The following is a 57671-nucleotide window of genomic DNA, read 5'->3' as shown; positions in this document are numbered from 1 at the left end:
GTCGCTACCTGCAGATCAGATGCCGCGCTGGCTGGCCCAGTCTGCCAGCCTGCTTTATGCCAAGCAGGGCGATGGCGCCTACCTCTGGCTGCAGCAATTGCTGGCTGCATTGGACCGATTCGACCACGGCCTACCCTTCAGTGCCGTTCATCGCTGGCAGCGGGACTGGCTCTCCATCGTAGCGGATGTCAGCGCGCAACGTGGGGGCGAGCCTGAGCGCGCCCTGGCCTTGCAGCAGCTGCATGGGCAGGCGCTGGATGGGACAGCTATCAGCCAGCAGGATTGGCACACCAGACTGCAAGCTACCCTGCACGAGCTGTATCGTCAGGCTTATGGTTTTGCCGAGGCCTATGCCACGGCCCATGCCAATGCGCTGGCCTACGCCGAGGCCAACGATTACGCCGCCGACGAGGCCCAGCACTTCGCCCGGAGCTATGCCGAACTCAACACCACGGCCAATGCCTGCTCCCATGCCGATGCCAATGCCGCCGCCAATGCCGAGCAACTGGCTACGGCCTTGATCAGCGGTGACCACGATGCCTACGCAGACTGCTACCCCTTCTCCCTGCTCTATATCACCGCTCACGCCTACGCCAATCACGACCGGCATCCCGACAAGGCTGATGCACTGCAGGCCATCTATCAGCGACTGGCGTACAGCCTGTTGGGCAGCCTGCCTACCTGAATGTCACGCCCTATCGTAAATTGATACCCCTAGTTATAAGGTTGCTGCCTTTTGGCGGCGCCAAGGGGCTTCTTTTTCCATAAAATGGAACTGCCCCGGCTAGACGCATACCGGGAGTTCCGCCGTTACAGTTTTTACTCCGCCCTCATCAACCATTACCACGTGGCTAAATGCGGCAGATCTCAGTCCATTTTTTTCATAGACTGTCCATCTATTCTGGCGAAAGCACTCATTCGGTTTCTGCGAGTAGCCAATAACCGATACAGAGACCATACACCCGGCTTGCAATATATAATCCTTGCCAAAAAACATCTTGGGCTTAATGATTGCCGGCGCCAATATTGGTTTGGTGCCAATCATATGACCACAGAAAAGCTTTGAAATAAATATTGTTTCCTGCTTGGCGGTTTCATCAAGGGCTTGCACAATATCAGAAACCCTGTTGCCAGGGAGGCACACGGCAATTGCCTGCTGAAGACATTTTTTGGTTTTTGCAATCAGCAAAGAATCAAGCAAAGTTGGTTTTCCAAGCACGACTGTCGAATTCTGGACGCAAAATGCTTGGCCTGCATTGCCAACACCTATAGCCACTTTGACCATGTCACCCGTCTTTATTATTTTGCTTTTGTCTGGCACACCATTGGCACTCTCATGATTGACTGAAATCGATACGCCATCAGGAAATCCCTGAACCTCCTTGAATGTCAGAGAAATTCCCATGCTGCGAGCCGTAGCATGTGCTATATCCGATAGTTCTCGCGTCGAAACCCCATCTGTCAGCCCATTTAGCATATTGCTGTATATTTCTTTCAAGTGATTTGCAAGATGGTATATATTTTCATTCACATCCGGTTTATTTGGCTGAATCTGTAGTTCTTTGATAAAAAATGGCATGGCATCATCCTGTATATTTTCATGAAATTTGCTGGTACTGCATTATCAAATCCCATCTCGCAATATAATTTAATTGTATTTTATTCGTAACAATCAGATATCAAGTCATATAAGCCATAGCCTTTCAGATTTAAGGCCATGGCTTTTCTGTTGTGAGGGACTGACAAATCTTGCGGGGAAATTTCACGCTATCGGGCGTTGCCCGAGAATCGACACGCGTTGGCCGTAGCGGGAGTGGGGGTAGTAGTCCCATACCGCGTGGTGTTGGGTGCAGCGATTGTCCCAGAACACCAGGGTATTGGGGGTCCAGCGGACGCGGCAGGTGAGGATGGGTTCGCGGGCCACCAGATTGAACAGCATGTCCAGAATCGCCCGGCTTTCGGCTTTGGAAAGCTGCACGATATGCGAGGTGAAGCCGGCATTCACAAACAGCAGTTTGCGGCCGGTTTCGGGGTGGCGCACGATCACCGGATGTTCGTTCTTGGGCACGACGTACTCTGGCGGCGGGGTGTAGCCCTGCCACGGGATCAGGCCGTCGTGGATGGCGGTGAGGCCGTCCAGCAGTTGCTTCATGGCGGGGGAGAGCATGTCGTAGGCCAGGTGCATATTGGCCCACATCGTGTCGCCGCCGCAGCCGGGCTCGGGGGTTTGGGTCACGTACAGCATCGATCCCAAGGCCGGCTCGGCATCGGCGGTGCCATCGCAGTGCCAGTCTTCGCCGGCCACAAATTGGGAATGTTTCGATGCTTTGACTTCGAGAATGGCCGGGTCGCCGCCATCAACATCCGCCAGCGGCAGTCGCCGTAGTTCGCCAAAGTGATTGGCGAAGCGCTTGTGTTGTTCGGGGGTGATGATCTGGTCGCGGAAGACCAGCACATGATGGCGCAGGAAAGCGGCCTTCAGCTCGGTCAGTTGCTGGGGGCTTGGCTCCTGAGCGAGGTCGATGCCGCGAACTTCGGCACCGATCACCGGTGTCAGCGGATGCAACTGGATGGTTTCGCAGGCCAGGGCCGGCTGGGTGGTGAGGCGTTCAACGGCTTGCAGTACGGTGTTTTCCATTGTTTTCTCCCTTTGGTCTTGAAGGTTGGCGCTAGGCGAGTATTGGTCACTTACATTACCGCCACTCCCCGCCGCATCAGCTCGGCCAGAATCTGCCGGCCGAAGGCCAGGTTGCCGTGGATCGGATCATCGGCTTCACAATATTCCGGCCGTTGCAGGCCCTGGCTGTCGCACACCCGTTTGCGCACATCAATGATTTCAACGCCAAGCGCTGTCAGCTTGCTGTGCAGGCAATGCTGGGCCGCCATAAACACCTCGGCATCCGATAGGGCCGGTACCCGTTGTGGTGGTAGAACGGCCAGGACTCGCAGCCCCATCGTGCGTGCAAGGCGGTAAAAGGCCAGTGCATCACGGGCCATCTGCGCGATGATGGTGTCGAACAGGCGGCTTTGCAGAAAACCCGGTGCGAATTGCTGATCGGGCAATCGGTAAGCTGGCCAGTTGTCGCGGGTGGCATAAAAATGCAGGCTCAGGCCAAAGGTCGAGACCAGCGGTACCGGCAGATCGGCCAGCCGGGTAATCGCCAGCTCGCTCAGAAACTGCCGGTAGCGCTGGTCGGCATCTGGCTTGCGCAACACCATGTCGCCATCACCCGGCTCGAAAAAATGCGCCGTGAACTCGCGGCCGGCGCCAAGCGGGCCTCCGCTAAAGGCGACGCCTTCGTCTTGTGCCGCCAGACCTATCGGCCCGGCGTGTGAATCGCCCAACAGCAGGAAGTGGGCCTTTGTCGTCATGGATGGGCTTCCTTCTTCAATCGTCGGATTCATGCCTGGCTGTAGTAGTCCAGCACCGAGTCTTCACACACCAGATCATCGGCTGCCAAGGGTTTGGCGGGTGGGCTGAACGGGCTCGCAGCAGGCCGGATCGCTGCGAAGAACTGCTGCATGACAAAGGCCACCCCCTCGGCGGTGACCTGCCGTAGATTCGGCTCGTAAAACGCAGCCTTGAAAGGGTGGCTGCTGATCAGTTCATACGACGGAAAGTAATCCACGTACGCCAGCTCGCTGGCCAGCTGGCCAGCCACTGCCCGCAGCACCGACTTGGAATGGCTGTTGGCGACCAGTACATGCGCCGTGCTGGCGGTAGCGGTCAGCGGGACGGGTGAGACGGTGAGCAGAATCCTGATCAGCGGGTTGGCTTCACGCAGCAGAGCGAGGGCGGCGCGCAGGTCGGTGTCGATCTCGTCGTAGCGGAAGTTGTGAAATGTGTGCCGGTCCGCATCAAACCGGCCGTGTACGGTGCCAGGGCAGACCGGGTAGACCAGAGCTTGCTGACGATCCACCCAGGCTTCGGTGAGGCCGAGGGTGAATACCAGACAGCGTGCTTCCTCCACCGCAGTACGGATGGCCTGCAGGGTGATCTCGCGTGCCGCATGCACGGCATCGGCGCTGGCAAAACCGTCCGGCTCGATGGCGGGGCGAAGCGGATCAAACCAGCGTTCGCCTTCCTGCCAGAGCTCGGTGGGCAGGGGGCGCTTGCCCAGTGCCCATTCCAGCCATTGCCGCAGCATGGCGGCGGTATAGAGATTGCCGGTACGGAAGGAAAACACCCCATAGTTTCGGGCCTGTGCTTCAGCCGCGCTCAGATCGGCTGGGGTGGGTTCGGCATCCAGCCAGTGCATGCCTTCTGCCACCAGGGCGCGGCTGATGTGCTGGGCAAAACAGGAACCGGCGGTGATCAGGGTGTCGCCGCGACATAAGGTAAATTTGGGTTGCCACAGGGCGTCGATCTCATGCATGGCCCGCTCAGCAATGGCGCTACGCCAGAAGGCGCGTGGTGGCTGTTGCATGTAGGGGTTCTGGCTCATGGCAAGGCTACCTCGTGTTTCGTCAGCGCCTGCCGCAACCGTGCGGTGATGGCTGCCATATGGGGCTGGATGAAAAAGTGGTCACCTGCATAGGTGTCGGTCTGCAAGGGCCGGGACGACTCACGCGCCCAGCCGGACGCACGTTCGGCATCCACCCAAGGGTCGGCATCGGCCAGCAGCAGATGGATCGGCAGATCCAGCGGCGCTTCCTGCTGATAGGCATAGCGCTCAGCCACCGCAAAGTCGCCGCGTACACCGGGCAAGACCAGCGCCATCAATTCGGCGTCTTCCAGCAAGGCTGCGGGCGTGCCGTTGTAGTCGCGCAGTGCCGCGATCAGCCCGGCATCGGGCAAGGTGTGCAGGGTGTCACGTAACTGGCGGGTTTGCGGGCCTTCGGTGCCGGATATCCACAGGCTGTCCGGCAGCGGCAGGCCCTGTCGGCGCAAGGCGCGTGCCAGTTCGAATGCCACCAGGCCGCCCAGGCTATGGCCGAAAAAGGCAAATGGGCGATCGAGCTTGGGGGTGATGGCCGGCAGCAGCGCATCCAGCAAGGCCGGCATGGTGTCGAGTGGTGGTTCGAGCAGGCGGGCGCCCCGGGCGGGCGGTTGTATCGCACATAACTCGATCTGCGGGCCGAGGTGGGCCTGCCACGATAAAAAGGTGGTGGCATTACCCCCGGCAAACGGAAAGCAGAACAGGCGCACGGGTGCACTCTGCAACATCGAGCGGCAGAACCACGGTTCGTACTGCGGCAGCGAGGGATTGAGGGCTGGTTGAACCAAGGTAGTCATGACGAAGAAGCTCCTTCGCTGGCGGGGGGCGCTCCACTGGGGGTGGGAGCGGTTGTCGCGTCAGCGCGTTGGGGGCGGCTGCGCCAGGGCATGAACACCTGTCGCAGCGGGTTGGTGGAAGGCTGTTCGCCGGCAACACCCGTTTCTGGCCACTCATCGGGCAGCGGTTGGCGCAGGGTGCCGAACAGCCAGTCGTAAATCGGAAAGAACTGCGCGTAGTTGCGATTGTGGTAGGCAACCGAGACACCATGATGGATGCGATGCTGCTGCGGCCCGACAATCAGCCAGCCCAGCCAGCCCAAATGCAGGCGCAGATTGGCGTGGCTGAAAAAGAACCAGACCCAGAACAGCGCCACCGAGCCGGCGTAGGGCAGCAAACCACCGCCACAGACGAGGTAGGTTGGAAAGTGCGCCAGCAAAGTACCAGCCACCCCCGCCCCCAGGCTGTGCCTTACCGAAGTCGAGGCATCCATTGCGGCATCATCATGATGAACCCGGTGAAACAGCCACAGCACGGGGATCTCATGCTGGGCCCGGTGCGCCCAATAGTGGAAAAAATCATACACCAGCGCATACACCAGCGTTGCCAGCAGCGGGCCATGCCACCCCTCGTGCTTCCAGTCGGGGAACAGCCAGCCGATCAGGCCGTGATTTGGCAGCTTGGCTTCCAGTGGATCGAGCACCAGTCCCACTATCGCCATGCCGGTGAAGTTGAGGCCAAAGATCAGCAGGTTATAGGCGCGATGGCGGATGCCGCCGCCACGGCCTGCCGCCCGCCAGAGTTCAAACAGCCCGAACAGGCTGACCACCGCCCCGGCGATCAGTACCAGCTGGCCAATGCCCAGCAGGGTATCTGCGATGTGCTTCACAAGGTTCTGCATGCAGGTTCCATTCTCATAAACGGGGTGAATGCGGTGGCGTGTTAACCACAGGCAGAGGCTCCGAGACCGCCGCAGCGATTGCGACAACATGCGGCGGGCGCACGATGGCGTAGTGGTCACATTCCAGCATCTGCCAGCGGTCGAGCCGTGGGAGCTGGGTCTGCCACAACCCGAGCTGGGCCGCCGCCGGCAGCGCTGGCCCCGGCAGGCCCGGCGTGAGCTGGCAGGCCAGAGAGAGTTGCACGGGCGTCTGCGCCAGCCTGGGCAGTTCGACTCCCACCATGCTGGCCAGATTGGCCTGACAGCAACGGGCCAGCCTCGCCGCGTAGGCATGGCTATCGTTCGCGCCTAGCTGCAATTCGCGGGCGAACACGGCCTCCAGCTGCGTGCTCGAATAATGCTGGAACTGCGAGCCGCTGCCGGGTGGGGGCGGGTCGATCAGATGCAGGCGTTGCGCAGGCTGGCCAGCGTTTTCGGCCAAGGCTGCCAGCGCCAGCGCCACCCAGCCGCCAAAACTCCAGCCCGCCAGCTGCCAGCGCCAGCCCTGTGCCGGAAAACGCGCCTGCAAGGCAGCGTAGTAATGCTGCGCCCGCTCGGCCAGTGACCAGTTCAAATCGGAATCGGTCTGCAGCGCCGGGTCGGCGATCAGGCAGACCGTCAGATGAGAGGGCAGCGCGGCGACCAGCGGCCGATAAGCCTGAATATCCCCCCCTACCGGATGGATCAGGCATAGCAAGTCGTGACCGTCACCGGTTTGCCACACCTGCAGATTGACGGCGGCGGCAGGCGCGATGGCCGAGGTGGCGTCGTCGATCAGGTCCATGACTTCATCCAGACTCACCTGATGTCCGAACTGCGCCAGTGTCAGCGAGATACCGCTGTGCTGCTGGATGGCGTCGATCAGATCGAGCAAGGTCAGTGAATCGGCGCCGAGATCGTAGAGCGAAGTCCGCGCATCGAGGGCATCCAGCCCCAGCCATTGGCAAAGGCTGTCATGCAAACGCTGGCGCAGGCCATCGAGATTTGCAGACGCCGCTGCGGGGGCGATGGCTGGGGCAGTTGCGGCCGGCGTGGCTTTCGTGGCGTAAAAGCAGCTAGCCTGATCCAGCGCCGTGGTCGAGATCATGATCTGCGGCAACCCAGCCTGCAGCGCCTGCGCAAACAGCTGCTGACCCTCTGCCACACTCAGGCCGACCGCCCGATGGGCCTGATGCCGGCTGTCCTGGCGCAAGGCGGTGCTGGCCATGCCGACCTCGCGCCAGACGTCCCAGTTGATGCTGATGCGGCAGGTGTCATCAAAGGGGCTGGTGCGATAATGGGCCAAGGCATCGAGCAGGCCGTTGCCAGCGGCGTAATCGAGCTGGCCGATGCCGCCAAAGTGGCTGGCCATCGACGAGCAGTAGACGGCAAACGCCGGTTGATAGCGGCCGATCAGCCGCTCCATCAGCCAGGCTGCCTGCCATTTGGCCAGCTGGGCCTCGCGCATAGCGCTGGCGTCACGCTGGCGAATCAAGCCACCCGCTGCCGTGCCCACCGCATGCACCACCAGATTGACCGGCTGCTTCGACGCCAACAATCGGACCAGCGCCTGTTCGCACGAGGCGCTGTCGGCAAAGTCCACCGCCAGCATCTCGATGCGATCAGCCCAGTCTCGCAGGCTGGCGGGCAACTCGGCCCGCCGGGCCAGCAACACCAGCCGGCACGATGGGGATTGTTGCAGCAGCCAGGCAGCAAGGCTCTGGCCAATGCCGCCCGCGCCGCCCATCACCACATGACGCCCGGCCTCGACCGGCCATAGTGCGCGTTGCGGCACAGGCAAAGTCAGCGGTACCAGCGCCTGCTGCCACAGAAAACTGGGCCGTAGCGCCAGCTTGCGTACCTCAGGCGGCGGGTCTGCCATCAGATGAGCGATGCTCAGCCCCCAGCCAGTCAGCGCTGATCTTTGTTCCTCGTCAGAATCGTACTCAGGGTCGGGCTCCGGTTCCGGCAGATCCAGCCAGTAGCAGGGCACGGCGTGTTCCTGCTCGACTACGGTGCAGAGGCCGGCCAGCAAGCCGGCCAAGGGCCGCCGCACCGGGCCATCCACCGGCTGCGCGTCCACCGACAGGCAGAACAGCCGCAAGCCGGATGGCCCCTTTGCCTGCAACAGGGCGGCCGGTACATCAATGCAAGCTGATTGCGCCTGCGCCATCGCGCCGGGGCTTACTTCGGCCGCGAGCGTGAGCGGCAGCAGATTCAGCCAGTCCAGCGCTTGCTCGCCAAGTGCCAGCGCTGCCAGCAGCGACGACCAGTGGCTGGCCGAAGCCGGGTCGAGCCCGTAATGGTCGTTGCTCTGCTGGTGAAAATGACTGGCGATGCTGACCACTACCGTGCGTTGATAGGCCGCAGTCAGATCCTGCCATTCAAGCGGGGCGATGGGGGCGTCAGTCAGGACCAGCAAGGTAGCGGGGCGGGGCGCCAAGGGGGGCAGCAGCTGCCATTTCTGGCGGGCCCAGACTGGCTGATGCAGCCACTGGCTGGCCGGCAGTCGGGTTGGCCATGTGGGCTGGGGTACCTTGATTGACTCTCCCGGCTGGTGTGCAGCGCTGCCGGCTGCGGCGTTGTCGTGGGCGCTGGTCGTGGTGCTGGGGGTCAAATCGTAATCGGCCAGTTGGAATGCGGGCGGTGGAAAGTCCCAAGGCGCCGGCGCCGGGCCGGCCGGCCAGCTGAACTGTGCGCCTTCGTGCCACGCTTGCACCAGCGATGGCGCATCCAGCCCGGTGGCCGGGCGCGGCGTCTCCTGACGGCTTGGCCGGCTGACCACGGGCTGCCGCAGGGCGGCGATGGCGCTGGCTACATCCGGGCATACGGCGGCCAGCCGCCAGTCACTGGCGGGGCGACCAGCCTGCAGATGGCGCAGCACGCGCGGCAAGGCTGCGGGATGCGTGGCCAGATAGTCGGCGATGCGGGCGGCATCCTGCCGCAGGCTGGCTTCGCTGCTGGCCGACAGCAGCAGGCAGGGCGGTGGTGCCTCGCTGGTGGAGGGGGCTGGGTCACCAGCGCGGATCAGCACATGCGCATTGGTGCCGCCAATGCCAAAGCTGCTGACTGCAGCCAGACGGGGCTGCCCTGCCGGCCAGGGCAGGGCCGCGCGCGGTATATAAAAGGGCGCAAGCGACGGGCCGATCTGCGGGTTGGGTGCGTGAAAATCCACATTCGGCGGAATCTGCCCGTGGTAAACCGCCAGCGTGGCGCGGATCAGGCCGACCACGCCAGCGGCGGCGCCAAGGTGGCCGATCTGGCTTTTCACCGAAGCGAGCGCACAGTGTGCAGGCGAATCGTCGGCATACGCCTGCTGCAGCGCGGCCACTTCGATCGGATCACCCAGCTGGGTGCCGGTGCCGTGTGCCTCGACATAGCCGATGTCGGCCGCGCGCTGCCCACTGCGCTGCAGCGCCAGGCGGATGACTTCGCGCTGACCGGCCACCGAAGGGGCGGTGTAGCCCTGTTTGTCGGCCCCATCGTTATTGATGGCCGAGCCGGCCAGCACAGCGTAAATGGTGTCGCCGTCGCGCTCTGCCTGTGCGAGCGGCTTGAGCACCACCACCCCAACGCCACTGGCACCGATGGTGCCGCTGGCATCGTCGCTGAACGGCCGGCAATGGCCATCTTTCGAGAAAATATGCTGCGGCCGGTAGCGATAACCCTGGCTCAGCAGGCTATCGACCAGCACACCACCCACCAGCATCAGTTCGCTATCGCCCTGCCGCAGCAGGCCGGCGGCCAGATGCACGCCAACCAGCGAGCTGGCACAGGCAGCCTGCAGGGTCAGCGCCGGGCCGGTCAGGTCGAGGTGATACGCCACCTTGCTCGCCAGAAAATCCTTGTCGTGGTGCAAGGCCATTTGAAAGCTGTCGGGCAGGCTGTCGCCAGCCTCGCGCAACTGGCGCTGGTAGTAGGTGTTCTCGCCACAGCTGGCGACGATGCCGATGCGCTGCCGGCGGCTGTCGGCAATGCCGGCATGGGCCAGCGCCTGCACGCAGGCCATCAGCAACTGCCGCTGTTGTGGGTCCATCAGGCGGGCTTCCTGCCGGCTGATGCCAAAGTATTCGGGGTCGAAGCCCAGCGGCGCATCGAGCTGGCTGACCACATTCACCCAGCCTTCTGCTGACTGGGTGGCCGGCACGTCGCGCATGCCCCGACCACCGCTTTCCACCAGCTGCCAGAACGCTGCCAGATCGGGTGCCCCCGGTAATTTCACCGCCATGCCAATGATGGCAATGGCGGCATCGGGCTGATGCGGGACGGGGAGTGCCGTGGAACGCTCAGGCTGTGATTGCGAAAGATGGCGCGCCAGCTGGCGGATGCTGACATGCTCGAACAGGGTCGGGATGGTCAGCGACAGGCCCAGACCAGCGGTGCAGCGCAGATGAAAACGCATCAGATCGAGACTGCCGGCACCGGCATCGAAAAAGCGCTGGCTGACGCTGATTGCTTTGCCGGTCGCGGCGACAAACGCTTCACACAAGCGGTCTTCCAGACTGGAACGATCATGCTCGTCCGCAATGGTTTCACTGAGGGCCGGCAGTTGCTGGGCCAGCTGGGCGACCTGACGGCGGTCGAGCTTGCCGCTGGCCGTGAGAGGCAGGGCCGGCAACAGGCAGAAGCGGGCGATGCGCACAGGCAGCGGCAGGCGGGTCGCCAGATGGGTGCGCAGGGCCTGGACGTCGGGCGGCGTGGCATCGCGGCATTGCAGGCAGGCCACCAGCGCGCCCTCATCGACTACCACCACCGCCTGACGGATAGCCGGGTGGCTCAACAGCGCGGCCTCCACTTGCCCAAGCTCCAGCCGATGGCCGCTGAGCTTGATCTGCTGATCTTCCCGGCCCAGATAATGCAGCTGGCCTTCGCTGTCGAAACAGGCCAGATCGCCGCTGCGGTAGAAGCACTGGCCATCTGGCAGGGTCACAAACCGGCTGGTGTTGTGGGCTGCGTCAAGGTAACACGGCGCCACCATGCTGCCCCCCAGCCACAGTTCACCGGGGCAGCCCGCAGGCAGCGGCAGGCCGGCGGCATCGACCAGCCGCAGCTCGGCATTGGCAATGGCGCGGCCGATGCTCGGGCGCTCGGGCCAGCGGGCGGGGTCGCCTTGCAGGCACAGGCTGCTGACAACATGGGTTTCGGTCGGGCCGTAATGGTTGAACAGACGGGCATTTTTCAGCCCACCAAACCACTGGCGGATCGCCGGGCTGATGAGCAGCTGCTCGCCCGCGACGATCACTTCGCACAGCCGTTCGGGGTAGACGCCAAGGCTTACCGCGTGCTCAGCCAGCATCTGCAAGGCCACGCAGGGCATGAACAGCCGTTCGATACCGGATTGCTGCAGGCAGGCGAGCAGGGCTGGCATGTCCTGCCGCAGGCCGGGCGCAATCAGCTGCAGGCTGCCGCCACTGCACAGCGTGGTGAGGATTTCCTGAAACGACACATCAAAGGCCAGCATCGAAAACTGCAGGGTGCGGGCACGCGCCTGCAGCTCGCCGGCCGTTTGCTGCCATTGCAGCAGATTGCAGAGCGTGGCATCGGGCACTTGCACGCCCTTGGGGCGGCCGGTCGAGCCCGAGGTGAACAGCGTGTACAGCGGCCGCTGCGCTGGGGGCGGTACTGTCAGCAGCAGCAAGTCGGTGTCGGCCTCAGCATCCAGGTGGATGAGCTCGTCGCCATCGCTTAGGTCGGCATTGGCCAGATCGGCAGTGGGTGAGCAGACCAGCTGCCAGCACGGCAGCGGCGCGGGCAGGGCATCGGCCAGCAGGCTATCGAGCGCCGCTCGCTGTGATGGCTGGCTGAGCAGACACAGCGGCTGGCTTTGCGCCAGTACCTGCTGCAACAGCGGGGCGGGATAGGCCGGGTCGAGCGGCACGATGGTGAGATTGAGCCGCGCCAGCGCCAGCAGGGCCACCACATGCTCAACCGAGGCATCCAGATAGAGCGCAACGCGCAGCGTTGCCGGGGCATCCTCCTGCAGGAATCGGGCCTGCAGGCGGGCCGCCAGCCGGTTGGCCATTGTCGCCAGTGCGATGTAGCTGACGGTCTGGCGGGGGCTGATCAGGGCGGTGGCGTCCGGCGTGGCTTGCACCTGGGCGGCAAACCAGTCGGCAATCTGGGTGAAGGCGAGCGGCTGCATGGCCCCGCGTCCGGGTGCTGGCAGCGCCTGCCGGTAGGGGGTGACCAGCTCGGCCAGCGTCAGGCGGTGGCCAGCCAGCAAGGCATCCAGCCCCTGCCGCCAGAGCTGGGCCATCTGCTGTATCTGCGCGGCATCGAACCGGCCGGTGGCGTATTCCCACAGGCATTCCAGGCCGGACTCGGTATCGACGACCGAGAGCGTCAGTGGACATTTGGCCTGCACCGGGGCCAGCCATTCCACTCGGCAGCGGCTGCCGGGCAAGGCTAGCTGGCTGAAGTCGGTGTTTTCCAGCACAAACAGGCTGTCGAAGCCGGCGCCTTCCGCCTGCGCGGCCGGGGAATCGGCCAAGGCATGGGCAAGTGCCACGTCCTGCAGATCGAGCACGCGCTGTATCTGCGCGGCCTGCGTTTGCAACAGGCTGAGCAGGTTTGCATCGGGGGCAAGCTGCTGTGGCAGCAACACGGTGTTGGCAAACATGCCGACGCTCTCGGCAAAGTCGGCCAGCGGTCGGTTGGCCACCGGGCTGGCGATGCGCTGCTGGCTGCGGCCGGTGACGCCGTAAAGGCTCCAGCTGAAGACACACAGCAAGAGCTGAAAGCGGGTCAGGCCCAGATCGGCGCCGAGGCGATCAAGCGCGGTACGCCGCACTACATCGACCGACTCGCGCAGACAATGGGCGCGGCCCCCCCGCTCCGCCTGCGCGAAGGGCAAGGCCGGTTCGCTGGCGATGGCGGTCTGGTAGAGCGTTTGCAGCTGGGTGCGCAGCGGCTGGTAGGCCGGGCTGGCAAACCACTCGGCTTGCCAGCGGTTGGCATCTAGCGGGCTGATGGTTGCGGTGGGGGGTAGCAAAGGTTGCCCCTGCTGCGCGGCCGCATACAGCGCGGAAAGATCGCGCAGTAGCAGATTCAGCGACCAGCCATCGACCACAATATGGTGCAGATGCAGCAGCAGAATGCCGTGCCGGGGGGCCAGCGGCAGCCAGTGCGCCGTAAACAGGCGCGGCTGGGCGAGGTCGAACGGCGTGGCCGCCAGCAGCTGGGCGCGCATCCGCCAGCTGGCTTCGTCCAGACAGGGGGCAGCGTGAGCGGCGTCGGCGGCAAAGGTGCAGGGGTCATACGGCGGGCAAACCTGCTGCTGCAGGCCGTCTTCGTGGGCGATGAAGGCGGTGCGCAGCGCCGGGTGACGACAGACCAGTGCATTCAGCGCCTGGTGCAGGGCGCCCAGCGAGAGTTCGCCTTGCAGCCGGAAGGCCAGATCGACGTTGTAACTGCAATCGGCCGGCTGCTGTTGCTGCAGCAGCCAGAGCCGCTGCTGTTCGGAAGTGGCTGCCGCCACCTGAAGTGCGCTGGCTGCAGGTAACGGGGGGTAGAGCTGGCAATCGGGTTGGCCGCGCTGCTGCGCTTGCGCATCGCGGGCGCTGGCAAGAGTGGTGGCCAGCTGGCCGAAATCCTGTTGCAGGATGCTGGCCTGCGCCAGCTCGCAACCCCAGCGCTGGCGTACTTCAAACCGCAGCCGCAAGGCTTTGAGCGAGTCGCCGCCATTGCCCAGCCAGCGGTCGTGCAAACGCAGATCGGGCACGCCAAGCACGCGGCCGATCAACTGCAGCACTTCGGTTTGCCAGGGCGTGTGCGCCTGCTGGCCGGCGTCGCCGTGGCGCCAGTGCAGATCCTGCCTTTGCAGCAGGCGGGCCTGATCGACCTTGCCGTTGGCGTTCAGCGGCAGGGCATCCACCAGATAGATCCAGTGCGGCCGCATATAGGCCGGCAGGTGCTCGGCCAGATGCCGGTCGAAGGCTTCAAAGGCCAGATCCGCTTGCAACACCACATAGGCCAGCAGCTCGTTGCTGTCATCGCGGGCGTTGCGGCGGGTGCAGACATAAGCCTGCCGGATGGCCGGATGGCGCAGGATCTGCCGTTCCAGCTCGCCCGGCTCGATGCGAAAACCGCGCACCTTCACCTGCCGGTCTTGCCGGCCCACGTATTCGATCTGCCCCTCGGCATTGCGGCGCACCAGGTCGCCGGTCCGGTAGAAGCGTTGCTGGCCGCCATCAAGCCAGGGCAGGCGCACAAAGCGGCGGGCGGTTTCCTCGGGCAGCTGCTGATAGCCCTCGGCTACGCCATCGCCACTCAGATACAGCTCGGCAACCTCGCCCGCAGCGGCGGCCCGCTCCCCCTCGACTACCAGCGCGATGCCGGTTGCCGCCAGTGGCTGGCCAATCGGGATCACCTCGCCGCTGAAATCAGGTGGAATCGGGTAACAGAGGGCAAAGGTCGTGGTCTCGGTCGGGCCGTAGACGTTGTGGATCTGGCAGCGGCTGCCTGCATTGTGCTGATACCAGCGACGCAGCAAGGGTGCGTTCAGCTGTTCGCCGCCAATCAGCAGCTGGCGCAGCCCGGCAAAGCAGTCCGGCTGACGGTCGGCGAGGGTGTTGAACAGCGCTACGGTCATGAACAGGGTGTCGATCCGCTGCGTCAGCAGTGCCTGGGCGAATCGATCCGGCTGCTGCACCAGCGCATCGCTGAAGATCACACAGCAACCGCCCCGCAGCAGCGGCACCCAGACTTCAAAGCTCAGGGCATCGAAGGCCGGGTTGGAGAGGCAGGCAAAGCGCTGAGCCAGCGCGAGGTCGATATAGCCCGGCTCGGCCAGCCGCAGAATGCCGGCATCGCGCACCCGCACGCCTTTGGGCTGCCCGGTGGTGCCCGAGGTGTAGAACAGAAAGCAGCAGGGGGCCGCGTTTGCGGCCGGCAGTGGCGCCTCGCCAGCGGTGGCCAGCAGTGAGGCGAGGGACAGCGACGGCGGGCCGTCACCCGGTGTTACGGCCTGCGCGCCATCGTCGATGATCGCCACACTGCCGCTATCGCCGAGGATATGCTGCAGCCGTTCGGGCGGGCTCTGTTGGTCGAGCGGCACCACGGTGCCACCCAGCCGCAGAATCGCCAGCATGCCGCATACCAGTTGCCAGCTGCGCGGCAGGCCAATCGCCACGGGCTGGCCCGGTTCGATACCCGCTTGCAGCAGACCGTGGGCCATCTGGCGGCTGCGGGCCTCCAGCTCGGCATAGCTGAGTGCGATGCCAGCGTCGTCGATGGCAATGGCATCGGGGCTGCGCTGGCACTGTGCCAGCACCGCTGCCGCCAGTGTGGGGTTCGGGAGCTTCGTCTGCATCACGCCTCCCTTGCCTGCTGGCGAGCCAGTCGGGCCAATTCACCCCGCAACACCTTGGCAACCCGCAGCACTTCGGCGGTTTCCAGCATTTCCCAGTGGTCGCCATGCACCAGCTTGACCAAAAAGCCCGCCTGCGCCCGCCGTCGCCAGAAGGCCCGTGCCTCGCGCCAGAACGGCCGGTCGCGGCCGCCCATGGCCTGAATCAGCACCAGACGGGCTGCAGTCGGTGGGGTCAGGTAGTCGCGCATGGTCAGCCGGTTGTGGTTGTAAATGTGGAAATACTGGGCCACCTGGGCATCGTCGATGCCCGGATACATGCCGTTGAACTTGACGAGCTTGCTGCGGAATTCCTCCATCTCCACCGGCATCACCATCGCCCGGTGGGCCGGGTCTTCCAGCCCCTGGGTGTCGAGCAGTACCACGCTGAGCTGACGATGCCCGGCCGCTGCCAGCCGGCGCCCCATCTCATGGGCGATCAGGCCACCGTAAGACAGGCCAGTCAGCACCAACCGGCCTTGCGTCAGTGGGCCGAGCTTTTCCAGATACGACTGGGCCATGGCTTCAACCGTCGGCAGAAACGCCTCGCCCGGGTTCACGCCCGGCGACTGGATGCCGTAAATGCCGCAGTCGTCAGGCATGACCTTGGCCAGCGACAGATAGCAGAAGGCCGTCCCCCCGGCCGGATGGATGCAGACCACCCGGTGCTGGCCATCGCCTTGGCGGAACTCGATCAGGTTGCTGGGGGGCTTGCCGCCGGCGCCGTGGCGTAGCCGGCCGCCCAGCGCTTCGATGGTGGGATGCAGCAGGATGTCGCGCACCGGCAACGTCTCGCCAAACGCGGCGGCGATGCCATGCGCCAGCTTGATCGCGGCAATCGAGGTGCCACCGATGTCGAAAAAATTGTCGCGGATGCTGATATGCGGTTGCAGCAGCACCTGTTTCCACAGCTGGTACAGGGTCAGTTCGATATGGTCACGCGGGCTGGCGACGTTGACCTGACGCGGCCCATCGGCCGCCAGCGCCAGAATCGCTGCTGTGTCGAGCTTGCCGTGGGCGGTCTGCGGTAGCTGCGGCAGTTCGACGAAGAGCGAAGGGATCATATAAGCCGGCAAGCGCTGTGCCAGCACCTCGCGCCATTCGCTGGCCAGCCGTGGCGCTGCGCCATCGGCCCGCACCAGCGCTGCCACCAGCCGTGCCTCGCCGCTGGCGGGACGGTCGATCAGCACCGCCGCTTCTCGGACATCGGCTTGCGCCAGCAGGGCGGCTTCGACCTCGCCCGGTTCGACCCGGTAACCGCGCAGCTTCACCTGCTGGTCGCGCCGTCCCAGATACTCGATCTGGCCTTCGGGCAACCAGCGCGCCAGATCGCCCGTGCGGTAGAGCCGGCTGCCGGGCTGCTGGCTGAAGGGGTTGGGCACAAAGCGTTCGTCGGTCAGCGCGGTTCGGTGCAGATAACCACGCGCCAGGCCGGCACCGCCGATATACAGCTCGCCGGTCACGCCAATCGGCACCGGTTCGCCTTCGGCATCGAGCAAGTAGACCTGGGTATTGGCCAGTGGCCGGCCAATCGGGCATTGCCGGGCCAATGGCTGCAGGGTCAGGTAGACCGTGCTGTAAACGCAGGTTTCGGTCGGCCCATAGCCGTTGACGATACGCAGGCCGGGCAGCTGTTGTTGCAGGTGGTAGAGGCTTTGTTCCTGCAGCGGTTCGACCCCTACCAGCAGCTGTTGCAGCGCCAAGCCATCCAGGCGTTCGGCCGGGGCTTCGTCCAGCCAGCGCACAAAAGCCGGGGGCAGATAGGCCTGGGCGATCTGGTGCTGGGCCAGCCAGCGCATCAGGGCCTGCGGGTCGATGCGCACGGCTTCGGGCACGATATGCAAGGTGCCGCCGGTGGTTAGCGGCAGCAGGGTTTCATGCACCGAGACATCGAAACCGAAGCTCGACCACAGCGCTGCAGCCTTGCCGGGCAAGGCGCCCACTGCCTGCTGCCAGTGGTCGAGCAGGTTGGCGACGCTGGCATGCGTCATCGCCACGCCCTTGGGTAGGCCGGTCGAGCCCGAGGTGTAGATCACATAGGCGAGATCGTCGGCCTGGACTGGCGGTAGCGCCAGCTCGGGTGCCGGCTCGGCCAGCAACGCCGCCAGTGACTGCCAGAGGCCGGAGCGGGCCGGGTCATCCGTCAGCACCAATGCCGGCGCGGCGTCGCTTACCAGATAGTCGAGCCGTTCCGCCGGATAGGCCGGGTCGAGCGGCAGCCAGGCGGCGCCAGCCTTGAGCACCCCCAGCATCGCAACCACCATCGCATTGCTGCGCCTGAAGTGCAGCCCCACCCGCTGATCGCGCCCGATGCCGCGTTGCTGCAAATGGTTGGCGAGCTGGTGGCTCTGCCGGTCGAGTTCGGCGTAGCTGAGCGACTGGCCCTCGCACACCAGCGCCGTCTGGCTGGGGCGTTCACGCACCTGTGCGGCAAAGCGGGCGGGCAAGCCGGCCGGGGTGCCGTAATCGACGGCGGTGGCATTCCAGTCATGCAGCAGGCACTGCCGCTTGGTGGCGTCGAGCAGGGGCAGGCGGGCGATGGTCTGGCTGGGGTCGGCCGCAGCGTGGCGCAGTAGCTGCATGAAGTGACCTGCGAGTCGCTCGATGCTGGCGGCGTCGAAAAGATCGGTGTTGTATTCGAAGGTCAGCTGCAGGCCGGCGGTGGTTTCGGCGGCTTCAACCGATAAATCGAACTTGGCGGCATCGGTGCCGGTTTCCTGCGGAAACAGGGTCAGTCCCGGCAGATCGAGCTGGCCGCGTGGCATGTTCTGCAACACCAGCATCACCTGGAACAACGGTGAATGGCTGGTGTGGCGCACCGGCTTCAAGGCTTCGACCAGCTGGTCGAAGGGCAAATCGGCATGGGCATAGGCATCAAGCACGGTATCGCGCACGGTCTGCAGCAGGTCGCTGAAGGTCTGCGTGGCCACGAGCTGGTGGCGGATCACCAGCGGATTGATGAAGTGGCCAATCAGCCCTTCGACCTCGCGATGGTTGCGGTTGGCAAACGGCGTGCCGATGCACAGGTCAGACTGGCCGCTGTAGCGCCACAACAGCACGGCAAACCCCGCCATCAGGCTCATGAACAGCGTAGCCCGCTGCGACTGGCTGACTGCCTTCAGCCCCTGCACGACCGCTATCGGCAGCAGACAGTGGTGGCAGCGCCCTTGAAAGCGCTGCACGGCCGGGCGTGGCCGGTCGGTGGGCAGCGTCAGCAGGGTGGGGGCGTCGGCCAGCTGCTGCGTCCAGTAAGCCAGCTGGTGCTGCAGGCGCGACGTCTGTTGCTGTTGCCAGAGAGCGTAGTCGGGGTATTGGATGGGCAACGGTGGCAGCGGTGAAGGCTGGCCATTGACAAAGGCGGTGTAGAGCTGGGCGACTTCGTTGATCAGAATGCCGATCGACCAGCCGTCGGCCACGATATGGTGGACATTCAGTAACCAGCGGTAGTCGTCTTCTGCCAGTTTCAGCAACCGGCTGCGCAGCAGTGGGCCTTGGCCAAGATCAAACGGCTCGCGGGCGGCGGCTTCGGTGGCGGCCGCCACGGCGGCCTGCCGGGCCTCACCGGCGAGCTGGGTCAGATCCTGCACCGGCATGACGAGGTGCAGCGCGGGCAGCACCGTCTGCAGGGGTTCGCTGCCCCCCTCGCTGAAGCGGGTGCGCAGCGACTCGTGCCGAGCTATCACAGCATTCAGCGCCCGCTCCAGGGCGGCGACATCGAGCTGGCCGCGCAGGCCAATGGCGGCAGGGTTGTTGTAGAAGGGGTTGCCGGGGGCCAGCTGATCGAGAAACCACAGCTGGCGCTGCGAGGTCGAGAGCGGCAGCACGTCCCGCCCGGCCGCACGCGGCAGGATGCGGTCGGCATCGGCCTCGATACGGGGAGCGAGCAAGGCGATCAGCGCTGGCTTGTGCTGCTGCAGGCTGGCCAGCAGCTCGGGCGTCAGAAAACCCTTGGGCGCCTTGCAGCGCAATTTGTCGCCATCTACTTCGAGCGCGATATCGTGCTGCCGGAAGTAGTCGAGCAATGCCGTAGCGCTTTGGGGGGCGTTCATATTTCCACCTCTTCCATCTCATCTTCACCTTCATTTTCATCGCCGGCGGCGGGCTGCATCGTGAACTGTTCCACGGCCGCAATGCCGGTCTGGCCGGCTGCGCGCAGGCCGCCGACCAGGGTGTAGACCAGGCGGTGCGTCGGGCCCAGATCAAACAGGGGTGTGAGCTGGCTCACATCGAGCGAGCCGATGCCGCACAGGCCCAGATCGTGGCGGGCGGCCGTCATGGTCAGCAGCTGGGCCATCGCGCCGGCCTCGATATGGCAGAAATCCAGACTTTTCTCGCCATACAAGGGCTCGATGGCAGCCAGCTCGGCAATCAGGCACAGGGTAAAGCCGGCCTGCTCGAACAGCGGGCGGTTAACGAAGTAGTCAAAGGCATCGCTGGCGAGGCGCCGGTCCTGCCCCAGTGCCAGCAGGCGGTGGCTGGCCGGGCAGTAGTAGTAAGCCCCGCCCGCCATGCCGGCGACCCTGCCGGGGGCCAGATAGAGGTAGGTTTGCACGGGATACGCGCCACCGGCCGAGGCATACAGCCGCTTGGGCTGGCCCTGCAGGGGCTGGGCCGACAGGCTGGCCAGCAGATGGCCCAGTGCCGGCAGGGGGACAGGTTCCGGCCGGAACTGCCTGACTGAGCGGAAGTCGGCAAATTGGGCCTGGAACGCGTCGCCAGCCGGCAGCGGCAAGGGCTGCGCCGCTGTGTGGGCGAACTGGCGCAAGCCGAGCTGGCGAGCCTTGAACTGCTGGCGAGCGGCTGGATCGTCGAGGCTGTCGCCGCTCGCGATGGTTTGGATGGGGTCGGCGACGGCGACGGCCGGGGCGGCGGCTGCCGTCTGCTGCCGATGCTCGCGGTAGCCTTGCAGCAGATCGGCCAGCGTGGCCTGCGCCATCAACCGTGCCAGCCTTGGCCTGAAGCCCAGCTCGCTTGATAGGGCATTGACGATGCGCACGATGTCGATCGAACTCGCGCCGAGTACCAGCAGATTGTCATCCGGCGCCAGGGTGGCGCAGCCCAGAATGCCTTGAACAATTTCAGCAATCCGGCGCTCGGCCGGGTCGTCGCCAAGCACGGTGACTGCGGCGGCTGGCGTGGGCAGTGCCGGCTCGGGCAGTTGCTTGCGGTCTACCTTGCCATTGGCCGATAGCGGCAGGCGCGCCAGAAAAGTAAAGGTTGGCGGCACCATCCACTGCGGTAGCCGCGCCTGCAGATAGGCGGCGAGCGCGCTGGCTTCAACCGGCTGGGTGACCACCACATAGGCCGCCAGCCGCTTTTCGCCGTGGGCCTCACCCCAGACCCGCACCACGCCAGCCTGCACGGCCGGGTGGCTCTCCAGCGTGGCTTCGATCTCGCCCAGCTCGACCCGATAGCCCTGCAGCTTGACCTGACCATCTTCCCGCCCCAGAAACTCGATATTGCCGTCGGGCAATAAGCGGCCCAGGTCGCCGGTGCGATACAGCCGTTCGCCGGTCTGCGGATGCCGGATAAAGCTGGCGGCCGTGCGTTCGGCATCGCGCCAGTAGCCCTGGGCGAGGCCGATGCCGCCAATGTACAGCTGGCCCACCACCCAGCACGGGCGTGGCTGCAAGGCGTCGTCCAGCACATAAAACTGCTGGTGACGCAGCGCCTTGCCATACGGAATGCTGCGCCAGTCGGGGTCTATGGCGTCAATCGGGTAATAAATCGACCAGATCGACGCTTCGGTGGCACCACCGAGGCTGATGACGCGCGCCTGCGGTAGCAGGGCAGAGAAGCGGGGCGGCAAGCTCAGTGGAATCCAGTCGCCCGAGAGCATGGCCAGACGCAACGACGACGGCAGCGGCAGATGGTGGCCTTCGGCGTACTCGACCAGCAGGCCCAGCAGCGCCGGCACCGAATTCCAGAGGCTGACCTGATGCGTGGTCATCAGCGCCAGCCAGTGGGCCGGATCACGGGCCAGCTCGGGCGTGAGCAACACAACCGCCGCCCCGGCCGCCAGCGTGCCGAAACAGTCGAACACCGAGAGATCGAAACTGAGCGATGACACCGCCAGCACCCGGTCGGCGGCGGTGACGCCAAAGCGCTGATTGATGTCGAGCAGGGTGTTGACGGCACCGCGATGGTCGATCATCACGCCCTTGGGCAGGCCGGTCGAGCCGGAAGTGAAGATCACATAAGCCAGATCGTGTTCACTCACCATGCTGGCGGCGAGCGTGACTTCTGGTGCATCGGCCGTGCTCACGCTGAAGCACTGCAGGCCATCTGGCCGCTGCAGACGGCTTTGCAACGCAGGCTGGGTGAGTATCAACCGGGCTTCGGCCTGCTGCAGGATCAGCGTGATGCGGCTTTCCGGCAGCGCCGGGTCGATTGGCAGATAAGCCGCGCCAGCATAAAGAATGGCCAGCGTGGCCACCAATTGCTCCGGGCCCCGCTCCATGATCACACCGACCAGGGTATTCGGCTGCACCCCGGCCTGTTGCAGGCGGGCAGCCAGGGCGCGGGCAGCCCGCCGCAGCTGGCCATAACTCAGCGTGATGCCGTCCCCCAGTACCGCCGGGGCCTCGGGGTGGGCCAGTGCCTGCCGGTCGAACAGCGTGTGCAGCAGGGGCAGCGAGGAGGGCGGGGCTTCGACCAATGCGCTGCTGGCGTGGTCGAAGCGGGCCTGGGGCAGCAGCTGCGGCAAGGTGGCCTGCCAGGATTCGGCTTGCTGCAGGTTGGCCAGCAGCTGGGTATACGCCGCGAACATCTGCGCCATCAGGCCCGGCGGGAACAGCTCGTCGATACTGTCCCAGTTGAAATACAGCCGGCCGTCGGCTTCGAGAATCGTGTGGTCAAGCCACACCTGCGGGGTCTGGGTGATGCTATGCACCGTTTCGCCACCGAGTGCGCTGGCAAAGCCGGCATCGTTGGCACCTGCGGCCAGTTCGCTCAGTGTGCTGTTGAAGACGATGGGCATGGCCGCCAGCGCGGTGCCGCGCGCCTGCGCCAGCTCCCGGTTCACTTGCACGCCGCTGACGGCGGAATGGTCGATGTCCTGCCACAGCTGGGCCTGAATCTGCCGGGCCTGGCTGGCAAAGTCGAGATCGCTGTCGATGGCGACTTCGAGCAGGACCAGCGAGGTGAAATCGCCGATCACGCCGTTGATGTCAGGATGCAGCGGCAGGCGGTTGAACAGCGGCAGGCTCAGGGTAAAGCGTGGCTGGCGGCTCCACAGTGCCAGCACCTGAGAGAACGCCGTCAGCAGCAGCACTGAAGGGGTCAGGCCGTGGCGGGCCGCCAGCGCTTTCAGCTGCGACCAGTCGGCCGCCGGCAGCTGATGGTCGCGCCGGGTGAAGTGCGGCCGTTCGATGCTGTCGGGCTGACGGTGCAGCGGCAAGGCTGGCGCAGGCGGCAGGCTGTTCAGCCGCTGTTGCCAGTAATGCAGGGCGCGCTGGAAACGTGGCGTGTCGCGCAGGGCCCGCTCGGCCAGCACATAGTCGCGGAAGCTCACCGCCAGCGGTGGCAACGCGCTGGCCGGGTCGGCGTAGAGTTGGGCCAGCTCCCGTTCAAGAATCTGGCTGCTGGCGGCGTCGACGATCAAGGCATCGAGGCTGATATGCAGATGCACCCAGTCCCCTTCCGTATCGCGCAGGCGGGTGACGGCAAACTCGAACAGCGGCCAGCGGCTGGCGTCGAACAACTGGTGCGACATGCGTTCGCGCACCGCCTGCAGGCTGGCCTGAGCTGTGGCATCGGGCAGCGAGCGCAAGTCCTGACACGGCAGGCGGACTTCCGGCACCGTCGCCAGCGTCTGCTGCCGGCCATCGGCCAGAAACACCGTGCGCAGCATCTCGTGGCGGGCAACCAGCCGGCTGAGCGCCTCGCGAAAGCGCGCTTCGTCAAACTGCCGTAAACGCAGCTCGCCATAGCCGTGGGCACCGACGCCACCGAGCGCCAGCGTCGCTTCCCGTCCCACCCAGTAGGCTTGCTGGATGTCGGTCAGCGGGAAAGGCTCGAAGCGATGGGCCGGGTCGGGCACCAGTGGGGGATACGCCGGTGCCGGGTCGGCCGGGTCATCGTGCAGACTGGCGACGAGATCGGCCAGCACCGGCGTCTTGAACAGGTGGCGCAAGGCAATCTGCACACCCATCTGCTGATTGATGGCATGCACCAGACGGGTTGCCAGCAGCGAGTGGCCCCCCAGCACAAAAAAGTCATCAAGCACCCCAACCTGATTGCGCCGCAAGACCTGCGCCCAGATTGCCGCCATCTGCGCCTCACGGGCATTGCGGGGTACCAGTTGAATGGCGTTGCCCGGTAGCCGGGACGGGGCGGGCAGGGCGCGCCGGTCGAGCTTGCCGTTGACGGTGAGCGGCAGCTGCGGCAGCGCCAGCCAGCGTGCGGGCTGCATGGGCTCGGGCAACTGGCGGCGCAGGGCTTCGCGCAGTGCGTCGATCTCGGCGCTGCCGACGACATAGGCCACCAGCTGGCGCTCGCCGGGCTCGTCTTCCCGTAGCAGCACGGCGGTATCGCTGACGCCCGCCTGCTGCTTCAGCACAGCCTCGATTTCGCCAAGCTCTATGCGAAAGCCCCGCAGCTTGACCTGGGCATCGGCGCGCCCCAGATAGTCGATTTCGCCATCTGCGCGCCAGCGAGCCAGATCCCCACTGCGATACATGCGCGCCCCCGGCTGCGGACTGAATGGGTCGGGCAGAAAGCGCTCGGCAGTGAGGTCGGGCCGGCCCAGATAGGCCCGTGCCAGCCCGGCCCCGGCGATGTACAACTCGCCGCTTACTCCCGTCGGCACGGGTTCCAGCTCTGCATCGAGCACATACAGCCGGCAATTGGCGATCGGGCGGCCAATCGGTGGCGCCTCGGGCCACTGGGCCATGTCGGCCACCTCCAGCGCATGCTGGCTGACGACATGGGTTTCGGTCGGGCCGTACTGGTTGTAGAGCCGGCGTACGGCCATCTGCTGCAGGCACTGGCGCAATTCGGCGTTGACTTGCAGCGCTTCGCCAGCGGTGATCAGGTCGCAGCCGTGTGCGACCAGGGGGCCGGGATCGAGCGCGGCGATCTGCTGCAATACCGCAGCGGGTAGAAACGCCCGGTCGATGGCCTGCTCGGCTGCCAGTGGCCGCAATTGCCCCAGTTCCTTGCGGGCAGACTCGTTCAGCATCACCAATGTGGCCCCGCTGCAGAGCGTGCTGCAGATCTCCTGCAACGAGACATCAAAGCTGATCGACGCAAACTGCAGCACGCGCTGCGGTGCGGGCGGGCGGATGCTGGCCTGCTGCAGCTGCCAGTGCATCAGGTTGTCGAGGGTGCGCCGGGTCTGCGCCACGCCCTTGGGGCGACCGGTTGAGCCCGAGGTGTAGATCACATAGGCCAGATGCTCGGGCTGGGTGGTGTCGGGCAGATCGTGGGCGGGCTGCTGTGTCCACAACGCGGCATCGGTCTGCAGGTCGATAACGGTGGGTGCGGTGGCTTGGGCTGCCAGTGCCGCCGCGAGTGCGGGCCGGGCGGGGGCATGGCTGAGTACGACGACGGGTGCGGCGTCCTGCAACATGAAGCCCAGCCGGGCGGCCGGGTAGGCCGGGTCGAGTGGCACATAGGCGCCACCGGCCTTGAGTACCGCCAGCAAGGCCGTCACCAGCTCCAGCGAGCGCTCGAAGCAGAGCGCCACGCGCTGGTCCGGCCCGACGCCGCCCAGCTGCAGATGACGCGCCAACCGGTTGGCGGCCGCATTCAGCTCGCCATAGCGCAAGGTCTGGCCATCCAGCTGCAGGGCTACTGCCTCGGGCTGATGGGCGGCGGTGGCTTCGAACAGCGCCATGCTGGTGCTGGCCGGCCAGTGCTGATCGGTGCGATTCCAGTCGATCAGCAGGCGCTGACGTTCGGCGGCATCCAGCATCGGCAGCCGCCGTGGGGCCAGATCGGGCTGGCGCACCATCTGCGTCAGTACCTCGCGCAGATAGCCACAGTGGCGGGCGATGGTGGGGGCATCGAACAGCGCGCTGGCGTAGTCCATGCCGCCCACCAGACAGCCATCCTGCTCGCCCAGTGACAGGGTGAGATCGAATTTGGCCACGGTGTGCGGCGAGGCAATCGACTCGACCTGCACGCCCGGCAGCACGAACTGGCTGTCTTCGTGGTTCTGCCAGGCCAGCATCACCTGGAAGATCGGTGCATAAGCCAGGCTGCGGGGCGGTTTGCATAGTTCGACCACCTGCTCGAACGGTAGATCCTGCGCTTCCTGTGCTGCCAGTACCTGCGTGCGAACATGGGCAAGCAGCTGCCGCACCGAGCCGCGCTCGGCCAAATCCAGCCGCAGCGCCAGCGTATTGACGAAAAAGCCGATCAGCCCTTCCAGCTCGGCGCGACGGCGGTTGGCGACCGGGGTGCCGATTACCAGATCGGTCTGCCCGGCCAGCCGCGACAGTACGATCGCCCAGCCGGCCAGCACCGTCATGAACAGGGTGCAACCGTGATGCAGGCTGAACGCCTTGAGCTCGGCCGTCAGCACGGCGTCGATATGCAGTCGGTGCAGGCCACCTTGATGATCCTGCTCGGCCGGCCGTTTGCGGTCGGTTGGCAGCGTCAGCAGACTGGGGGCGCCGGCCAGCGCCTGCTGCCAGTAATGGCCTTGCTGGCGCACGGCAGAGTCTGAATGGTCTGCAGCAAGCCACTGCCTTTGCCAGACAGCGTAGTCGGCGTACTGGATGGTCAGCGCTGGCAGGCCGGCGGGCCGGTTGTCGCAGTGGGCCTGATAGAGCGCGCTCAGCTCATGGCACAGCACGCCCATCGACCAGCCGTCTGAAACGATATGGTGCAAGGTCAGCAACAGCACATGGCTGGCCGGGGTGAGCCGGATCAGCCGGCCCCGGATCAGCGGGCCGTTGGCCAGATCAAACGGTTGTTGCGTCTCGGTCTGTTGCAGGGCAGCCAGCTGGGCGTCCGGCTGCAGGCTGCCGCCAAGGTCGTGCTCGATCAGGCTGAACGGGGTGTCGGCGGGCGCAATCTGCTGGAAAGCTTCGCCCGCAACGGCGACAAAGCGGGTGCGCAGGGCTTCGTGCCGTGCCAGCAGGCTATCGAGCGCCTGACGCAGGGCGGTTGGATTGAGTGCCCCTTGCAGGCGTAGCGCCAGCGGCATGTGGTAGGTGGCGCTGTCACCTTCCAGCTGCGCCAGAAACCATAGCCGCTGTTGGGCATACGAGAGCGGCAAGGGCTGGCTGCGCCCAGCTGGCTGGAGTGGCGGCAATGTGTTCTGGCTGGCCGATTGCAACGCCTCGGCAAACGTCGCCAGCGTGGGGGCGGCGAACAGGGCGGTTGGCGACACATCGCGCTGCAATAGCTGGCGCAGCCGCGATACCAGCCGCATCACCAGCAGTGAATGGCCGCCGAGTTCAAAGAAATGATCCTGCCGGCCCACCTGCGGCACTCCCAGCAACTCGGCCCAGATCGCGGCGAGTGCCGTTTCAAGCGGGCCGATGGGGGCTTCAAAGCTGCGTTGGCCAAGGTCGGCAGCGGCCGGCGCGGGTAGGGCCTTGCGATCGAGCTTGCCATTGGGGCTGAGCGGCCAATGGTCGAGCGCCAGCACGGCAGCGGGCAGCATATGGCCGGGCAGCTGGCGTGCCAGATGCGCCCGCACAGCCGCTGGTGCAGGCGGCGCCATGCCGGGCGTACTGGTGTAGTAGGCCACCAGCTGCGGTTCGGCAGCCCGGTCCTGCCGGGCCACCACCACGGCTTCCTGCACGCCGGGGCAGCTACAGAGGGCGCTTTCGATCTCACCCAGCTCAATGCGAAAGCCTCGCAGCTTGATCTGGAAATCCTGCCGGCCCAGAAACACCAGCTGGCCATCGGCCTGCCAGCGGGCCAGATCGCCAGTGCGATAGAGGCGTTCGCCGGCGACGAAAGGGTTATTGATAAAGCGTTCGTTGTTTAGTCCTGGCTGGTTCAGGTAGCCGCGCGCCACGCCGGCGCCGCCGATATACAGCTCACCGACCACCCCGGTCGGCACCGGCTCGCCGTGGGCATCGAGCAGATAGAGCCGCACATTGGCCAGCGGCTGGCCGATGGGTAGGGTGTCCTGCGATTCGGGCAATTGCTCGGGCAGCAGGTAGTAACTGCTGTCGATGGCCGCTTCGGTCACCCCATAGGCGTTGATCAGCCGGGTTGCCGGGCCACAGACGGCACGCAGTTGCCGCGCCAGCGCCACACTCCAGCGATCCGAGCCGCAGATCAGCGTTTCCAGACTGTCGAGCCGCTGGCCGCTGGCTTGCACATAGTCGAGCAGCGGGCCGAGCACCGCCGGCACAAAGTCGGCAAAGCCCACTTCACGCTGGCGCAGCAACTGGTAGAGCGCAGCGCTGTCGAGCAGGGTGTCGCGTGGACAAAGCACCAGCCGGCCACCAAAACCCAGGGCCCGTACCACATCGGCGGTGAAGACATCGAAAGCGAAACTGGCCATCTGCAAATGCACGAGGCCCGGCCGCAGCGCCAGGCTCTGTTCCCAGGCAGTGCTGATGGCCAATACCTGCCGGTGTTCGACCAAAACACCCTTGGCCGCAGCGGTGGTGCCCGAGGTGTAGATCACATAGGCCAGATGGCTGCTGCGCAGATCAGGTGTGGGGGGGGGCGTGGCCGGCAGATTGGCCCAGCGGTGGCGGTCGTGTTCGAGGTCGATCACCGCAGGTGGGGTGTCGAGCTGAATCAGCGCCGCCTGCAGCGCTGGCTGCGCCGCCGGGTGGGTCAGCACCGCCAGTGGCGCGCTGTCGCGCAGCATGTGGGCGAGCCGGTCGGCAGGGTAGGAGGGGTCAAGCGGCACATAGGCGCCCCCGGCTTTCAGCACTGCCAGCAGGGCCACCACCATGTCCTGCGAACGATCCATGCCAATCGCCACCAGCCGGTCCGGGCCCACCCCCAGGGTTTGCAGCTGGTGGGCCAGCTGGTTGGCTGCCTGCTCCAGCTCGCCATAGCTCATGCGCTGCTGGCCCAGCAGCAGGGCCGTGGCCTGCGGGTCGCGCGCTGCCTGGGCTTCAAACAGGCTGTGCAGCGTGGCGTGGGCATCGTAGGGCTGGCAGGTGTCGTTGCGGGCCACCAGTAGTTGCTGGCGTTCGCTGACATCGAGCAAGGCCAGCCGGTCGATGGTCTGGCCGGGGCTTGCCACCATCTGCTGCAAGACCTTGGTCAGATAACGGCGGTGCCGGTCGATGGTATCCGCATCGAACAGCGCGCTGGCGTAGTCGAAATTGCCGACGATGGCACCGTCTTTTTCAAACAGCGTCAGCGAGAGATCAAACTTGGCAACGGTCAGCGGTGCCTCGACCCGTTCGACGGTCAGACCCGGCAGTACGAAATCGTGATCCTCATTGTTCTGCCAGGCCAGCATCACCTGGAACAACGGCGCGTGGGCGAGGCTACGCGGGGGCTTGCACAGCTCGACAACCTGTTCAAACGGCAGATCCTGCGCCTCCTGCGCTTCCAGCGTCCCGTTACGGACCCGACCCAGCAGGGTTTCGACGCTGGGCGTGCCCGCGAGGTCGATCCGCAAGGCCAGGGTGTTGACGAAGAAGCCGATCAGCCCTTCCAGCTCGGATCGACGCCGGTTGGCGACCGGGGTGCCGATGACGAGATCGGTCTGGCCTGACAGGCGTGACAGCACAATGGCCCAGCCGGTCAGAACCGTCGTGAACAGGGTGGTGCCCAGCCGCAGGCTCAGTGCTTTCAGGCCGGCGGTCAGCGCCGTATCGAATTCGACGGGCAGCAGACCTCCGTGAAAATCCTGTGTCGGCGGGCGTTTGCGGTCGGTGGGCAGGCTCAGCAGTACCGGTGCATCGGCCAGGGTGGTTTTCCAGTAGTCGCCCTGGGTGGCCAGCGCGCCTTCCGCCAGCCATTGCCGCTGCCAGACGGCGTAATCGACGTACTGGATCGGCAACGGCGGCAGAAGGGCAGGCTGCTGGGCGCAAGCGGCGGCGTAGAGGGTGCTGAGTTCACGCGTCAGTACGCCCATCGACCAGCCATCCGACACGATGTGGTGCAGCGTCAGCAACAGCATGTGTACCGAGTCGGCCATTTTCACCAGACGGCCACGCAGCAGCGGACCATGCGCCAGATCGAACGGCGTGGCGGTTTCGAGTTGCTGCAGGGTGGCAAGCTGGCCGGACGGATTGGCGCTGTGGCTGAGATCATCCAGCTGCAGCAGAAAGCCGGTATCGGCCGGGCCGATGCGCTGACAGGGTTCGCCATCGACCGTTTCAAAGGTGGTACGTAGCGCCTCGTGCCGCGCCAGCAGGGCGTCGAGCGCCTGCTGCAGGGCTGGCAGATCGAGCGGCCCATGCAGGCACAAGGCCAGCGGAATGTGATACGCCTCGCTGCCGCCCTCCATCTGCGCCAGAAACCACAGGCGCTGCTGGGCGTAAGACAGCGGCAGCGGGCCTTCGTGGCTGGGCAATACCGGAATGGTCTTGCGCTTTTGCAGGGCCCGGAACTGCTCGGGGGTGAAATCGCGGAGTGTCGGTTTGCTGGTCATGCCCGTTTCCATTCCCATTCTGAATCCAATTTGTTGCGTCCAAGCGTTGTCATGACGCGGTGACGGACGTTTCGGCCGATTCGTACTGCGCGAAGATGTATTCCAGAACCGCTTCGATCGTTGGCGTGTTGAACAGCACCCGCAGGGGCAGATCGACCCCCAGCGTGTCCTGAATGCGCGACACCACGCGGGCGGCCAGCAGCGAATGGCCGCCCAGCTGGAAGAAGTTGTCGCGGATACCGACACGGGGCTGTTGCAGCACCTCGGCCCAGATGTCGGCGACGGCCTGCTCGATGGGCGTGCGTGGCGCCACGTAACCGAGCTGACCGGCCGCTGCCAGATCGGGCGCCGGCAGGGCTTTGCGATCGACCTTGCCGTTGGGGCTCAGTGGCCAGGCTTCGAGCGCAACGCAGGCGGTGGGGAGCATGTAGTCAGGCAAGTGCCGCGCCAGCTGCGCCAGCAGGGCTTCCTGAGCCGGTGCGGTGCCGGCCGGCAGGTAGTAGGCAATCAGCCGGGTCTCGCCGCTGCCGTCGGTCTGCGCGGTTACCAGCGCTTCGGCCACGCCGGCGCAGGCACAGAGGGCGCTTTCGATTTCGCCGAGTTCAATCCGGAAACCCCGCAGTTTGACCTGAAAGTCGAGCCGGCCCAGGTATTCGAGATTGCCGTCGGCCAGCCAGCGGCCCAGGTCGCCGGTCTTGTAGAGCCGCGCCGTCGGGTCGGGGCTGAAGGGGTCACGGATGAAGCGCTCCGCCGTCAGCTCGGGCCGGTTCAGATAACCACGCCCCACCTGTACTCCACCGATGTGAATCTCGCCGGGCTCACCCCAGGGCACCAGTTGCTGCTGGGCATCGAGCAGGTAAAGGCAGGTGTTGGCGACCGGCGTGCCAATGGGAATCTGCGCAGGCAGCTTGCCGGGCGGGCAGGTCCAGGCGCTGACGTCGATGGCCGCTTCGGTCGGGCCATATAGATTGTGCAGGGCGACTTGCGGCAACTGCTGGCGCAGGCTGGCAACCACATGAGCACCCAGCGCTTCGCCGCTGCAGATGACGCGCCGCAGGCTGCGGCACTGGCTGGCATGGTCGCCTTGCTGAAGCAACTGCAGGAACAGCGGCAGCATGGCCGGCACAAAATGCAGGGTAGTAATGCCCTCGCTGGCAATCAGCCCGGCCAGATAGGCCGGATCTTTGTGGCCGCCGGGCTCCGCCAGTACCAGACGGGCGCCGGTAAGCAGGGGCCAGAAGAATTCCCAGACCGAGACATCGAAACTGAACGGAGTTTTCTGCAGCACGCGGTCGCTGGCATCCAGTGCATAGGCTTCCTGCATCCAGAGCAGGCGGTTGACAACGCCCCGGTGGCTGTTCATGGCGCCTTTGGGGCGGCCGGTCGAGCCGGAGGTGTAGATCACATACGCCAGATGGGTGTCCTGCAGTGGCCCGGCCGGCAGCGGCCCGTCTGCGAGCCCGGCCCAGGCGGCGGCATCGGCCAGATCGACCATCGGCGGTGTCTGGGGCAGGCCAGCCAGCGCTTCGTCCAGAGCCCGACGGGCGGCAGGATGGGTGATGACGGCCAGCGGTGCGCTGTTTGCCAGCATGTTGGCGAGCCGTTCGGCCGGATAACCGGGGTCGAGTGGCACATAGGCACCGCCCGCTTTCAGCACTGCCAGCAGGGCCACCACCATGTCAGGTGAGCGTTCGAGGCAGACCGCTACCCGCTGATCCGGCCCCACGCCCAGTTGCTGCAGATGGCGGGCCAACCGGTTGGCTGCGGCATCCAGCGCGGCATAGCTGAGTGTTTGGCTGGCCGACACCACGGCGATGGCATCGGGGGTGCGAGCCACCTGGGCCTCAACCAGCTGATGCAGGCAGACTGACGGCGGATAAGGCCGGGGGGCGGGGTTGAGCCGATGCAGTTGCTCCCGTTCGGCGGGGGGCAGCACCTCCAGCGTCCCGGCCGCTTGCTGGGGCGAATGGTCGAGGGCGGACAACAGGCTGCTCAGCGCCTGCCGCATCATCTGGCCCACACGTACTGGCGCCACGTTGCCGGTGACCTGAACGGTCAGGTCGAAGGCATCCTGCTGGTCATCCACCGACAATAGCAGCGGGTAGTTGGTGCGCTCCCGCGTCAGCACATGCTCGTGCGCCGTGCCAGCTTCAGGGTCCGGGCGGACCTCGGCGCCGGAAGCCAGAGCGCCGTGGCGATAGTTGATGACGCTGCTGAACAGCGGTGTCGGTGGCGCCACTGCGCTGCACCGTTGTGCCAACGCGAGCGAAGCATGCTCGTGCCGGATCAGGCCGGTCAGCCGCTGGTGGGTCTGGCGCACGCAGGCAATGGCGGCAGTGCTGCCCAGATCGACCCGTAACGGCAAGGTGTTGATGAACGGCCCCAGTACGCGGTCAGCGCCTTCGCCAGCCTGCATCCGCCCGAACAGCACGGTACCGAACACCACGCACGGCAGACCGGTGGCGCGACCCAGAACAAGCGCCCAGGCCGTGTGGAACAGGCTGGCCGCGCTGACACCCAGCGCCAGCGCCTGCCGACGCAGGCCGGCTGCCAGTTCACCGTCCACACTCAGCCGGGCCTGCTGCATCTGCAGGCCATCGCCCAGGACGTCGGTCAGGCCGAAGGGCGTGGTGGGCTGGTCGATGTCGGCCAGCAGTGCACGGAAGAAAGCGCTGTGCTCGGCCTGGCTGATGCCGCTGCGGGCACGCGCCACAAAATTGCGGAAGGGCAGCGGCAAGGGCAGCTGATCGGCCTGATTGGCCAGATGGGCGCGCAGTTCGGCGTTCAACTGCTTGAGCGAGGTATTGTCGTCGATGATGTGGTGGAACAGCTTCAGCGCCAGCCATTGGCCGGTTTGCGGGTCTTGCCCGGCAAGCAGCCGCATCAGCGGCGCCTGCTGCAGGTTGAGCCCGGCCGGGTGCTGCTGGTCGAAGTGCTGGCGTAGCTGAACCGCCCGGTCGCCGTCGGCGGGCAGCTCCAGCCAATCGACCGGCAGGCGGGCTTGCCGCCACACCACCTGCACCGGCTCGCGCAGACCTTCCCAGATAAAGGCCGTCCGCAGGATGTCATGCCGGTTGATCACGGCCTGTAGCGCCTCGATATAGCGGTCCAGCTTGTCGCGGCTGCCAAAGCTCAGCAGGCTGGCCAGTAGGTACGGATCATTTTCACCCGCCAGCCGGTGATGGAACAGGATGCCTTCCTGCAGCGGGGCCAGCGGGTAGATGTCCTGCACGCTGGCGGCCCCACCCGGCACGGTGGCCACAATGTGGTCGATTTCCGCCTGGGTCAGTTGCACCAGCGGCAATAGATCGGGGGTGATGCGAGGGCAGTTGTCGCCGATCCGGTTGGCCGGGACCGCCTCTGGCGGTGCGGCGGTCTGTACTGCCGCCGCCAGCGCTGCCAGCGTGGGCGTGCCAAACAAGGCCCGTACATCGGCTTGCAGGCCCTGCTGCCGCATTTTTTCCAGAACCCGCAAGGCCAGCAGCGAATGCCCTCCCAGCTCGAAGAAGTGATCGTCACGGCCAATCTCGGCTACGCCCAGCACCTCGCTCCAGATGGCGGCCAGTGCGGTTTCGATCGGCCCAACCGGTACCTGCCGGGGTCGATGGCTGATGGCGCGGCTGTCAGGCGCGGGCAGGGCGGCGGCGTCGAGCTTGCCGTGGCTGGTGAGCGGCCAATGGTTTAGCGCGACATAGGCCGACGGCAGCATATGCTCGGGCAGCCTCGCGGCCAGCGCGCTGCGCAGGGCTTCGGCGGTGGGCGGCTGTTCCGGGTGCTGTGCAATGACATAGGCGCAGAGCCGCACATCGCCGTGGTCATGGCGGGCCACGACGCGGGCTTCACGCACGCCGGGGCAGGCGATCAACTGGGCTTCGATTTCGCCGAGTTCGATGCGGAAGCCGCGAATCTTCACCTGAAAATCGTTGCGACCCAGGTACTCCAGCTGGCCATCGGCCCGATAGCGGCCCAGATCGCCAGTCTTGTAGAGGCGGTCGCCCGCGACGAAAGGGTTGGTAATAAAGCGCTGCGCCGTCAGCTCAGGCCGGTTCAGATAACCCCTGGCCAGCCCGGCACCGCCAACGTGGAGTTCGCCGATGGCACCTTGCGGCACCGGCTGGCCATGGCGGTCGAGCAGATACAGCTGCAGGTCGGGAATCGGCTGGCCGATCAGGCTGTTACCGGCCTGCTCGGCATCAGTGGGCCGCAGCGGGCGATAAGTAACGTGCACCGTGGTTTCGGTAATGCCGTACATATTCACCAGCTGGCATAGCCGGTTGCGGGCATCGGCATACCAGGGCCGCAGCGCCGGAGCATCGAGCGCTTCGCCGCCAAACACCACGGTGCGCAGACGGTGTGCCAGCGGGCTGGCCGCCTGCGCCGTGATCAGGCTGCGGAAAGCCGTTGGCGTCTGGTTGAGAACGGTGACGCCTTCCTCGCACAGCAGCTGGTAGAAGTCGTCGGGCGAGCGGCTGGTGAGCTGCGGCACGATGACCAGCCGGCCCCCATGCAGCAGGGCGCCCCAGATCTCCCACACCGAAAAATCGAAGGCAAAGGAGTGGAACAGCGTCCAGACATCATGCGGGCCGAACTCGAACCAGTCGGCGGTGGCGCTCAGCAGCCGGCTGACCTGGGCGTGTTCGACCATCACGCCTTTCGGGGTGCCGGTCGAGCCGGAGGTGTAGATCACATAGGCCAGATGCTGGGGCGTCAGTCCGACCGCCTCTGGGCTGGGGTTGGCAATCGGGTGGTCGTCCTGCCCGGCGGCGGCATCCAGGCTCAGGATCGGGGGTGGGCTGTCGAGATCGGCCAGCGCGGCATCGAGGGCGGGCCGGGCAGTGGCGTGGGTCAGGATCAGCCTTGGGGCGCTGTCGCGCAGCAAAAAGGCGAGCCGTTCGGCCGGGTAGGCCGGGTCGAGTGGCACATAGGCGCCCCCCGCTTTCAGCACGGCCAGCAGACCAATCACCAGATCAAGCGAACGTTCGGTGCAGACGGCAACGCGCTGATCCGGCGAAACGCCTTCCGCCCGCAGCCGGTGCGCCAGCTGGTTGGCGCGCTCGTTGAGCTGGCGGTAGCTCAGGGTCTCGGCCAGATAGCTGAGCGCCGGGGCGTCAGGCGCTGCAGCAACACGGGCTTCGAACTGCTCGGCCAGGGTGACAGGCGGTTTCGCTACAGCCGGCTGCGGGTTAAAGCCATACAGCAGGCGCTGTCGCTCGGTCGGGCAGGTGGCGTCGAACTGGCTGATGGGCCGCTCTGGCGTCTGCATGCCCTGCTGCAGCAAGTGCAGATAGTTGGCCAGCATCCGCTCGATGGTGTCGGGCAGGAACAGGTCGGTCGAGTAGTTCCAGAGCAGGGTCAGGCCCTCGCCGGCATGGCTGCGCGGTAACAGCACGATCTCCATGTCGAACTTGGCGGTGCGGTTGCTGTAAGCCTCATACAGCGAAAGCGAGAGGGAGTCGCTCTGTAGTGGTGGCAGATCAGAGCTATGAAAGCTGAACGCCACCTGGAACAAAGGGTTGTAGCCGGGCGAGCGCTCGGGCTGCAGGGCCCGCACCAGCTGTTCGAACGGCAGCTCGGCGTGGTCGTAGGCATCCAGCACGGTCTCGGCAGTGCGAGCCAGCAGGGTGCGAAAGCTCGGTGCATCTTCCAGGCGGCTGCGCAGCACAACGCTGTTGACGAACATGCCGAGCATGGCTTCGGGGTCGCGTCCATGCCGGTTGGCGACAGCCGAGCCGATCAGCAGGTCGTCGCTGCCGGTATAGCGCGATAGCAGAAGCTGGAAACCCGACAGCAGCAGGCTATAGGGCGTATGGCCCTCGCGCTGGCAGAAGCTGGCCACCTGTGCGTAGAGGGCGGGCGGAAATTCGAACCGCAGCTGACGGCCCCGGTAACTGGGCAGGGCCGGGCGGGGCAGGTCGGTCGGCAGTGCCAGCAGGGTGGGCGCGCCGCGCAGCCGGTCGCGCCAATAGTCGAGCAGGCGGGCGTAATGCGCCTGCGCTGCCGGGCTATGCTGCCAGCTGGCGTATTGGCGGTACTGGGCCGGCACGGGCGGCAGCACTTCGCTGGACGCGGATGGGGAGGCATAGAGCGCCAGCAGTTCTTTCAGGAACAGATTGGCACTCCAGCCGTCGTGCACGAAATGGTGCTCGACATGCAGCAGCGCGTGTTCTTCCTCGCCAAGGCGGATCAGGCTCCAGCGCACCAGCGGCAGCTGATGCAGGGTAAAGGGCCGGGCGACCAGCTGGTCTACCAGGGCCATGAGGGCGGCTTCATCGGCGCCAGCCGACAGGCTGAGGTGTTCGAGCACGGCGCGGGCTTCGGCATGCACCAGCTGGTAGGGGGCGCCTTCCCCTGCGTGAAAGGTGGTCCGGAAGATTTCATGGCGTGCCACGATGGTGTCCAGTGCTGTCTGCAGACGCTCGACATCGAGCCTGCCGCGAAGGCGGATCAGGCTCTGGGCGTTGTAGGCGAGGCTGTTAGGCGTCAGCTGTTCCAGCAGCCAGATCGCAGACTGCTGGTAGCTCAGTGGCGCGCGCTGGTCGTTGCCAAGCGTGTCGAGAGCGGGCAGTGGCTGGGCCTGTGGCGCTGTGGCGGTCACGGTTGGCTGGTCAAGGCAGCGGGCCAGTCCGGCCACCGTGCGGGCGCCAAGCAGTGTCTTCAGGGGCAGCACCCGGCCCAAGGCCTCGCGCAGCCGGGTAGCCAGTTGCACGGCCGTCAGCGAGTGCATGCCCAGTGCCAGCAATTCGTCGTCGGCCCCAATCGGATCTCGTTGCAGCAGCTCGGCCAGCAGCTGGCAAAGCAGGCTCTCATGCGGCGTGGCCGGAGCGCGGTAGCGGCTGGGCAGCTGCGGCAGCGGCAAGGCGGCCCGGTCGAGTTTGCCGTTGGCGGTCAGCGGCCAGACGGCCAAAGGTTGATAACAGGCGGGCTGCATCGACTCTGGCAGTTGCTGGCGCAGCCGAGTCTGTAGCGCGGCCGGGGACGGGGCTGTCTGGCCGGTGGCGGGCAGATAGTAGGCGACCAGCACCGTCGAGCCGGGGCTGACTTCGCATGCCAGAACCAGCGCCTCGGCGATGGCCGGGTCTTCGAGCAGTCGGGCTTCGATTTCACCGGGTTCGATGCGAAAGCCTCTCAGTTTGATCTGGAAGTCATTCCGCCCCAGATAGGCAAGCTGCCCGTCCGGCAGACGCCGGCCCAGATCGCCGGTTTTGTAGAAGCGCGCATGGCCAATCTGTACAAAGCGTTGGTCGGTGAGCGCCGGTTGCTTGAGGTAGCCGCGCGCCAGCCCCGCTCCGCCAATACAGATTTCCCCGACATCGCCGTCGGCAACGGGCTGGCCGTGGCTATCCACCATCAGCAGTTGTGTATTGCGTAGCGGCAGGCCGATGGGTACCCCGGCCGTGTCGTCACTGCCTTCGTTGCAACGATAGAGCGTGGCGCAGACGGTGGCTTCGGTCGGGCCGTAGGCATTGAACAAGGCCCGGCCGCGCCGCCAGCGTCGTGCCAGCTGCGGCCTGAGGGCTTCGCCCGCCAGGATCAGCGTCTGCACGCTGTCGAGCCCGGCGTCATCCGGCACGCTGGCCAGCACGGCAGGCGGCAAGGTGGTGTGGCTGACAGCGTGGCGGCGGATCAGATCCACCAGCACCTGCCCGGCGAGTACCTCGTCCGGCTCCGCCAGACACAGGCTGGCCCCGTTGCACAGCGCCATGACGATCTCGAACACCGAGGCATCGAAGCTCAGCGATGCAAACTGCAGCACGCGGCTTTGCGGCGTGATGACGAATGCCTGCTGCTGTGCCCGCATCAGATTGGCGAGACCGCCATGCTCGACCAGCACGCCCTTGGGGCGACCGGTCGAACCCGAGGTATAGATCACATAAGCCAGAGTGTGTGCGGGCGCCGCACTGAGGGGGGGCGGATTGCTGGCGGGCAGGTCGGCCCACTCGGCCTGATCCGACGTCAGGTCGATCAGGTCTGGGCAGTAAGCGGCCATCGGCAAGGCAGCCTGAATCGCCGATCGGCTGGCCGGGCTGGTCAGTACCAGCGCGGGTGTGGCGTCTTGCAACATGAATCCCAGCCGATCAGCGGGATACTTTGGGTCGAGCGGCAGATAGGCGCCGCCTGCCTTCCAGATGGCCAGCAAGCCGATCAGCATCGCCGGCGAGCGCTCGATGGCCAAGCCGACGAGGCTGTCCGGCCCTACGCCACGCTGTTGCAGATAGCGTGCCAGCCGGTTGGCCTGCTGGTTGAGTTCGCCATAACTGAGCGAAAATTCGCCCCAGCGCAGGGCGGGGCAGTCGGCCGCTCTGGCTGCCCACTGTTCAATGACTTGTTGCACGCAGTCAGCCGGTGTGCTGTGTGCAATGGAATCTGGTGTGGTCATTTGCTCCCCCTTGTTGGCAGCAGACATTTCCTGCGCTCAGCCGCCTTCACGTCAGCAGCAAGGCATGCTGACGTTATTCAGAATGTGTATGGATGTGGACGGACGCGTCCGGCGCATGCCATTCCGTCATCGGATGGCACACCTGGGTGCGGTTGGCGTTTTGTTTCTGGTGACGCACTGGCAGGGCTTGCTGAGCCCATTAAGCGGCATGCTGTTTGCCCGGCATTGAACGCAAAGCCGACGCAGTGTGGCCCGGAAACAAAATATCAACCGAACCGGTTCAGGAAACGGGCGCCTGGCTGCGTAGGGATAGCGGGCGCATATCCGTCCAATGGGTAGCGATGTAGGCGAGGCAGTCGGCCCGCGAACCCTGCATGCCGGTGGTTGACCAGCCTGCAGGCGGCGTCCTGTCTGCCTGCCAGAGAGAGTATTGCGCTTCGTGGTTGATGACGACGTTGAATATCGGTTCGGTCAGGTTGTTCTGATTCGTCACGCTGATGCCCATTCCACTTGTTTTGGAAACTGGCCAGCCTGCCTCCGACTCAATCCATTGCAATCCGCTTGCGAAGGTTTTGCCGAGATTTTTGCGCAAGTGTTTGATTTAAATTAATTTCTTTGAAATTAAGCTATTCATCCACTCCACCCACAGCAAAACATCGCATCAATGAGACGGCACATTCTGGCCTGCTTACCCGTCTGGGCGATATCGCCACCGACGGGGTGTCCATTCAGGCTCTCTCTGCAGAGCGGCATTTCAGCAAACAGAAATGATTGGTCAGCAGAGCCGGCAGAGCCCGATCAATAAAACGTCTTGGCAAAATTTCTAGACGGACTATACAGAAGCTTTTTACCAATGCAATCAATTCAACCGCTGCACTGCATCATTGTCAGACAGAAAAATAAAATATGTCTGTCATCTTTGATTTAAAAGGACATATGACTGTTCAAATGGATAATTAAAAGGCATGAAAGCCATTTCTTGGACAGCCGGTTTGTAGGGTGGAGGGGCGCGTCTCAGCGCGGTGTCGAGGTCCTGGGCCAAGCCGGCAGACCCGCGCTCGACGGGGTACCAACCTGCATGATCGGGTGATTTTGCGAGCCTTTCGAACGTTAACGCAACCTGGCATTGCCCGGTTATTGCAACGAGTATGAGTTCTATAACGGGATGATTTTTTGCGCAAGGAGGCGCCGGCGAGGGCCTGTTGTTGCATTGCGTCATGGTTTGCCGGGTGCGGCGCGCTTGTTTATTATGCTTTTATCATTGATCGTGACATTTTTCTGAACAGGTAGAGAAATGAAAGAGGAATTACTCAAAGAGCTGGAGGCTTTGTTTCAGAAAGAACCGGTAGAAATGTCGATTACCGCCTTTTGTAATGATCTGGTCGAGAAAATGAAAAAGATGGGGCTTGACTATATTGTGATGGAGAGGCGCCATTACGATGCGCTCATTGCCGATCGTGCTGTAGAGCGGCTGACAAAATGGCGGGGGATGAGAATACAGATCGTCAACGAAGGTTTTGTTTCGGCGGACTAGTCGGGTTTATCGCGTATTGACGGCGGGTATACGCTAATTGCACGATGCCGGTATCTGATTTGAATGGCTGGGCTCAAACCCGATGGGGTTCAGGGTTCTGTAAATCGCTATTAGTCAGGTGCCATTGCATAGTGCCAGACAGCCTTTCCCCGGTTTGGGCGTGGCGCGCTGACGGCATGATGGCGCTTGCCGGGAGAACAACTTGCGTATCAATCCTCTGCTCCTCACCACGCTGGCAGCCGTGTTACTGAGTGGCTGTGCGGCAGTGAATGTCGGTAACCTGCCGCGTAACCGCCCGGCGGTCGATCCGGCCACACAAGGTCCGAACTTGTTGCGTGAGCCATCGGGCGGCGTGGGTGAAACGGCCATCGGCCTGTCTTTTTCGGGCGGGGGCATTCGCGCCGCCGCTTTTGCCCACGGCGCCCTGAAGGGACTCAATCAACTCAATACCCAAGGCGGCAAGACGCTGCTGGATGATGTCGCCTTGATCACCAGTGTGTCGGGCGGCTCGATGACGGCTGCCTATTACGGCCTGCATGGCAAGGCCAGCCTCGATACCTTTCGCGAGGCCGGGCTGCTCAGCGATGGTGAGGCTGATCTGCGTCTGAGTCTGGTCAACCCAGTCAATATCGCCCGCATGATTTCGGGGGGGATGAATGATCGTGCCAACTTCCAGCGCTGGCTTGAGCACGATCTATACCGCAACGCCACCTTCGCCGATATTTTCCGGCGTGGCCGCCCGAATATCTGGATCAACGCCACCGATATCTATCACCGCATTGCGTTCCCGTTTCATCAGCGTGCGTTTGATGTGCTGTGCAGCGATCTGGCCAGCTATCCGGTATCGGAAGCCGTTGCGGCTTCGATGGCGGTCCCTCTGTTTTTTGCCCCGATCGTGCTGGAGAAGCATCCCGAGAAGTGTCGTGGCCCCTTACCGGATTGGGATACCCAGGCCGAGAATGCCAAGACCCAGCCTTTGTTGATGCATGCGCTGGCCCATGCGGCGCGTGAATACCGGGATGCCAGGGCGGGGCGTTATATCAAGCTGGTCGATGGCGGGGTGGCCGATAACTATGGCCTGGCCAGCATTCAGCAGACCCGCCTGCTGCAAGGCACGCCTTATGGCCCCCTGACTGAAGGCGACGCACTGCGGCTCCGCAATATGTTGTTTGTGGTGGTGGATGCCGGGCAGGGGCCTAGTGGGGAATGGAATAACAGCCTTGCCGGGCCCTCCGGCATTGACCTGGCCAGCGCCTCGATTGACGCTGCCATGGCTACCAATGTGCGCATGAGCTACGACAGCTTCGTGCAGATGGTGAAAACCTGGCAAGAGGACATCATCGCCTATCGCTGTCAGCTGCCGGCAGCCAAGCAAGCCGAGGTCAAGGCGACGCAACCACTTTGGCGTTGCAATGATGTGTCAATTGTCGTGACCCGGATTTCATTCGAAAGCCTCGGCCCCGCCGCCGCGACCCGTCTGGGCGCCATCCCGACTCGCCTCAAGCTGCCGGTGAATGATATTGATGATCTGATCAAAGCAGGAGAAGAAGCGATAGGCCGCAACACTGTCATCAAGGCTTTTCAGTCAAAGGTGAGCGGCCCAACCCCGTGACAGCGCCGCGATTGCTCAAAAAAAGCCCGCCCAGCATGCACTGGACGGGCTTTTTGGGTTGTAGACCGCACGGCGGCCCATCTGCGCCTGCCTGGGTTCAAGGCTCGAACTTTTCTCCTCTGAACACCCGGGCGGCATTGCCGCGTTCCACCTCATGGTGGGCCATCCTGCGTTCGGCTTTGTGCTCACCGGCCGATTCGGCGGCGAGTTCGGCCAGCTTCTGCTCGATCAGCAAAACCGCCAGCCGCTTGTTGGCGTGCTGACTGCGCTGCGTCTGTACCTTGACGCTGATGCCGGTTGCCAGATGGGTAGCGCGTACCGCTGAGTCTGTCTTGTTGACGTGCTGGCCACCAGGGCCGGAGGCACGGCAGGCTTCAAATCGAATTTCACCGGCATGGGCGGTTTGTGGTTCGCGAAAGATGGCGACGCCGATAAACCAGTTTTTGCGCCCGTGATTCGGCCGGTAAGGGCTCGGGCAGATCCACTGCACGGTGCCACACCAGCGCTGTGCCAGCGTTTCGGCGGCATCGCCTTCGAGTGAGAGCAGCGCTGATCGCAAAGTGCCGGGCCGTGGACCGGCGATTTCCTCAACCAATTCAGCCCTGACGCCTGCCGCCCGGGCTTCCCATAACAATCGGTGCAAAGCCTTGGCAACGGCGAGTGCGCATTCAGCAGGGCCCTGTGACGCAGAGAGTTGCAACAGAATCATCAGCAGCACTCCCCGTGGGTTTTGTAGCTCAATACCGGCTTGAGTCGGGCAATCAGCCGGATCAGCCCTGCTTGCTGCAAAGACTCGATAATGGTCGTGATGCTTTTGTAGGCTTCCGGAGCCTCTTCAAAAATCAGTTGCCGGTCTTTGCAGACTACCCGGTTGCCGAGTGCCGTCTTGGCGAGCTGGGCGACGGTATAGCGCGACGACAGTCGATCTTTGCACTCGCTGCGCATCCACTTGCGGCCTGCACCATGCGCCAGCGAAAACAGGCTGCAGGGGTCTGCCACGGGCATGACCAGATAGCTGTAATCGCCGCGAGAGCCGGGAATCACCACCGGGCCGGCATCCGAGGGTGTGGCGCCCTTGCGGTGCAACCAGCCAGACTGCTCACCGACGCGGGTGGGCGCCAGCAGATTGTGGTGAATATCCAGCACGGGTTCGCCCTCGGCCCGTAGCCGCTCAAGCATGCGCAGGCCAATCAACTGCCGATTGGCTTCGGCAAACCGCAGTGCCACGGCGTGCTGAGCCAGATAAGCTTCGGCCTCGGCGCTGCCTTCCGGCAGCCCGTCGTGACTGAAGCGATCAACATGCTGACGCAAGATCAGCTGGCCCAGACCACGAGAGCCGCTGTGTACCAGCAACAGCAGCTTGCGCTTGTCCAGCTGCAGCGTCTCCAGGCTGTCGGCGTCGTAAATCTCGTCGATCTGCTGGATCTCGGCGAAGTGATTACCCCCACCAATCGTACCCAGGGAAGACTCAAAGCCGGTATGCGGCAGATTCAAGGCGGCAATCTGTTCGTCCCAGCCGTCGTCTAGTGGCCCATCAATATTGCCAAGCCGCTTCTCCAGCTTGTCTGCCGGATGTTTGGCGCGATCAAGCGAAGTACGCCAGAGGCTCATGCCACAGCCGATATCGTTGCCGATCAATGCCGGGTAGAAGCGTTGAGTGGAGAAAAAAGCCGCGCCGACCGGATAGCCCCGACCAGGGTGCAGATCGGGCATGCCAACCACTTGTTGCATGCCGCTGAGTTTGGCGGTGGTGTGAAGTTGCTGGATCGCATTACCTTCGATCCAGGTGTCGGCCGAGGCGATCAATGAAATGCCGTCAGCCAATTGCTGTAGGGAATTGCCCATATACCAATCCATTTAGGAAAACTGAAAAAGGATGAATTGGCAGGCCAAGGCCGAGGCTGGAAATTCTGTCACCTTCCGGTGAATCAAGACGCTGAGCCGCTAACAGCGCGCTGGGCGCCCATTCTCTACGAAGCTCAGGGGCAGGGGGAATTAAGCCTGACAAGACCTGCAAAGGGTTTGGCGGTTTTTCATGATGGAGCCTCCTTTGCAAGTGAATAGTGAACAAGATGAGACAGCCATCTTAAGGCGGGATGCGTTTGGCATGCAAGAGGGTTGCAAAAGATTGTTGCGTTTTAAAAACATTCGACGCGCAGTTGTCGCATTTCTATCAGTGCTGATTGAAAGCCGATACTGGAAAGAATCTGTGGATAACTCGGTATTGGTAGAACCAGGCGGGCGGATTTTAACGACTTGGCAAAAGACCTCGGCCTGGCTCATTACTGCCAAATAGGTAAATCGACTGCAATGCCGATTAATGGCTTGCATTGTGAGGGGAGGTTCAGACAAGGCCGTATATATCTGCTTGAATCCCTTGCTACAAGCGGCTTTCGGCAGTTGGCACCTTTTGCAGGAATGCCATTACGTAAGATTCTTGAAAGCATTAAATGCCCTTGGAATGGTAATACGCGGTAACGATATGACAATCTTTGTCACACACCGACACATTTATGCCATTGTTATGTGAATTGTACCTTTAGCAATCCTTAATAATTCAAAGTGTATTAGTGGATTCTGATGTTGGCACGCTGCTTGCTGTGAGGGGATTGTCAGACAGAAACCTGTCTTGCTGAACCCACAACATTCTCTCTGGATGATCGCTTTGATCATCAGGTATTAAGGAGCCGCCATGTCATCCTCGATTCGCTTTCCTCGCCGCAAACTGCTTCTGGCACTTGCTGTGACAGGCGCGTTCAGCCCCGCCAGCTTTGCTTTGGATTGTGCCGCCCCGACCTGGTATGCCGATGGCCGCCTGTGCCTGCCTGCAATTGATGTGACATCCGGTAGCTGGGTGGCGCAATACGATGCCGTGCTGCGCCGCGTTCCCAACTCCGCGCCTGTGCGGTTTCGCCTTGAGAAGGCCGATGCAGGCGGCGATCAGCGCGGCATGAGCGTGCTGAATCTCGGGGATGGCAAGCTGGTGATTCCATCGCTGCAGGTCGAGTCGGCGACCGGCACACAGAAGGCGATGGATGCCGAGCTGAGCTTGGTGCCGGGTACCAATCCTGCTGAATTTGCGCTGGGTACGGTACGCGATATTGCGGCGGCGAATGTGGAATCCGAAATCGCCATTCGCGACGGCAAATTGCTGCTGCCCGATGTGGCAGCGCCGATTGGAATCGGCGGGATCACGCTGCACCTGCGGGTTGAATTCAAGGTGATACAGGATGGCAGCTCTCTGCGCCTGAAGCTCTTTGACTTCAAACCCAGCACGGCCAGCAAAAATCCTGCTCTGTACTCTCTCAGCGATGGCCACTTGCTGATCCCGGCCATGCTGCTGGATGGCAAGTTGATGCGGGTGCAGTTTGCCCCGTCACGCGGTGAGTGGGTGATGATTTCCGCCACGCCGGTGAAGCCTGGCACGGGCACTGGAACTGGCACTGGCACTGGCACTGGCACTGGCACTGGCACTGGCACTGGCACTGGCACTGGCACTGGCACTGGCACTGGCACTGGAACTGGAACTGGAACTGGAACTGGCACTGGAACTGGCACCGGCACTGGCACCGGAACCGGCACTGGTACTGGAACCGGCACGACCACCCCGCCTGTTGATCTCAACAAATTTATTTCGACGCCTCGGCTGGGCTTCTTTGATGTGGATGCCAAGGGTCAGAGCCGGGCATTGCGCAACGATCTGAGTGGGGCCTTGCCCGGTATGGTGCAGTTTGTGCAGAGCCACACCGTCAATCCTAAAGGCAACCCCGCGAATAACGCCCCGAATCTGGTAGCGCAGCGCAACGCGCTACTGATGTTCTCGCCGCTGTCGCTGGTCGAGAAGATGAAAGTCCGCGTCAGCCTGCAGGGCAAGGAAGTGGGCGTGCTCGACCTCAAACACCCCAATTTGCTACCGCGTTCTGATTACAACGATGTCTACGGACGCGAAGATGTTGCCTATTCATTGCGTGCCTGGTCGGTTGAGTTGCCGTGGAACTGGGTACAACCCGGCATGAGCCTGCAGTTTGAAGATGGTAGCGGCGCCCAGGGCAGCCTGGCGGCAGGCGATATCGACATGGCAGCGCCGGCAGAAATGGTGGTGCAGAGCATCCGCCTTGGCATGCTGATGGACCCACCACCCGAAACCAGCAAGTACTACATGCTGACCGACCCTGAGCGTGCGGCGTCAGATTACTTCGAGACCATTCCGGTAGCCCGCATGATCATGGCGTATTACGAGCCGATGCGGCTCAACAAGGTGATTGTTGCGAGTGGAGAAATCTACGAGACAGCCAGTAAAGACAATGGCGGCACCTACGACGGCGATATGCGCGAAAACGTTGGCAAGGCGCAGGTCAGCACGGGCATCAATCTGGCCAACTTCGGCATCTCCACGTCGAAAATGAACCAGAACAATCCGCACGTTTTCAATGAGCGGGTCATTCACCACGCACGCGGCATGTATGCCAACGGCGAACAGTGGCACGGCCTCAGTGGTGGCAATGGTATGGCCACTTTGTACAGCTCGAAAGGCAATGAACTGAGCCATGAGTTTGGCCATAGCTATGGGTTGGGGCACTACCCAGGTGGCGATTTCTCTGCGCCAGTCAGCAACGAGAAGATCCGTAATGCCAGCCACCATGCTGATAGTGGCTGGGGTTACAGCGCTTCACGCAAGCGCATGCGGGCAAACCTGCACTGGGAAATGGCAACCGGAAACGGCGTTCGCACCATCAACGACGCACCATTCAGCGAAACCTTCGGGGGGCAGTATTTCTACAATACCGATGCGATGTCCGGCGGCGACGTCGTGGGGTCGCTATCCCTGTACACCCATCACACGGCCTACAGCGCGAGTCGTATTCAGCGCCATGTCACCGTGTCACGCTCGGACAAGGTGAACGGCGTCAATGTAGACATTCCCCGCCCGGTGCCGGATACCAGCTTCCCCAGCGGCTACAAGAGCTGGAGTGCCAAGGATGGCAAATACGTCGATACCAAAGTGCTCGACCCCAAATTTGCCTGGGCCGCACCGGTTAAAGTTGGCGTACCCGTGCTGACGCTGCTGGGCGGATACAACCCGGCCAATGCCGCACAGAACCTGATCTACCCGGCGTTCCGCAGCAATTACGGCAATGTTTTCAAGCTGGCTGAGCCTGATCTTGCCAGCAAGGACCGCGTATGCTGGATGCAGATTGGCTACAAGAGTGGCAAGAGCGAGAAGGTACTGCTTGATCCTTCTGATGGCGTCAAGCAATTCCAGATCAATCTCGAACAATCTGCTGTCCCCTCCAGTGCCGAACTGCACTGTCAGACCGCAGGTGCCGATACCGTGTTGGCCACGCAAACCATCGCCACCAATCTGCCAGCGATGCCTGCACCGGTCATCGTCGGCCAGGAACAAGGCTATGACGCCCTGCGCAAGCTGGAACTGGCCGCTATCGACAGCCCGCTTGCCAGCGTGGCCAATGCGACGGCACTGACCATTGACACCAAGACCATGCGGGCGCTCGATAGCTGGATGGGCCAGCTACAGGGCCTGAGTGCAGATGCCAGCAAAGCAGCCAATCGCTACTACGCCAGCAAGGCCGCCAGCCGCGATCTGGACATCTTCCTCAACCGCTACCAGAGCGAGCTGGAGACAGGCAATACCGCCCGCAAGAAAGAGTTGACCGAGTTGCTCAAAGCCAAGGGCCTGGTGGATTCGACCAGCCAGACCCTGCCGGTCGGAGAGCAGATCAAGTTCTATGGCGGACGCTGCCTGCGCATCGACACCAGTGGGGCAACCCCCTTGCTCGACATCACCGCCTCGCCGGCCGAGTGCAAGGATGACGCCAGTCAGAAATGGTTTATGGATGTTCGCGGAGGCATTCACAGCGTCGCCCGGCCAGACCTGTGCATCGACAGCAGTGGCGACTGGCAAATGCGGGTGGCCATGAATCGTTGCGACGCGTACAAGCTGGGCCAGCAGTGGAAGCAGGACGCAGAAGGCTATCTGAACATCGGCAACTCGAACGGCGACTTCATCAGCTACTACGCCGGCCGTGGCTACTTCAGCCTCTATGGCAAACGCGATGGCAGCTACAAGTCGGTATTCAGCAAAGTGCCCGTCAGCGCCAATGCCGCATTCGCCCTGCTCGAAGCTGAACAGATGCCGAAACTCTACCGCTACCTCAAGTAATACCTACCTCATTGAATTGGGCAAGCGCCGATGCCTTGCCCGATCAGCAAGCAGTCCCTCGTTCTCCAACTGGAAACGGCGCCCGGTCTAAACCGTGCGCCGTCTTTTTTTAAAACGAATAAACACGCGGCGAAAGGTCACCCGGCGCATGGTTTTAAGCTAAAAACAGATTGGCAATCGAGCCTTCGGTGATCTGTGAACGTAGTTTAGAGACGGCATCGGCATTGCAATCATATAACGTCAAATCCTGCAGTTGTTCCATTTGCAAGATAGCCGAAAAATCCCTGATATTTTTGCAATGACTAAGATGTAATTTCCTTAAATTGGGCAACTGCGAAAGCGCCGTAATATCCTGAAGACCCGTCATAAATGAAAGCGTAAGTTCCGACAGGTTTTCCAACCGGCGAATGCTATTTAAACTTATCAGTTTACCGCCAGAGAGACCCAATCCCTGCAGCTTGTTGCTGGCAATTGCTGTAAATACCTCGTTGTCGTTGACAGCGGTGAGGCCTAGCTGCATTAACTCAGAATAACTCCCCAGCAATTCCAGACGATTGCGGTCCGTGCCTAAATGCATGCCCAGCCGGCGTAAATAGGGAAAATTGGATGCCGAGAATTTAACGGACCCAGCTCCCAAGTGACAGATATTTTCAAGCACTATGGCTTTAGGCCAGCTCGCTTTTCTGTCGCCGGTAAAAAGTAATTGTTTTAAAGAGGCGGGAAGGCAGCCCGGTTTTATCTTCTTGGCAAAGCCTGCATCCAATTCCAAAGCGCGCAGTTGGAGTAAGTTTGCCAGTCCCGGAAAATCGTCTGGGATCTCGTCAGCGTATTCGTCATCAATAATCAACTTGCTGGCATTCACCGCGTCTTCGCGGATCTGCCCCCATTTCAATCGATTACCAGGAAGGTCTCCTGATTTTTTGGACCACTTGGGTGATGCTGGCAAGTACATGGTCCAAGTGGTTTCTGAAGTCAGTTCGGGATTAACCAGGCAGTCTTTTTCTGCAATATCCATAATCGCTCACTAGCAAAGCTTTTTCGCTTTGGTGAATTTAGCTCCATGCGCTTGAGCCTCACCTTTAAACTTGTTGTACTTTTTCTTTGAGGCTCCACGAATATCATTGATTGAATTCGTTGTTGTACCTAATTTCTGCGCCTCTTTAATCGAGACATTGCCTTTTTTGTCCATGACCTTTTGCTCGAAGTAGGAGAGCACATGCCTTTTCTCACTCTTTGTGCTCGCCGAACCTAAATCTACCTTGTAAACGGTGACCTTTGCGGCAGGATCTGCCAGTAGGCTTCTCAGCTTTTCATGGCTGGGGTTGGTCAAGCGCTCTGCCAAATCCACGGCCTGACCAGTGTAGACCTTTCCGCCGGCTTCAACGTGGTAAATGCCAGCCTGACCTTTGAGCGCATCAATGCAGCAGTTGCACCCTCCTGGTAGTTTCTGGAGCCCCAGCGGATCCACCCAATCATTCGGATTCGGTGCGTACTGGTACAGGTTGTCGCCGCCGGCGAGGCCGATGGGGTCTTGGGTGACAAAGCGGCCGATGTCGGGGTCGTAGTAGCGGAAGCGGTTGTAGTGCAGGCCGGTTTCGGCGTCGTAGTACTGGCCCTGAAAACGCAGGGGTTGATGGGCGGGGCCGAAGTGAGGGTCTTCGCTTTGCTCGATAACAACTGTGTTGCCCCAGGCAGCATAGTGCGTGCGCCAGACGATCTGGCCGGCGTGGTCGGTCAATTCGTGCGGGGTGCCGATCTGGTCGGTGTGGTAGTGCAAGATGCGATGGTGGCTTTCAAGCGCGGTGCCGTCGCTGGCGAAGACACTGTCGAGCTGGGCCAGCGGTTCGAAGCTGTCCGGCTGATAAAGCCAGGTGCGGCGGTGTTGGCCCCGGACTTCGGAGAGCAGGCGGTTGCCGTCCCAGGTGAAGCGGGTGGCGCCGAAGCGGTCGCGCTTCTGGATGCGTCGGCCGAACGGGTCGTAGCGGTAGCGCACGGTCTGGCGTACGCCGTGCCGGTTGATGTGGGCTGCCGTGAGCTGGTGCTCGTCATCGTATTCAAAGTGGATGACGGTATGCCCACCGATTTTCTTTTCGATGAGGTTGCCGTGCGGGTCGTAGCAGTAGCGCCGGTCGCGATGCACATGCAGACGGTTACTGCCGATGGCGGTGTGGTCATCGGGCGTCCAGTCGCGCGGGCTGTCGTCGAAAAGCGGGTTGTAGCCGGGGTCGGCCAGCACTTTCTGCACCCAGGCGCGGTGCTGGGCCTCGCTGTCGGCTTCGACGGCCGGTTTGGCTGTAAGGGGGGCAGGGCTTGGCTCGCTCGGGTCGAGCAGGTTGTGGGCAGGGTCGAAGGCAAAGCGTTCATCGCCGGCCTGGGTCAGCCGGCCGAGCGGGTCGTATTGATAGCGGCGGCTACCCTGGCGGTGGTCGTCGATGCCCAGCAGATGGCCGGCTGCGTCGTAGTGGTAGTCCCGACCGAGCAGCTGCTCGCCAGCGCCTGGCCGCGATGGTCCGCCCAGCGCTTCCCAGCCTGCCTGCGGCAGCTCGCTGCGGCGGCCGACCCTGGTGGTGCGCTGGCCGATCAGACGGCCAATCGCATCGTAGCGGAAGCGGCTTTCGAGGCTGCCCTGGCTGCGACTGATTTCACGGTGCAGGGTGTCGCGCTCGAAATCGCTGATGACTTCACCATCAAGATTAACCTGATGCAGATGGCCCGAGCCGTAGTAGAGCCAGTTGAGGTTGCGGCCGTCGGGCAGCTGGGTGGCAATGCGGTTGCCGAGTGGGTCGTAGCGGTGTGTCAGCGTTTGTTCATCGCCTTCGATGATGCTGGTTTCGCTGGCGATATGGCCGGCCAAGTTGTAGGCAAAGTTGACCTGGCTGTGCGCATTACGCGCCAGCGTGAGCCGGCCAAGCACGTCATAGCCATAGCGGGTACGGCTGCCAGCGGTGATCTTCTCGATCAGCCGGCCCATGTCGTCGCGCTGGTAGTGGGTGACGATGGTGTGCGGGCTATCCGGGGCTTCGACCTTTTCCAGCGGCAGGCCGGTGGGGTCGTAGCGGTAGCGGGTGCGACGGCCATCAAAGCTGATCTCGTCGATCAGCTGGTCCAGCACGTCGTAGCGGAAGCGATAGCGGGCGCCGTTCTCATTGATGAGCTCGGCCAGCCGGCCTGCCGGATCGTAGCGGTAGGCCAGGGCATGGCTGAGGGCGTCGGTGCGCGCCAGCGGCCGGCCTTCGGCATCGAGGGTGTATCGGGTGGTATGGCCTAGCGGGTCGTGGTGGGCTATCAGCCGGCCGAGGGCATCGTATTCAAAGCGCTCGCGGCTGCCGTCGGCATGTTCAACGCTGTCGAGCCGGTCCTGGGCGTCGTAGTGATAGTGGGTGCTATGGCCCGCCGCATCGGTGACGCGGCTGAGCCGGTGTTCGGCATCGTAATGGTAGTGGGTGGAACGGCCCGAGCAATCGGTATGGCAGACGAGTTGCGCCGAGCGGTTGAAGTCGAGCTTTACCGTGCCGCCTTTGGCATCGGTAATGGCCACCGGCAGGCCACGGTCGTCGTACTGATAGCGGGTGGTGGCGCCATCGGGGCCGGTTTCCGCCTGCAGCAGGCCGCGTTCGTCATAATCGAACGTGGTGGTCTGGTCGGCTGCGTTGGTCAGCGCCACGGGCTTGCGCCAGAGCGGGTGGTATTCAACCTGTACACCGCTACCGTCGGGCAGTTTGATTTCCACCGGCAAGCCATGCGGATCGTGGCGGTATCGGGTGGTGCGGCCGGCCGGGTCGGTCAGGGCTTTCAGATTGCCGTAGCTGTCCAGTTCCTGGATGGCCTTGCCACCCGCTGCGTTGATATGGCCGACAAAGCGGTTTTCCTCATCAAACAGGAAGCGTTCTTCCCGTCCCAATACGTCAGTAACGACGGTTTCGCCGGGCAGATAGGTAAAGCGCCAAACCTGGCCATCGCTGGTGTGGTTTTCAAGTACCCGGCCTTCGGCATCGTAGCGGTCGTACTGATAAAAGCTGTCAAGCCCGCCAGGGTAGCCGTGCCGCACCAGAATATGATTGCGATAGCCGTACTGACGGGTCTGCGCGCCACTTTTGTCGTGGACGGCGACCAGGTCGCCATGGCTGTCGTAGTCGTAGCGGACCAGTAATCGGGCTTGGTCTTCACGGTAGCGACCATCGCGATCCGGCTCGCCCCGCAGTTCAGATACCTGCAGCAGTCTTGCGGTGGCTGGATCATCGGTTTCAGAAAAGCGCAGCCAGAGCAGGCGACCGGCACTGTCGCGCAGCGTTTGCGGCAGGCCGTTGGCCCGATAGCTCAGGGCAATCCGGTTACCGTGGCGATCTTCGATGGCGGTAAGCGGTAGTTGGCTCGCCCCTTCAGCCAGTGGCTGGAACACCAGGGCGATGCCATCTTCGCCGGCCAGCCGGTACTCATGCTCGGCAGGGCGGGAAAGGGTGGTGTGCTCGTAGGGCGAGAAGAAATCTTCACCGACTTCGAGCTGCGGAAACTCAATCTCGCGGCCTTGTTCATCAAGGTAGACCGTGGCATCCGCCTCCTGCAGCAGCGATACCGACCAGGGCAGGGTCCAGCCTTGGCCCAGCCAGCTGACGTAGGCGTTGTCGGAAAAATACGACCGGCTCCATTCCAGTGGCAATGGGCCCGGCAGACTGAAGTCGATCTCGCCATCGAGAAACTTGCAGCCGTAGATCGGGTTGACCGGCTTGCCGGCGCCCGGACAGGTCTTGCACTGGTTCTTTTTCCTGCGGGAGCGGCCCTTGCGCTTGGGCTTGATCCGTCCCCCGCCACGGCCGCTGGCTGCCCGGGCGCCCGCTTTCTTGCCTGCGGCTTTTCCGGCTTGTTTGCCGGCCTGCTTCCCGGCCTGTTTACCCGCTTGCTTGGCAGCCTGTTTGGCTTCCTGCTTCACAGCCTGTTTGACGACCTGCTTGGCTTCCTGTTTGAGCACCTGCTTGCCAATGGCCTTGCCTGCCGTGACGGCCAGCTTGCCGCCCTTCATGATGGCGCCGCCGCCGGGAATCAGATTGGCCCCGGCCGATGCGGCCGAAATGGCGGCCTGGGTGTAGTTGCCCTCTGCCGCGTAAATGGCCGCGTTGGCGCCATCGGCGACAATGCCAACTACGGGGATGGCGCCGGCAATATCCAGCGCGGTGTGAATGGTTTCACCCCAACTATCCCAAAAGCCTTTTTCCTTGGGTGGATTGGTGTCGGCTGTTTTGGCGCCGCCCGAGAGTCCGCCCATCGTGCCGGCCTGGCCCCTGGCCTGGCCTATGGTGTTGCCTGGCATGGTGATCCCCGTATTTGGTCGTTTTTACTGGGTATTGCGGTCAACGGCTGGCGGGTTTGGCCATCCGTGCTTTGACCTCCGCTGGCGTCAAGCCCGGAAAGCGGGCGCCGCGTTCAATCAATAGCTTTTTGATCTCATTCAGCTTCTTCCAGGCGGGTGACCCGGATTGCTGACCCGCGATCAAGGTATCGACGGTGAACGGAATCGTGATGCCGTTCCGTGTTGCCGTATCGTGGCGGGCGCCGCGCTGGATCAGGTATTCGGCCTGATCCAGCTGCATCGCCGTCAGCGCCTCATACAGCGGCGTGCCATTGAGTGAATCCACCGCGTTGATGTCCGCGCCGCGCTCAACCAGCAGCTTGAGGTGCTCCAGCGAGCCCTCGGTGGTGTTGAAGAAGATGAGCGGTTCGTCGTCACTCAGCGCATTGGGCGAGAGCCCGCCATCGAGCATGGCCGCCAGCAGGCGGGCATCCGGTAGTTTCATGGCCCACCCCAGCGGTGAACCGAAATCCGGCACGGGCTGGGTCGGGTCGGCACCGGCTTGCACCAGCAGGCGGATGGCGTCGTATTGCTTTTCCTGCAGGGCGTAGAACAGGAAGGTCATATTCTTGCGGCCGAACTGGTTGAGGTCGACGCCTTGCAGCAGTGGCTTGAGCCGATGGCTGTCGCCGTCGCGAATCGCCTGGGCGATGTCGAGCGCACGGCCGGAAAAATAACTGGATGGATTGGATAGGGTCATGGTGAGTTCTCGCGTCTGGGCCACACCGCACAGGAGCAGCAGGCAGATCAGGCTGCTCAGAAGCCTGTAGGGGCTAAGGGTGGGGTGCCTGATGGGAAGGAGGATACGGATCAGGAAGTTCAGGGTTGAGCGCTTCATCCGCATTGCACCCCGGTGGCACCGGCCAGAATGGCCTGATCTTCCTGCTTCTGTTTTTCAATTCCGTCGATGACTTGATCCATACCATGCCGGGCCACCGGGTTGGCGCCCTGGCCGGGGATGGGATATTTCTTGCCGATGGCATCGGGCATCAAGGCCGACAGTAGCACCTTGGCGCCCGCGCCGATCAGGGCGCCGACAATGGCCGAGCCACCCGTGGCGACGCCGATCAAGCCGCCAATCCCTGCGGTCAACAGGGTGCCACCAATGCCTTGCTCCTGTACGCCAGTCAGAATCTCGCCTGCCACCTGATACGCCTTGACGTTTTCCGTCTTGGGAGTAACCGAGGTTCCGCCGTAGCGATTGACGGTGGCCGGGTGCAGGCCGGCTGAATTGAACGTGGTGGCCGGCAGACCACTGGCCCGCGAGGCAGACGAGGCGAGGCCGCCCCCGAGTGAATGACCGGTGATGTCGGCATCGGCGCCCGACAGCTTGAGTTTGTTGCCGATCTTGACGGCGTTGTTGTAGTACGACGACTCGGCGTTGACGCCCTGCGCCAGATTGTTGCTCCAGTCTTCGCCCTTGTTGAAGTCGGTGCCCTTGAATGACACCGTGGGCTTCATGTCATTGCCAAAGACCTTGGGGTCTGGCTCGTAAACCTGGGCGCGAAAGTTGGAGCCGCTTTTCTCCAGATCCTGTGGTTTGAGGCCGTATTTGGCCAGGGCTTCCTTATCGTTGCTGATGTTGTTCCAGCCTTCGGGTGGGCCTTTCTTCGGGTCGTAGACGTCCTGCGCCAGCCGGGCCTTCTCAACGGCCGTGTTATTGCGTTCGAAGCGCTCGGTGGCGTTGGCCAGCTTGTCGCGTTCGGGGCCGGGCGGCATTTCACCGACTTGCTTCTTGCCCTGTTCAATCTGCTGCTTGCGGCACTGCCAGCGCTCCGCCTTGCTCTTGCCGCCCACATTGCCGTTGTAGCGGCCGTTCATGTAGTAAAGATCGTCGTGGCGATTGATGTAGCGGTCTTCGGCGCGAACATTGAAGCTGCGCAGCAGGGGCCAGGTGTCGGCACCAACCGTGCCCGAGACAATGCCGCGCTGGCTGCCCGCCATATCACCAATGGTCTGCGGGACTTTCGAGGCATCGTAGACCACGGCCGGCTTGCCGTTGACGAACACGCGACGGGTGACGCTGGTCGAGCCCGATAGCTGCGACGTCACCTGATACGGAATCGGCACCACCGAGCTGCCCACCGGAGTCAGGCAGACGTCCGGGGCGATGCACATCACCCGCCACATGCCATCCTTGCGACTCACATAGTTCTCGGCCATGGGCTAGCTCCTGGCCATTTCGGCCGCGCGGACCTGCTGCGCTTCGGGTGGCAGGGGAATGAAAAACCGTGACTGCGGATCTTTGCTCAATTGCTCGGCGCGGGCGATCTGCGCGGGTAACTCGCTGCGATTGAGATGACGCAGCTCGATCTGGCGGATCTCCAGCGTTTCAGACAGTGCCAGACGATAAGTGGCGTAGACCTTGCGCTGATCGCAATCAATCAGCAGGGTGTCCAGCTGCAGGGTTCGGGTCATGCCCAAACCGCTGCCGGTGGTGAAGAACACAAAGGGTAATTCGCCTGTCAGGCAAAAGCGCACCAAGCCGGAAGGGGCCGTATCGGCCGGCAGCAGATTGGCCAACACGATGTCTTCATCCCCCCTGGGGTAGGGCAGCTGCAGATCGGGATGGGCGCCATTCCAGTAGGCAAAGTTAAAGTTTTCCGGCAGAAAGGGGTGGCGCTCTTTCACCCATTGCGCGTCGTAGCTGCCGGCCAGGGGCAGACGAGGTTGCCAGGCTTTACCAAAGGCGCCGAAGCCCTCAGGCGGCAGTGGCTGGTCAAACCGTTGTAACGGCGCTTGCGGGGATTCGATCTGGGGGGCCGGCAGTTGCTCCGGTTTGAATTCGTCAATGAACCAGGCGGGGTGAAAGCCTCGGCCCAGCGGGTTGTAAGGATAGCTTTCGCGCCGTTGCGGATCTTTCTTTGACTGGCAATCTCCGCCGTAGGCGTATTCGTAGCGTAACGGCACGCGGCTCACCGGCTCCGGCTCGCTCAGCACCCAGCCGCCCAAGGTGTGCTTCCAGCTGCGCGGCCCGCAGACGCTCAGCACCTTGCGCACGCTGCCCAGCTGCACCCCCACCTGAAAGCGCGCTTGCGGCTTGCCCTGTGGCGCATGGCCGTGGCCAACCACAATCAGATCACACTTGGGTTTGAATGGCGCCAGATCGCTTTCCGCCCGCAATGTGCTGACATTGGGTTCGCCGTAATACTGGTCTTCCATCAGCAGCGGGCTTTGCTCGTCGGCCAGAACCAACCGGGCCAAGCCTTGCGCCGGGTCGATCATCTGCAAATCAAACGTGAAGCGCGCCACCACGACTTCAAAGCCATTGTCGTTCTGGTCGAGTGCCGCAAAATTCATGGCCGGAAACGGCGTCAGATTGCTGAATTCCATCACGACTCCCTCTGTGGCGGCGTTCGTAGCACGGGGCTGCGGCCGGCCTGATTGTTTTGGTCAATACACGAGCTGGGAGCTCAGTTCAGGTTGATATCCTTGCCGCTGCTGACATTGACTTCTCCCGTTGCCGCAAACTCGAACTGGGTGCCATTGATGTAGACCTTACCATCCTTGGTCAGCATGATGCGGGCTTCACCGCAAACCAGCGTCAGTTTGTCCCCGGCGTCGATCGTTACTTCCTTGCCCGCCGAAATCGTACGGCTGGTGCCGACGATTTCCTTGTGCGTCATCCCCACCATGGTCAGCATGCCGGCGCCGACATTCAGGCTGTACCCGGCGCCAATATTGCTCATCTTGGCCAGCCCCACCGTCTCGACCGAGGCCATGCCGATGGTTTCGGTTTTCATCTTGCCCACGGTGAGGGTGAGGTTCGAGCCGATGTCATCCTTCTTGTTGCGGGCGATGGTGATGTCTTCCGACTTATCCACGGTGACCGACCGATTACCGCCGATGTGGATGGTCTCGTTCTTGCCCACGTCTTCCGTCCGGTTATCCCCAATGCTGATCGTCTCGTTGTGATCGACGGTCTCCGTCCGGTTCTGGTGAACGGTGATGGTTTCATTGCCATCCACCGTCTCAGTGCGGTGGCGGTGGACAATGGTGGTCTCATCGCGGTCGATGGTCTTGCGCCGGTCATTGCCGACCCAATGGCTCTCATCATGCTCGACCTCGATCCGCTGATCCTTCTCGGCGTGCAGCCAGACTTCTTCCGCGCCCTTCTTGTCTTCGAAGCGCAAAGCGTTGGCGTGGTCGTAGTGGCCGCCCTGGCTGGAGCGGCTGAGAATGCCGGACTGGGTCTTGTTGCCGGGCAAGTCCCACGGCGGCATCTGGTCAGCGTTGTAGACGCGGCCGGTGATCAGCGGTTGATCCGGGTCGCCTTCGAGGAAGCTGACCACCACTTCCTGACCGATGCGCGGAATCGCCACCATGCCGAAGTTCTGGCCGGCCCAGGGTTGCGACACCCGTACCCAGCAGCTGGACTGATCGTTCTTCTTGCCGCGCCGGTCCCAGTGGAATTGCACCTTGACCCGCGCATGTTCGTCGGTCCAGATCTCTTCGCCAGCCGGGCCGACGATGACGGCCGTCTGTGGGCCTTGCACGATGGGTTTCGGCGTGCTGCGCTCGGGCCGGAACGGCAGGTTGGAGGGCAGGGCCTGGATATCGACCTGGGCTTCCCACTCGCCGCCACCGGAGCGGTAGTCGGATTCGGACA

General features: G+C 63.2%; 25 protein-coding genes (1 of these 25 running past the window's edge). 6 read left to right on the top strand and 19 right to left on the bottom strand.

The genetic code is table 11. The features are described from left to right. Window positions 1-685: the 3' portion of a hypothetical protein gene (locus tag PZA18_RS18465; RefSeq protein WP_284102348.1), read on the top strand. It extends 74 nt beyond the left edge of the window; the window shows 685 of its 759 coding nt (coding positions 75-759); the start codon falls outside the window, past its left edge; its stop codon occupies window positions 683-685. A 99-nt stretch (window positions 686-784) separates the two neighbouring features. On the opposite strand, the gene PZA18_RS18460 is transcribed toward PZA18_RS18465, so the two are convergent. From PZA18_RS18460 to PZA18_RS18415, 10 genes are all read right to left on the bottom strand, one after another. Then, on the bottom strand, window positions 785-1579 hold the full coding sequence (locus PZA18_RS18460; protein WP_284102347.1) for a M24 family metallopeptidase: 795 nt from the start codon (window positions 1577-1579) through the stop codon (window positions 785-787). A gap of 183 nt (window positions 1580-1762) precedes the next feature. After that, complete coding sequence (locus tag PZA18_RS18455; protein WP_284102346.1) at window positions 1763-2638, bottom strand: TauD/TfdA dioxygenase family protein; 876 nt, start codon at window positions 2636-2638, stop codon at window positions 1763-1765. A 50-nt stretch (window positions 2639-2688) separates the two neighbouring features. After that, complete coding sequence (locus tag PZA18_RS18450) at window positions 2689-3372, bottom strand: hypothetical protein (RefSeq protein ID WP_284102345.1); 684 nt, start codon at window positions 3370-3372, stop codon at window positions 2689-2691. 29 nt (window positions 3373-3401) lie between these two features. Continuing rightward, a complete protein-coding gene (locus PZA18_RS18445) occupies window positions 3402-4445 on the bottom strand; it encodes a GSCFA domain-containing protein (RefSeq protein ID WP_284102344.1) in 1044 nt (347 codons plus the stop codon). After that, the gene (locus tag PZA18_RS18440) at window positions 4442-5236 is read right to left on the bottom strand and encodes a thioesterase II family protein (RefSeq protein WP_284102343.1); all 795 of its coding nucleotides are present in this window, start codon (window positions 5234-5236) and stop codon (window positions 4442-4444) included. Before PZA18_RS18440 ends, PZA18_RS18445 begins: the two co-directional genes overlap by 4 nt. Beyond that, window positions 5233-6117: a sterol desaturase family protein gene (locus tag PZA18_RS18435; RefSeq protein ID WP_284102342.1), complete on the bottom strand. Its 885-nt coding sequence runs from the start codon at window positions 6115-6117 to the stop codon at window positions 5233-5235. The genes PZA18_RS18440 and PZA18_RS18435 overlap by 4 nt, the downstream gene beginning before the upstream one ends. Window positions 6118-6130: 13 nt before the next feature. Beyond that, window positions 6131-15445, bottom strand: coding sequence for a non-ribosomal peptide synthetase (locus PZA18_RS18430; protein ID WP_284102341.1), 9315 nt, complete (start codon window positions 15443-15445; stop codon window positions 6131-6133). Then, window positions 15445-19530: a non-ribosomal peptide synthetase gene (locus PZA18_RS18425; protein WP_284102340.1), complete on the bottom strand. Its 4086-nt coding sequence runs from the start codon at window positions 19528-19530 to the stop codon at window positions 15445-15447. Before PZA18_RS18425 ends, PZA18_RS18430 begins: the two co-directional genes overlap by 1 nt. Further along, window positions 19527-30014 (bottom strand): non-ribosomal peptide synthetase, encoded by a 10488-nt coding sequence (locus PZA18_RS18420; RefSeq protein ID WP_284102339.1) that lies wholly within the window; start codon window positions 30012-30014, stop codon window positions 19527-19529. The genes PZA18_RS18425 and PZA18_RS18420 overlap by 4 nt, the downstream gene beginning before the upstream one ends. Window positions 30015-30063: 49 nt before the next feature. After that, window positions 30064-38391, bottom strand: coding sequence for a non-ribosomal peptide synthetase (locus PZA18_RS18415; protein ID WP_284102338.1), 8328 nt, complete (start codon window positions 38389-38391; stop codon window positions 30064-30066). Between the two features lie 64 nt (window positions 38392-38455). Here PZA18_RS18415 and PZA18_RS18410 point away from each other — a divergent pair, with 64 nt between their 5' ends. After that, the gene (locus PZA18_RS18410; protein WP_284102337.1) at window positions 38456-38620 is read left to right on the top strand and encodes a hypothetical protein; all 165 of its coding nucleotides are present in this window, start codon (window positions 38456-38458) and stop codon (window positions 38618-38620) included. A gap of 51 nt (window positions 38621-38671) precedes the next feature. Here the strand turns inward: PZA18_RS18410 and PZA18_RS18405 are convergent, their stop codons facing one another. Beyond that, window positions 38672-38884, bottom strand: a complete 213-nt coding sequence (locus PZA18_RS18405; RefSeq protein ID WP_284102336.1) for an MbtH family protein — start codon at window positions 38882-38884, stop codon at window positions 38672-38674. 801 nt (window positions 38885-39685) lie between these two features. Between PZA18_RS18405 and PZA18_RS18400 the strand changes: the two genes are divergently transcribed. Beyond that, window positions 39686-39925: a hypothetical protein gene (locus PZA18_RS18400; RefSeq protein ID WP_284102335.1), complete on the top strand. Its 240-nt coding sequence runs from the start codon at window positions 39686-39688 to the stop codon at window positions 39923-39925. 202 nt (window positions 39926-40127) lie between these two features. Further along, window positions 40128-41537, top strand: a complete 1410-nt coding sequence (locus PZA18_RS18395; protein WP_284102334.1) for a patatin-like phospholipase family protein — start codon at window positions 40128-40130, stop codon at window positions 41535-41537. 97 nt (window positions 41538-41634) lie between these two features. On the opposite strand, the gene prfH is transcribed toward PZA18_RS18395, so the two are convergent. Continuing rightward, window positions 41635-42246, bottom strand: coding sequence for a peptide chain release factor H (prfH, locus tag PZA18_RS18390; RefSeq protein WP_284102333.1), 612 nt, complete (start codon window positions 42244-42246; stop codon window positions 41635-41637). Next, on the bottom strand, window positions 42246-43382 hold the full coding sequence (locus PZA18_RS18385) for an RNA ligase RtcB family protein (RefSeq protein WP_284102332.1): 1137 nt from the start codon (window positions 43380-43382) through the stop codon (window positions 42246-42248). The genes prfH and PZA18_RS18385 overlap by 1 nt, the downstream gene beginning before the upstream one ends. 190 nt (window positions 43383-43572) lie before the next feature. Between PZA18_RS18385 and PZA18_RS18380 the strand changes: the two genes are divergently transcribed. Then, window positions 43573-43833 carry a hypothetical protein gene (locus tag PZA18_RS18380; RefSeq protein WP_284102331.1) on the top strand — a complete coding sequence of 87 codons (261 nt, stop codon included), beginning with the start codon at window positions 43573-43575 and terminating at the stop codon, window positions 43831-43833. Between the two features lie 396 nt (window positions 43834-44229). Beyond that, a complete protein-coding gene (locus tag PZA18_RS18375; protein WP_284102330.1) occupies window positions 44230-47718 on the top strand; it encodes a M66 family metalloprotease in 3489 nt (1162 codons plus the stop codon). Between the two features lie 154 nt (window positions 47719-47872). Here the strand turns inward: PZA18_RS18375 and PZA18_RS18370 are convergent, their stop codons facing one another. The 6 genes from PZA18_RS18370 to PZA18_RS18345 form a co-directional block, all read right to left on the bottom strand. Beyond that, window positions 47873-48733, bottom strand: coding sequence for a leucine-rich repeat domain-containing protein (locus tag PZA18_RS18370; RefSeq protein WP_284102329.1), 861 nt, complete (start codon window positions 48731-48733; stop codon window positions 47873-47875). 9 nt (window positions 48734-48742) lie between these two features. Further along, entirely contained in the window at window positions 48743-53023 is a 4281-nt protein-coding gene (locus PZA18_RS18365; RefSeq protein WP_284102328.1) for an RHS repeat-associated core domain-containing protein, read from the bottom strand. 40 nt (window positions 53024-53063) lie between these two features. Continuing rightward, complete coding sequence (locus PZA18_RS18360) at window positions 53064-53900, bottom strand: ankyrin repeat domain-containing protein (RefSeq protein WP_284102327.1); 837 nt, start codon at window positions 53898-53900, stop codon at window positions 53064-53066. Further along, window positions 53897-55225, bottom strand: coding sequence for a PAAR-like domain-containing protein (locus tag PZA18_RS18355; protein ID WP_284102326.1), 1329 nt, complete (start codon window positions 55223-55225; stop codon window positions 53897-53899). The genes PZA18_RS18360 and PZA18_RS18355 overlap by 4 nt, the downstream gene beginning before the upstream one ends. 3 nt (window positions 55226-55228) lie before the next feature. Then, window positions 55229-56395, bottom strand: coding sequence for a DUF2169 family type VI secretion system accessory protein (locus PZA18_RS18350; protein ID WP_284102325.1), 1167 nt, complete (start codon window positions 56393-56395; stop codon window positions 55229-55231). A gap of 80 nt (window positions 56396-56475) precedes the next feature. Then, window positions 56476-57671: type VI secretion system Vgr family protein (locus PZA18_RS18345; RefSeq protein WP_284102324.1), on the bottom strand; the 1196-nt coding region annotated here is incomplete at its 5' end.

Source organism: Parachitinimonas caeni, assembly GCF_030129945.1.
Lineage (GTDB): Bacteria > Pseudomonadota > Gammaproteobacteria > Burkholderiales > Chitinimonadaceae > Parachitinimonas > Parachitinimonas caeni.
Note: the sequence above shows the minus strand (reverse complement) of the source record. Positions and strands in the feature narration are given on the sequence as shown.

Excerpts from the sequence above, each read along its gene's own strand:
- PZA18_RS18360 (WP_284102327.1), bottom strand. The coding sequence starts at position 53,900 with ATGAAGCGCTCAACCCTGAACTTCCTGATCCGTATCCTCCTTCCCATC.
- PZA18_RS18355 (WP_284102326.1), bottom strand. The coding sequence starts at position 55,225 with ATGGCCGAGAACTATGTGAGTCGCAAGGATGGCATGTGGCGGGTGATG.
- PZA18_RS18365 (WP_284102328.1), bottom strand. The coding sequence starts at position 53,023 with ATGCCAGGCAACACCATAGGCCAGGCCAGGGGCCAGGCCGGCACGATG.
- PZA18_RS18370 (WP_284102329.1), bottom strand. The coding sequence starts at position 48,733 with ATGGATATTGCAGAAAAAGACTGCCTGGTTAATCCCGAACTGACTTCA.
- prfH (WP_284102333.1), bottom strand. The coding sequence starts at position 42,246 with ATGATTCTGTTGCAACTCTCTGCGTCACAGGGCCCTGCTGAATGCGCA.
- PZA18_RS18380 (WP_284102331.1), top strand. The coding sequence starts at position 43,573 with ATGATGGAGCCTCCTTTGCAAGTGAATAGTGAACAAGATGAGACAGCC.
- PZA18_RS18385 (WP_284102332.1), bottom strand. The coding sequence starts at position 43,382 with ATGGGCAATTCCCTACAGCAATTGGCTGACGGCATTTCATTGATCGCC.
- PZA18_RS18430 (WP_284102341.1), bottom strand. The coding sequence starts at position 15,445 with ATGCAGACGAAGCTCCCGAACCCCACACTGGCGGCAGCGGTGCTGGCA.
- PZA18_RS18410 (WP_284102337.1), top strand. The coding sequence starts at position 38,456 with ATGCTGACGTTATTCAGAATGTGTATGGATGTGGACGGACGCGTCCGG.
- PZA18_RS18415 (WP_284102338.1), bottom strand. The coding sequence starts at position 38,391 with ATGACCACACCAGATTCCATTGCACACAGCACACCGGCTGACTGCGTG.
- PZA18_RS18400 (WP_284102335.1), top strand. The coding sequence starts at position 39,686 with ATGAAAGAGGAATTACTCAAAGAGCTGGAGGCTTTGTTTCAGAAAGAA.
- PZA18_RS18445 (WP_284102344.1), bottom strand. The coding sequence starts at position 4,445 with ATGAGCCAGAACCCCTACATGCAACAGCCACCACGCGCCTTCTGGCGT.
- PZA18_RS18375 (WP_284102330.1), top strand. The coding sequence starts at position 44,230 with ATGTCATCCTCGATTCGCTTTCCTCGCCGCAAACTGCTTCTGGCACTT.
- PZA18_RS18420 (WP_284102339.1), bottom strand. The coding sequence starts at position 30,014 with ATGACCAGCAAACCGACACTCCGCGATTTCACCCCCGAGCAGTTCCGG.
- PZA18_RS18450 (WP_284102345.1), bottom strand. The coding sequence starts at position 3,372 with ATGACGACAAAGGCCCACTTCCTGCTGTTGGGCGATTCACACGCCGGG.
- PZA18_RS18435 (WP_284102342.1), bottom strand. The coding sequence starts at position 6,117 with ATGCAGAACCTTGTGAAGCACATCGCAGATACCCTGCTGGGCATTGGC.
- PZA18_RS18425 (WP_284102340.1), bottom strand. The coding sequence starts at position 19,530 with ATGAACGCCCCCCAAAGCGCTACGGCATTGCTCGACTACTTCCGGCAG.
- PZA18_RS18350 (WP_284102325.1), bottom strand. The coding sequence starts at position 56,395 with ATGGAATTCAGCAATCTGACGCCGTTTCCGGCCATGAATTTTGCGGCA.
- PZA18_RS18440 (WP_284102343.1), bottom strand. The coding sequence starts at position 5,236 with ATGACTACCTTGGTTCAACCAGCCCTCAATCCCTCGCTGCCGCAGTAC.
- PZA18_RS18455 (WP_284102346.1), bottom strand. The coding sequence starts at position 2,638 with ATGGAAAACACCGTACTGCAAGCCGTTGAACGCCTCACCACCCAGCCG.
- PZA18_RS18460 (WP_284102347.1), bottom strand. The coding sequence starts at position 1,579 with ATGCCATTTTTTATCAAAGAACTACAGATTCAGCCAAATAAACCGGAT.